The 57,671-nt window shown below is 71.3% G+C and carries 46 protein-coding genes, 1 other RNA gene and 1 pseudogene (2 of these 48 running past the window's edge); 11 read left to right on the forward strand and 37 right to left on the reverse strand.

Features of this window, described 5'->3' with window-relative positions:
- From ACIRD7_RS13750 to ACIRD7_RS13790, 9 genes are all read right to left on the reverse strand, one after another.
- Positions 1–598, reverse strand: partial view of a xanthine dehydrogenase family protein molybdopterin-binding subunit gene (locus tag ACIRD7_RS13750; protein WP_403452981.1) — the start only. Its footprint begins 1,712 nt before the window's first position; the window shows 598 of its 2,310 coding nt (coding positions 1–598); it begins with the start codon at positions 596–598; its stop codon lies off the left edge, out of view.
- Complete coding sequence (locus ACIRD7_RS13755; RefSeq protein WP_403452982.1) at positions 595–2,112, reverse strand: 2Fe-2S iron-sulfur cluster-binding protein; 1,518 nt, start codon at positions 2,110–2,112, stop codon at positions 595–597. The genes ACIRD7_RS13750 and ACIRD7_RS13755 overlap by 4 nt, the downstream gene beginning before the upstream one ends.
- On the reverse strand, positions 2,109–3,002 hold the full coding sequence (locus tag ACIRD7_RS13760) for an FAD binding domain-containing protein (RefSeq protein WP_403452983.1): 894 nt from the start codon (positions 3,000–3,002) through the stop codon (positions 2,109–2,111). The genes ACIRD7_RS13755 and ACIRD7_RS13760 overlap by 4 nt, the downstream gene beginning before the upstream one ends.
- Positions 3,003–3,238: 236 nt before the next feature.
- Positions 3,239–4,837 carry a beta-N-acetylhexosaminidase gene (locus ACIRD7_RS13765; RefSeq protein ID WP_403452984.1) on the reverse strand — a complete coding sequence of 533 codons (1,599 nt, stop codon included), beginning with the start codon at positions 4,835–4,837 and terminating at the stop codon, positions 3,239–3,241.
- Positions 4,838–4,852: 15 nt separating this feature from the next.
- Positions 4,853–5,686, reverse strand: a complete 834-nt coding sequence (locus ACIRD7_RS13770; RefSeq protein ID WP_403453086.1) for a carbohydrate ABC transporter permease — start codon at positions 5,684–5,686, stop codon at positions 4,853–4,855.
- Positions 5,687–5,700: 14 nt separating this feature from the next.
- Positions 5,701–6,702 carry a carbohydrate ABC transporter permease gene (locus tag ACIRD7_RS13775; RefSeq protein WP_403452985.1) on the reverse strand — a complete coding sequence of 334 codons (1,002 nt, stop codon included), beginning with the start codon at positions 6,700–6,702 and terminating at the stop codon, positions 5,701–5,703.
- On the reverse strand, positions 6,699–7,991 hold the full coding sequence (locus ACIRD7_RS13780) for an extracellular solute-binding protein (protein ID WP_403452986.1): 1,293 nt from the start codon (positions 7,989–7,991) through the stop codon (positions 6,699–6,701). The genes ACIRD7_RS13775 and ACIRD7_RS13780 overlap by 4 nt, the downstream gene beginning before the upstream one ends.
- 187 nt (positions 7,992–8,178) lie before the next feature.
- Complete coding sequence (locus ACIRD7_RS13785) at positions 8,179–8,469, reverse strand: DUF3039 domain-containing protein (protein ID WP_030946851.1); 291 nt, start codon at positions 8,467–8,469, stop codon at positions 8,179–8,181.
- A gap of 29 nt (positions 8,470–8,498) precedes the next feature.
- Positions 8,499–9,071, reverse strand: a complete 573-nt coding sequence (locus ACIRD7_RS13790) for a YqgE/AlgH family protein (protein ID WP_403452987.1) — start codon at positions 9,069–9,071, stop codon at positions 8,499–8,501.
- 253 nt (positions 9,072–9,324) lie between these two features.
- Between ACIRD7_RS13790 and murA the strand changes: the two genes are divergently transcribed.
- Positions 9,325–10,665 carry a UDP-N-acetylglucosamine 1-carboxyvinyltransferase gene (gene murA, locus ACIRD7_RS13795; protein ID WP_403452988.1) on the forward strand — a complete coding sequence of 447 codons (1,341 nt, stop codon included), beginning with the start codon at positions 9,325–9,327 and terminating at the stop codon, positions 10,663–10,665.
- Positions 10,666–10,966: 301 nt separating this feature from the next.
- Here the strand turns inward: murA and ACIRD7_RS13800 are convergent, their stop codons facing one another.
- From ACIRD7_RS13800 to ACIRD7_RS13825, 6 genes are all read right to left on the reverse strand, one after another.
- A complete protein-coding gene (locus ACIRD7_RS13800) occupies positions 10,967–11,248 on the reverse strand; it encodes an HU family DNA-binding protein (RefSeq protein ID WP_007382399.1) in 282 nt (93 codons plus the stop codon).
- Between the two features lie 361 nt (positions 11,249–11,609).
- Positions 11,610–13,034, reverse strand: coding sequence for an NAD-dependent malic enzyme (locus tag ACIRD7_RS13805; RefSeq protein ID WP_403452989.1), 1,425 nt, complete (start codon positions 13,032–13,034; stop codon positions 11,610–11,612).
- 329 nt (positions 13,035–13,363) lie between these two features.
- Positions 13,364–15,730 carry a HelD family protein gene (locus tag ACIRD7_RS13810; RefSeq protein WP_403452990.1) on the reverse strand — a complete coding sequence of 789 codons (2,367 nt, stop codon included), beginning with the start codon at positions 15,728–15,730 and terminating at the stop codon, positions 13,364–13,366.
- A 69-nt stretch (positions 15,731–15,799) separates the two neighbouring features.
- Positions 15,800–16,630, reverse strand: a complete 831-nt coding sequence (locus ACIRD7_RS13815; protein WP_403452991.1) for an anti-sigma factor family protein — start codon at positions 16,628–16,630, stop codon at positions 15,800–15,802.
- The gene (locus tag ACIRD7_RS13820) at positions 16,630–17,151 is read right to left on the reverse strand and encodes a sigma-70 family RNA polymerase sigma factor (protein WP_010039908.1); all 522 of its coding nucleotides are present in this window, start codon (positions 17,149–17,151) and stop codon (positions 16,630–16,632) included. The genes ACIRD7_RS13815 and ACIRD7_RS13820 overlap by 1 nt, the downstream gene beginning before the upstream one ends.
- A 319-nt stretch (positions 17,152–17,470) precedes the next feature.
- Positions 17,471–18,067, reverse strand: coding sequence for a CGNR zinc finger domain-containing protein (locus tag ACIRD7_RS13825; RefSeq protein WP_403452992.1), 597 nt, complete (start codon positions 18,065–18,067; stop codon positions 17,471–17,473).
- Positions 18,068–18,285: 218 nt separating this feature from the next.
- Here ACIRD7_RS13825 and ACIRD7_RS13830 point away from each other — a divergent pair, with 218 nt between their 5' ends.
- Positions 18,286–18,798: a DUF1772 domain-containing protein gene (locus ACIRD7_RS13830; protein ID WP_403452993.1), complete on the forward strand. Its 513-nt coding sequence runs from the start codon at positions 18,286–18,288 to the stop codon at positions 18,796–18,798.
- A 187-nt stretch (positions 18,799–18,985) separates the two neighbouring features.
- Here ACIRD7_RS13830 and ACIRD7_RS13835 read toward each other — a convergent pair whose 3' ends face one another.
- From ACIRD7_RS13835 to ACIRD7_RS13870, 8 genes are all read right to left on the reverse strand, one after another.
- Complete coding sequence (locus ACIRD7_RS13835) at positions 18,986–20,137, reverse strand: uroporphyrinogen-III synthase (RefSeq protein ID WP_403452994.1); 1,152 nt, start codon at positions 20,135–20,137, stop codon at positions 18,986–18,988.
- Between the two features lie 149 nt (positions 20,138–20,286).
- Positions 20,287–21,669: a nitrate/nitrite transporter gene (locus ACIRD7_RS13840; protein ID WP_403452995.1), complete on the reverse strand. Its 1,383-nt coding sequence runs from the start codon at positions 21,667–21,669 to the stop codon at positions 20,287–20,289.
- Positions 21,670–21,856: 187 nt separating this feature from the next.
- Positions 21,857–22,789 carry a hypothetical protein gene (locus ACIRD7_RS13845; RefSeq protein WP_403452996.1) on the reverse strand — a complete coding sequence of 311 codons (933 nt, stop codon included), beginning with the start codon at positions 22,787–22,789 and terminating at the stop codon, positions 21,857–21,859.
- Between the two features lie 117 nt (positions 22,790–22,906).
- Entirely contained in the window at positions 22,907–23,359 is a 453-nt protein-coding gene (locus ACIRD7_RS13850; RefSeq protein ID WP_403452997.1) for a hypothetical protein, read from the reverse strand.
- Between the two features lie 39 nt (positions 23,360–23,398).
- Positions 23,399–24,712: an acyltransferase gene (locus ACIRD7_RS13855; RefSeq protein WP_403452998.1), complete on the reverse strand. Its 1,314-nt coding sequence runs from the start codon at positions 24,710–24,712 to the stop codon at positions 23,399–23,401.
- Positions 24,709–26,913 (reverse strand): glycosyltransferase, encoded by a 2,205-nt coding sequence (locus ACIRD7_RS13860; RefSeq protein WP_403452999.1) that lies wholly within the window; start codon positions 26,911–26,913, stop codon positions 24,709–24,711. The genes ACIRD7_RS13855 and ACIRD7_RS13860 overlap by 4 nt, the downstream gene beginning before the upstream one ends.
- Positions 26,913–27,956 (reverse strand): hypothetical protein, encoded by a 1,044-nt coding sequence (locus ACIRD7_RS13865; RefSeq protein WP_403453000.1) that lies wholly within the window; start codon positions 27,954–27,956, stop codon positions 26,913–26,915. The genes ACIRD7_RS13860 and ACIRD7_RS13865 overlap by 1 nt, the downstream gene beginning before the upstream one ends.
- Before the next feature lie 232 nt (positions 27,957–28,188).
- On the reverse strand, positions 28,189–29,160 hold the full coding sequence (locus tag ACIRD7_RS13870) for a LysR family transcriptional regulator (protein ID WP_403453001.1): 972 nt from the start codon (positions 29,158–29,160) through the stop codon (positions 28,189–28,191).
- 83 nt (positions 29,161–29,243) lie between these two features.
- Between ACIRD7_RS13870 and ACIRD7_RS13875 the strand changes: the two genes are divergently transcribed.
- Positions 29,244–30,548: an MFS transporter gene (locus ACIRD7_RS13875; RefSeq protein ID WP_403453002.1), complete on the forward strand. Its 1,305-nt coding sequence runs from the start codon at positions 29,244–29,246 to the stop codon at positions 30,546–30,548.
- On the opposite strand, the pseudogene ACIRD7_RS13880 reads toward ACIRD7_RS13875, so the two are convergent.
- Positions 30,545–31,938 (reverse strand): annotated as a pseudogene (locus tag ACIRD7_RS13880) (cytochrome P450). The gene ACIRD7_RS13875 and the pseudogene ACIRD7_RS13880 overlap by 4 nt on opposite strands.
- 317 nt (positions 31,939–32,255) lie before the next feature.
- Here ACIRD7_RS13880 and ACIRD7_RS13885 point away from each other — a divergent pair.
- On the forward strand, positions 32,256–32,390 hold the full coding sequence (locus ACIRD7_RS13885; protein WP_403453003.1) for a hypothetical protein: 135 nt from the start codon (positions 32,256–32,258) through the stop codon (positions 32,388–32,390).
- A gap of 172 nt (positions 32,391–32,562) precedes the next feature.
- Here ACIRD7_RS13885 and dacB read toward each other — a convergent pair whose 3' ends face one another.
- The 9 genes from dacB to ftsE all read right to left on the reverse strand — a co-directional run bounded on the left by dacB (position 32,563) and on the right by ftsE (position 40,933).
- Entirely contained in the window at positions 32,563–34,122 is a 1,560-nt protein-coding gene (gene dacB / locus ACIRD7_RS13890) for a D-alanyl-D-alanine carboxypeptidase/D-alanyl-D-alanine-endopeptidase (protein ID WP_403453004.1), read from the reverse strand.
- A 46-nt stretch (positions 34,123–34,168) separates the two neighbouring features.
- Positions 34,169–35,134 (reverse strand): alpha/beta hydrolase family esterase, encoded by a 966-nt coding sequence (locus tag ACIRD7_RS13895; protein WP_403453005.1) that lies wholly within the window; start codon positions 35,132–35,134, stop codon positions 34,169–34,171.
- A gap of 75 nt (positions 35,135–35,209) precedes the next feature.
- Positions 35,210–35,776, reverse strand: coding sequence for a hypothetical protein (locus tag ACIRD7_RS13900; RefSeq protein ID WP_403453006.1), 567 nt, complete (start codon positions 35,774–35,776; stop codon positions 35,210–35,212).
- Positions 35,773–36,777 (reverse strand): DUF4232 domain-containing protein, encoded by a 1,005-nt coding sequence (locus ACIRD7_RS13905; protein ID WP_403453007.1) that lies wholly within the window; start codon positions 36,775–36,777, stop codon positions 35,773–35,775. Before ACIRD7_RS13905 ends, ACIRD7_RS13900 begins: the two co-directional genes overlap by 4 nt.
- A gap of 173 nt (positions 36,778–36,950) precedes the next feature.
- Positions 36,951–37,319: a transfer-messenger RNA gene (gene ssrA, locus ACIRD7_RS13910) on the reverse strand.
- A 121-nt stretch (positions 37,320–37,440) separates the two neighbouring features.
- A complete protein-coding gene (smpB, locus tag ACIRD7_RS13915; protein WP_403453087.1) occupies positions 37,441–37,986 on the reverse strand; it encodes an SsrA-binding protein SmpB in 546 nt (181 codons plus the stop codon).
- Positions 37,987–38,057: 71 nt separating this feature from the next.
- A complete protein-coding gene (locus ACIRD7_RS13920) occupies positions 38,058–39,224 on the reverse strand; it encodes a S41 family peptidase (protein WP_403453008.1) in 1,167 nt (388 codons plus the stop codon).
- 68 nt (positions 39,225–39,292) lie between these two features.
- Complete coding sequence (ftsX, locus tag ACIRD7_RS13925) at positions 39,293–40,210, reverse strand: permease-like cell division protein FtsX (RefSeq protein WP_403453009.1); 918 nt, start codon at positions 40,208–40,210, stop codon at positions 39,293–39,295.
- A gap of 33 nt (positions 40,211–40,243) precedes the next feature.
- Entirely contained in the window at positions 40,244–40,933 is a 690-nt protein-coding gene (gene ftsE, locus ACIRD7_RS13930; protein WP_365283432.1) for a cell division ATP-binding protein FtsE, read from the reverse strand.
- Positions 40,934–41,244: 311 nt separating this feature from the next.
- Here ftsE and ACIRD7_RS13935 point away from each other — a divergent pair, with 311 nt between their 5' ends.
- Positions 41,245–41,436, forward strand: coding sequence for a hypothetical protein (locus ACIRD7_RS13935; protein ID WP_194045448.1), 192 nt, complete (start codon positions 41,245–41,247; stop codon positions 41,434–41,436).
- A gap of 107 nt (positions 41,437–41,543) precedes the next feature.
- Here the strand turns inward: ACIRD7_RS13935 and ACIRD7_RS13940 are convergent, their stop codons facing one another.
- From ACIRD7_RS13940 to ACIRD7_RS13955, 4 genes are all read right to left on the reverse strand, one after another.
- A complete protein-coding gene (locus ACIRD7_RS13940; protein ID WP_403453010.1) occupies positions 41,544–42,170 on the reverse strand; it encodes a hypothetical protein in 627 nt (208 codons plus the stop codon).
- A 316-nt stretch (positions 42,171–42,486) separates the two neighbouring features.
- The gene (prfB, locus tag ACIRD7_RS13945) at positions 42,487–43,593 is read right to left on the reverse strand and encodes a peptide chain release factor 2 (RefSeq protein WP_403453011.1); all 1,107 of its coding nucleotides are present in this window, start codon (positions 43,591–43,593) and stop codon (positions 42,487–42,489) included.
- Positions 43,594–43,828: 235 nt separating this feature from the next.
- On the reverse strand, positions 43,829–45,070 hold the full coding sequence (locus ACIRD7_RS13950; protein WP_403453012.1) for a serine/threonine-protein kinase: 1,242 nt from the start codon (positions 45,068–45,070) through the stop codon (positions 43,829–43,831).
- A 128-nt stretch (positions 45,071–45,198) separates the two neighbouring features.
- Positions 45,199–46,884, reverse strand: coding sequence for a protein kinase (locus ACIRD7_RS13955; RefSeq protein ID WP_403453013.1), 1,686 nt, complete (start codon positions 46,882–46,884; stop codon positions 45,199–45,201).
- Between the two features lie 369 nt (positions 46,885–47,253).
- Here ACIRD7_RS13955 and ACIRD7_RS13960 point away from each other — a divergent pair, with 369 nt between their 5' ends.
- From ACIRD7_RS13960 to ACIRD7_RS13985, 6 genes are all read left to right on the forward strand, one after another.
- On the forward strand, positions 47,254–50,691 hold the full coding sequence (locus ACIRD7_RS13960) for an FHA domain-containing protein (protein ID WP_403453014.1): 3,438 nt from the start codon (positions 47,254–47,256) through the stop codon (positions 50,689–50,691).
- 242 nt (positions 50,692–50,933) lie between these two features.
- On the forward strand, positions 50,934–52,313 hold the full coding sequence (locus ACIRD7_RS13965; protein ID WP_403453015.1) for an ABC transporter substrate-binding protein: 1,380 nt from the start codon (positions 50,934–50,936) through the stop codon (positions 52,311–52,313).
- Between the two features lie 4 nt (positions 52,314–52,317).
- Positions 52,318–53,664 carry a carbohydrate ABC transporter permease gene (locus ACIRD7_RS13970; protein ID WP_403453016.1) on the forward strand — a complete coding sequence of 449 codons (1,347 nt, stop codon included), beginning with the start codon at positions 52,318–52,320 and terminating at the stop codon, positions 53,662–53,664.
- The gene (locus ACIRD7_RS13975; RefSeq protein WP_403453017.1) at positions 53,661–54,518 is read left to right on the forward strand and encodes a carbohydrate ABC transporter permease; all 858 of its coding nucleotides are present in this window, start codon (positions 53,661–53,663) and stop codon (positions 54,516–54,518) included. The genes ACIRD7_RS13970 and ACIRD7_RS13975 overlap by 4 nt, the downstream gene beginning before the upstream one ends.
- A gap of 154 nt (positions 54,519–54,672) precedes the next feature.
- Positions 54,673–56,880 carry a CDP-glycerol glycerophosphotransferase family protein gene (locus ACIRD7_RS13980; RefSeq protein ID WP_403453018.1) on the forward strand — a complete coding sequence of 736 codons (2,208 nt, stop codon included), beginning with the start codon at positions 54,673–54,675 and terminating at the stop codon, positions 56,878–56,880.
- Positions 56,881–57,032: 152 nt separating this feature from the next.
- Positions 57,033–57,671: the 5' end (the start) of a CDP-glycerol glycerophosphotransferase family protein gene (locus ACIRD7_RS13985; RefSeq protein ID WP_403453019.1), read on the forward strand. Its footprint extends 1,563 nt past the window's final position; 639 of the gene's 2,202 nt are visible here — the first part of the coding sequence; its start codon is at positions 57,033–57,035; its stop codon lies off the right edge, out of view.

Below are 57,671 nucleotides of genomic sequence, written 5' to 3' on the forward strand. Positions count from 1 at the left end.
CGCCGATGGGGGCCGGGTCCTGGCGGCCGATGCGGTAGAGGCCCTCGACGACGATGTCGCCGGCCGCGTCGGGGTCGCCGTGGCGCAGCGGGATGTGGCGGATCAGGTTGCCGTCGGGGTGCAGCGGCTCGGCCTCGAAGGCCTGCTCGGGGTCGGTCACCGGGTCGAGCACCTCGTACTCGACGATGACGGCCGCGGCGGCCAGGCGCGCGGTGTCGGGGTGGTCGGCGGCGACGGCGGCGATGGGCTCGCCGTGGTGGCGGACGACCTCGGAGGCGAAGACCGGGCGGTCCGCCCGGCCGCGCCCGAGCAGCGGGCTGCCCGGCACGTCCTCGTGCGTGACGACGGCCCGGACGCCGGGCATCTCCCGCGCGTGGGTGGTGTCGATGGACTTGATGCGCGCGTGCGGGTGCGGCGAGCGCAGTACGGCCGCCCACAGCAGGCCCTCGGCCCACAGGTCGGCCGCGTACGGGAAGGTGCCCTCGGTCTTGGCGCGGGCGTCGGCGGCCGGCAGGGAGGCGCCGAGGCCGTGCGGGATCTGATCGGGGGCGGGGGCTGCCTCCGCGGCTGTGGTCGCGGTGGCGGCTTCGTTGCTCACGGCTGGCCTCCGTCCTGGCCGTACGCCTGGTCATGCGGTCCCATGGCACCGGGGGCCTCGAACGCCGAGCGGTGGATCCCGCCGGCTCCCGGGCCCGCCTGGTGAGGGATACGCGGCTCGTCGCCGTCCTGTTCGCCGCCGTCGGCGATCGCGTGCGCCTCGCGCTCGGCGACGACCTCCTGGACCGCCGCGACGACACCCCGGTAGCCGGAGCAGCGGCACAGGTTGCCGCACAGCGCCTGGCGGGTCTCCAGCTCGGTCGGCGCCGGGTTGCCCTCCAGCAGGTCGTGCACGGTCATCGCCATGCCCGGCACGCAGAATCCGCACTGCACGGCGCCGCACCGCGCGAGCGCGCGCTGCACGTCCGAGGGCTGTCCGTCCTCGGCGAGTCCCTCGACCGTACGGACCTCGGCGCCGGCGGCGGTCACGGCCGGCACCAGGCAGGACGCGACGAGCCGTCCGTCGACCTGCACGTTGCAGGCGCCGCACTCGCCCTGCGAACAGCCGTCCTTGGCGCCCGCGAGGCCGAGCCGTTCGCGCAGCACGTAGAGCAGCGACTCGCCGATCCAGGCGTCCGAGACGGGCCGGTCGGCGCCGTTGACGCGCAGGACGTAGGAGGCGAGGGGGTGTTCCTCACCGGAGGGCGGCGGTACGTCGTCGGAGGCGGCGTCCTCGTCGGGCTCCGGGCCGGACTCCTCACCGTCGGCCGGACCGCTCTCGCCGGCTGCCTCCACGGGGCCCTGAGCGGCCTCTGGGGCGCCCTGGGCGTCCGCGGCATCCGGGGCGGGCTCGGCGGCCCCGGGGGCGGCCTGTGCGGCCTCTGGAGCGCTTTGGGCGGCGTCCTCGGCGTGCGCGGGCGCGGGCTCCCCGGGAACGTGCCCGGCATCGGCGGGGCGTCCCGGCGCGGGCGCCGTACCCAGCGCCTCCCCGGTCGCCGCGGCGGCCTCGGCCTGCCGGCCCCAGGGCTGCCCGGTCGGCTGTGCCCAGGGCGCGGGCGCGCCGCCCGGCAGCGTGGCGGGCGGGGTGCTGCCCCACTGCTCGACGAGCGACGACGTGGTGAACTCGCCCGATTCGTCGGGAAGGTCACCGCCGGCGACGGGGATCGACCACTGCCCGGTGACGTCGTGGCCGGGCGCGGCGGCGCCCTCCTGGCCCGCGGCGGTCTCCGAGAAGTTCCACTGCTGGGTGGCGGCGGGGTTGTACGTGAACTGGCCCGTGTCCTGCGCGGCGGTGCTCGGGTCGGGCCATCCGGCACCCTCGGCGGGCGTGCCCGCGGCCGGCCAGCCGCCGGGGTTCGCGGGGTCGGTGCCCGATCCCGGCGCGACCGTTATCCGCGGCGGGACGTACCCGTGACCGGGAGCGGCGAGCGGGGTGTCGGAGGATGCCAGCAGGGCGTCGATGCCACCTTCGGGGAGCTTGACGAAGGCGGTCGCGCCGTCGTCGTACTCGCCGGGCAGCGGGTCCCAGCGGCCCCCGCCCGGGGGGGTGCCTTCTCCGTGCTGGTCGTCGGTCACGACAGTGCCCTCCCCAGTGCTCGTCGGGCCAGCGCGGCGACGGTGCGCCGCAGGTGCAGTACGGCGGGCGGATGCTGCGCCACGGACCCGTCCTCGGCGGGGACCGGGTCGGGGATGCAGGCCGCGGCGACGTACTCGCCGAAGGCGTTCAGCGCCTCGGGGACGATCGCGCGGTTGTTGTCCCAGTCGATCAGCTGGGCGACCCACTGCTCGGCCTCCAGGGGCCTGAGCGGCATCGGCGCTATGGCGCCGACCGCGCACCTGACTCCGCGCCGGGCGGGGTCGAGCACGACCGCGACGGACGCCGTGGCGCGCCCCGGGCCGGTGCGGCCGGTGGCCTTGAGGAAGACCTGCGGGGCGTGCAGCAGCGGCACGCGCACGAAGCCGATGAGTTCGCCGGCGCGCAGCATCTCCATGCCGGCCAGCAGGTGCGACACCGGGATCTCCCGGCGGGCTCCGCCGGGGCCCGCGACGATCAGGGTCGCTTCGAGGGCGGCGAGCACCGGCAGCGCGTCACCGGTCGGGGAGGCCGAGGCGATGTTGCCGCCGAGGGTGCCCGCGTTGCGGATCTGCGGCGGGCCCGCGGCGCGGGCGGCGGCGGCGAGCGCCGGGATGAGGGCCGCGAAGTCGGGACGGCCCATACGCGCGTGCGTGAGGCCCGCGCCGAGCAGCGCGTGGCCGTCCTGGTACTGCCAGCCGCGGATCTCGCTGATCCGGCCGAGACCGACCAGCGCGGCCGGCCTGAGCTGCCCGGAGTTGACGGCGGCCATGAGGTCGGTGCCGCCCGCCACGGGCACGGCGGCGGGCATGGCCGCGAGAGCCGCCACGGCCTCGTCCAGCGTCGTAGGCAGCGTGACGGCCTGCGCCGCCTGCGGTGCGTGCGTGGTCAAACCGGCTGCCCCTTCCCGCTGCCCCACCTGGTCCCACCTGTGTTGCCGTACGGTACGTGCTGACAGGGCGGACGTGGCAACTCTGGCACATCTTCGCAAGGCACGAAGACAGGGGTCCGCTAGGAGGCATTCGCCCACCTGATCAGGGAGATGGTCCGTTTTCGCACGGCATCACCCGGCATCACCAGTGCGTACCGATTGACACTCTTCGGTGACCCCTTGCCGGTTTTTTTCCATTATCTGTTCGGGGGCGGCCCGTCGATCGGCCGGCCGAGCACTCCGGGCCTCCGCTGCCAGGGCCGCGGTCCCGTCGGCGGCCGGTACGCGACCCCCAGCGCGTCAAGTCGCCCGTAGTGGGCGGCCATACGGCGCTCGAAGCCGGCGAAGTCCCGTTCCGCGGGCGCCGGCAGGCTGCTCCAGGCCACCTCGGCGAAGGCGGCCAGGCGCGGAAACGTCTGGTAGTCCACGCGGCCCTGGTCCTCCATCACCTCGGTCCACACGTTGGCCTGCGTACCGAGCACGTGCCGGGCCTCCTCCGGCGTCAACTCGGCGGGAACGGGCTCGAACCGATAGACGTCCTCCAGGGTGCGGACGTAGCCGATCGGCACCGGCTCGTCGGCGCCCGGGTCCTGACGGTGGTCCAGGTAGACCTGCTGCTCGGGGCACATGACGACGTCGTGACCTGCGCGGGCCGCGGCGACACCGCCCGCGTAACCGCGCCAGGACGACACCGCCGCCCCTTCGGCGAGCCCGCCCTCAAGGATCTCGTCCCAGCCGATGAGCCGGCGCCCGCGCGCGGTCAGCCACTTGTCGAAGTGGCCGATGAACCACGCCTGGAGCTCGTCCTCGTCCTTCAGCCCGAGTTCCCGGATGCGCTCCTGCGCGGTGGGCGACTGCCGCCACTGGTCCTTGAGGCATTCGTCACCACCGACATGAATGAACTCCGAGGGGAACAGCTCCAGGACTTCCTCGAAGACCCCCTCGTAGAAGCGCAGGGTGTTGTCAGTGGGGGCGAGTACGTTCGGATTGATCCCCCAGGTGTCCCAGACGGAGAGGACGACATCGGTGTTGCCTAGTTCCGGATACGCGGCGATGGCCGCCTGCGAGTGTCCCGGTACGTCGATTTCGGGGACGACGGTGATATGCCGCTCGGCGGCGTAGGCGACGATCTCCCGGATGTCGTCCTGGGTGTAGTAGCCACCGTGCGGCTTCTCCTCCCAGAGCGGGGAGGCCCGATGGCCGAATTTGGTGCGGGACCGCCAGGAGCCGGTCTCGGTGAGCAGGGGGTACTTCGCGATCTCGACGCGCCAGCCCTGGTCGTCCGTCAGATGGAAGTGGAAGACGTTGAGTTTGTGGGCGGCCAGCAGGTCCAGGTAGCGCAGGACGCCGTCCTTGGGCATGAAGTGCCGGGCGACGTCGAGCATGAGGCCGCGCCAGCGGAATCGGGGCGAGTCCCGGATCTCCGTCAGGGGCAGCCGCCACGTACGGCCGGGAAGGGGGGCGCGCCGGAAGGCGTCGGGGCCGAGAAGCTGCCGCATCGTCTGGGCGCCCCAGAAGACACCGGCGGGCGAGCCGCCCTGGATATGGACGCCGTGGGGGGCGACGACCAGGCGGTAGGCCTCGGCGTCGAGCCCGGGCCGGACGGACAGATGGAGGACGTCGTACTCGTCCCCCTTCCTGGGCGGCAGCGCGAGTCCGGTCGCCGCGCCGAGGGTCGCGCGCAGCCAGCGCGCGGTGCCCTCGGTGCCCGGTCCGGCCTCGATCCCGAAGCCGTCGCCGAGTTCGAGGAAGCCCTCGGCCCGCTCCGTCCGGTCAGGCAGCGGAATGAGATCCATGAATGATCAGGCCTTTCAGTCCTTGACCGCTCCGCCCAGCCCGGACACCAGCCGGCGCTGGACGAGTACGAAGAAGATCAGCACCGGAATCGTCATCACCGTGGAGGCCGCCATCACCCCGCCCCAGTCGGGCTCGTCCGGCTTGTAGAAGACGAGCAGGGCCATCGGCAGGGTGGACTGCGAAGTGTCGCTGATGATGAAGGACTTGGCGAAGAGGAAGTCGTTCCAGGCGGAGATGAAGGAGAAAACGCTGGTGGCCACGAGCCCCGGGAAGACCAGCGGGAAAAGGATCTGCCACAGGAATCTCGACCGGCTCGCCCCGTCGATGTAGGCGGCCTCCTCCAGGGCCTCCGGAACGGCCTTCACAAACCCCCGCAGCATCCAGATCGCGAACGGCAGCGAGAAGGCGATGTGGGGCAGGATCAGCGACCCGAGCGTGTTCAGTTGGCCGAAGTCTCGCATGAGGAAGAACAGGGGGATGGTGAGGGCCTCCACCGGCACCATCTGGGCCACCAGAAACATGATCAGCAGGGTCGTCCGGAAGCGGAACCGGAATCGGGTCACCGCGGTCGCCGCGAGAAACGCGATCAGCGCGGAGGCGATCACCACGGTGCAGGCGACGACGAGACTGTTGACGAAGTAACGGCCGAATTCGTTCTGCTCGAAGACCCGCCGGAAGGAATCCAGTGAGGGGTCCAGTGTCCACGGCCGCGGCTCGCTCGACTCGATCTCCCCGGCCGGTTTGAAGGCGCTGAGCACCATCCAGTACAGCGGGAACGCCACCACCACGGCGATCAGCAGCGCGGACGCCTCCGCGACCAGCCGCCAGGGACGCCGTACGGGACTCATCGGGTTCACGGCCCTCACAGCTCCTCCCCCTGCCTGCGCAGCAGCCGCAGATACACGAGCGTCACCGCCAGCAGGATCAGCAGCATCACGACGCCGATCGCCGAGCCGAGACCGTACTGCGAGGACGCGAAGGCCTTCTGATAGGCGTACACGTTCAGCACGAGGTTCTGCCCGGCGATGCCGCCGCCGTTCGTCATGACGTAGATCTGGGTGAACACCTTGAAGTCCCAGATCACCGACTGGATGGTGACGACCACCAGGATCGGCCGCAGCATCGGCGCCAGCACCGATCGCCAGACCCGCCACTGCGAGGCACCGTCCAGTTCGGCGGCCTCCAGCACCTCGGCCGGCACCGAGCGGATCCCGGCGTACACCGTCACCATGACGAACGGGAAGGAGCACCACACCACTTCGAGCAGGACGAGGAAGAAGGCGCTGAAACGCCCGTACGTCCAGGAGTGGTCACCGAGCCCCAGGAGCCGGTTCACCGGCCCGAAGTCCGGGTCGAACAGGAACAGCCACACGGTCGACCCGGTGATGGCCGGCGTCGCCCACGCCCCCAGCGCGGCCAGCATCAGCGCCAGCCGCGGCACGGCCCGCACGCGCGTGAGCAGCACGGCGAGGGCACACCCGACGGCGAGCGTCGAGACGACACAGGCCGCCGCGAAGACGACCGTGGCGAGCAGCACCTGCCAGAACTGCGGATCCGAGAACAGCTCCGAGTAGTTCCCGAACCCCTGGAAGGTGGTCGGCTCACCGCCGCTGATCTGTGCCTGGGTGTACTCGAAGAACGAGATCAGCCCGAGCTGGTAGACGGGGTAGACGAGCAGCCCGCCGAGGACGACGAGGGCGGGGGCGAGATAGAGCCAGGGTGCCTTCTGATTCCGCCCACGCGGACGCCGGTAAGGGCGCGGGGCTGTGTTGAATTTGCGGCTACCGCCGCGCAGGCGCGACAAGCCACCGGCGGCCGGCACTCGCGACCGATCCGCAGCCCCCACCCGGGTAGGCGCTGTCATCCGACGGACCCGAACGCCTCATCCATCTTCTTCGCCGCATCCCCCGAGGCCCCGGCGACATCCTTCTTACCGCTGATGACCTCCTGGAACATCGTCGGCAGCACAAGAGAGGAGTCGATCTCGGACCACGCGGGCGAGGCGGGAACGAACTTCGTACCCGCGGCAAGGGTCTCCACGAAGGGCTTCACATACGGCTTCTCCGCCGCCGCCTTCTGCCGCACGTCCCCGAACGTCGGCAGGAACCCCATCGCCTCGAACATCGACGCCTGCGTCTTCTTCGAGGCCAGCCGCTCCATCAGCTGAACCGCCAGCGTCCGGTGCGAGGTGCTCTTCAGGACGCCGATGTTGTTGCCCCCGGCGAACGCCGGCGCGACGGACCCGGCCGTCACCCCGGGCAGCGGCACGACCGCGTACTTGCCCTTGACCTTCCCGGCCTCCACGGCCGCGTGGCTGAAGTCGCCGCCGATCGCCATGCCCGCCTTGCCGGCCGCGAACGCGGTGACCGTGTCGTTGCCGCCCATGCCGGCGCACTTGGCGGCGGGACAGTTGTCGTCGGAGAAGAGGGAGGTGTACGCCTTGATGCCCTTCTGGGCGGCGGCGCTGTCGATCGCCGAGGCGTACGAGCCGCCCTTGCCCGTGGCGATCTCGCCGCCGTTGGCCCACACGAACGGCATCGCGCCGTAGGTGTACGCGCCGCCCACGACGAGCCCGTACAGCTCGGGCTTCGCGGCGCGGATCTCGCGGGCCGCGGTCGCCAACTCGGCCATGCTCTTCGGGACTTCGAGGCCGAGCTCCTCGAAGACGTCGGTCCGGTAGTACAGGGCGCGGACGCCGACGTAGAAGGGGGCGCCGTAGATCTTGCCGTCCACGGTGACGGACTGCTCGGCGGTGGGGTCGGTGTCCTTCGCCTCGCTCCAGTCGCCGAACTCCTCGGTGACGTCGAGGAGTCCGCCGTCCTTCACATAGCCGGCGGTGTCGGTGTTGCCGTACTCCATGACGTCGGGGGCGGACTTCGGGTCGTTGAAAGCGGCCTTGACGCGCTGGGCGCGGGTCTCGACCGGGATGTACTCGACCTCGACCTTCGTGCCCTCGTGCTCCTTCTCGAAGGCGGTGACGACGGAGTCGACGACCTTCTCCTTCGGCTTGTTGCCGACTTCCTGGAAGAGCCAGACCCGCAGGGTGCCGGTCTTCTCGTCCTTGTCGGAGGAGGAGTTGTCGGAGGTCTGCGGAGCGCAGGCCGTGACGGCCAGGGCGGTGAGCAGGACGGCGAGTCTGGGAGCGAGCTTCATGGAGCGGTCCTCCGGACGCGTTGCAACATATGCAATGACAGTTTCGCTCTGCACAACGCAACGGAGCCTAGGGACTGCGTGAACATGTCCACAAGAGGTCTCAACCACTTCGTGACACGCGAAGGCCCCCGGCGGCGCGTCTGAACGCGCCCCCGGGGGCCTTCGCGGACCTCAGGCCGCAGGAGGGCTACTTCTTGTCGCCGCCCTTGCCCTTGTCGTCGCCGCCGCCGGCGCCCATGGACTCGTAGATCTCCTTGCACATGGGGCACACGGGGTACTTCTTCGGGTCGCGGCCGGGCACCCAGACCTTGCCGCACAGCGCCACGACGGGCGTACCGTCGAGGGCGCTCGCCATGATCTTGTCCTTCTGGACGTAGTGGGCGAAGCGCTCGTGATCGCCGTCGCCGTGGGAAGTCTGCGGCGTGGGCTCGACGAGGGTCCCCGTACCAGTCCCGCGCTCGGGCTCGAGAGTGCTCATACCGCCAAGAGTACTGAAGCTCACACGCATCAGTTGAGCGAAGGGTCGTCCGGATAGGTGGCCACCATCGCGAGCTCGTTGCGCTGGCGCCGCAGCACCGAACGCCAGAGTCTTTCCGGCGACGGCGAGGACACATCGCCCGGCTCGGACTCGACGACGTACCAGGCGCCCTCCACCAGCTCGTCCTCCAGCTGGCCCGGCCCCCAGCCGGCGTACCCGGCGAAGATTCTCAGCGAGCCGACGGCCGAGGCGAGCAGCTCCGGCGGCGCCTCCAGGTCCACGAGCCCGATCGCGCCGTGCACCCGGCGCCAGCCCAGCGGGGCGCTCTCGGTGGACGCCCCGCCGGGGATGACGGCGACGCCGAGCGCCGAGTCCAGGGACACCGGGCCGCCCTGGAAGACGACGCCGGGCTCGCCGGCGAGATCGGCCCAGCCCTCCAGGATGTCGCCCACGTCCACGGGCGTCGGACGGTTGAGGACGACACCGAGCGAGCCCTCCTCGTCGTGGTCGAGAAGGAGCACGACCGCACGGTCGAAGTTCGGGTCCGCCAGGGCGGGCGTTGCCACGAGCAACCGCCCTGTGAGCGAGGACACCTCGGTCATGCCAGACATGATCCCGCATCTTCCCTTCGTGTGGGGAGGCAATGCCGGTTCGGGAGTGAATGCAGCTCAGGGCGGACGGAAGCGCCGCCCGGCGCACGGCCGGGGTGGTGACCGCTCGTGCCCGACGGGGAACCGTTCGTGTTGTGACAGAGCTATGACGTTCCTGAGCCGTACTTGGGCTTACAGAAGGGGGGTCGACGGCGATTACCCTTTCCCTCCTGGCCCCTGCCCAACTCATCGGAACGCGAGATACATGACCGTCAACGACGATGTCCTGCTTGTCCACGGCGGAACCCCGCTGGAGGGCGAGATCCGTGTCCGCGGTGCGAAGAACCTCGTACCGAAGGCGATGGTCGCCGCTCTGCTGGGCGGTGAGCCAAGTCGACTGCGTAACGTACCGGACATCCGTGACGTACGTGTCGTACGCGGTCTGCTGCAGCTGCACGGGGTAACGGTCCGTCCGGGTGAGGAACCGGGCGAGTTGGTGATGGACCCCTCGCACGTCGAGAGCGCGAACGTCGCTGACATCGATGCCCACGCGGGTTCCAGCCGCATCCCGATCCTGTTCTGCGGCCCGCTGCTGCACCGCCTCGGCCACGCCTTCATCCCCGGCCTCGGCGGCTGCGACATCGGCGGCCGGCCCATCGACTTCCACTTCGAGGTGCTGCGGCAGTTCGGCGCGAAGATCGAGAAGCGGGCGGACGGCCAGTACCTGGAGGCTCCGCAGCGGCTGCGCGGCACCAAGATCAAGCTGCCGTACCCGTCCGTCGGCGCGACCGAGCAGGTGCTGCTCACGGCCGTCCTCGCCGAAGGCGTCACCGAGCTCTCGAACGCGGCCGTGGAGCCCGAGATCGAGGACCTCATCTGCGTCCTGCAGAAGATGGGCGCCATCATCGCGATGGACACCGACCGCACGATCCGCATCACCGGTGTGGACAAGCTGGGCGGCTACACCCACCGCGCGCTCCCGGACCGCCTGGAGGCCGCCTCCTGGGCGTCCGCGGCGCTGGCGACCGAGGGCAACATCTACGTCCGCGGCGCCCAGCAGCGCTCGATGATGACGTTCCTCAACACCTACCGGAAGGTGGGCGGTGCCTTCGAGATCGACGACGAGGGCATCCGTTTCTGGCACCCCGGCGGGCAGTTGAAGTCCATCGCGCTCGAAACGGACGTGCACCCGGGCTTCCAGACGGACTGGCAGCAGCCGCTGGTGGTGGCCCTGACGCAGGCCACGGGCCTGTCCATCATCCACGAGACGGTCTACGAGTCCCGCCTCGGCTTCACCTCCGCGCTGAACCAGATGGGCGCCCACATCCAGCTCTACCGCGAGTGCCTCGGCGGTTCGCACTGCCGCTTCGGCCAGCGCAACTTCCTGCACTCGGCGGTCGTGTCCGGCCCGACGAAGCTCCAGGGCGCCGACCTGGTCATCCCCGACCTGCGCGGCGGCTTCTCGTACCTCATCGCGGCCCTCGCGGCCCAGGGCACGTCCCGGGTCCACGGCATCGACCTCATCAACCGCGGCTACGAGAACTTCATGGAGAAGCTCGTGGAGCTGGGTGCGAAGGTCGAACTACCGGGCAAGGCACTCGGCTGACGCAGATCGCGTGATACCGGCCCGGAACACGCCCGTCTTCGGCTGGGGGTCCGGGGGTTATCCCCCGGATCGACACAGCATGGAGAAGCTCGTGGAGCTGGGCGCGAAGGTCGAGTTGCCGGGCAAGGCACTCGGCTGACACACACAAAGCAGAACGCCGATGGGGCGGCCACCCGGATTCGGGGGGCCGCCCCATCGGCGTTCAGTGCAGCGCCCTCAAGGGGCGCGGGGAACTGCGCGACCAGCCACAACGGGCCCGCAGCCGCCCACGGCGCCAAGCCGTAACGGCGATCAGGCGCCCTTACTTGCCCTTGGCGGCTTCCTTGAGCTTGCTGCCCGCGGAGACCTTCACGCTGTAGCCGGCCGGGATCTGGATCGGGTCGCCGGTCTGCGGGTTGCGCGCGGTGCGAGCGGCACGGTGGGTGCGCTCGAAGGTCAGGAAGCCGGGGATGGTGACCTTCTCGTCGCCCTTGGCGACGATCTCGCCGACGGTCTCGGCGAACGCGGCCAGCACGGCGTCGGCGTCCTTGCGGGTCACCTCGGCGCGGTCGGCCAGCGCGGCCACCAGCTCACTGCGGTTCATGTTGTTACTCCCGTGTTCTTCTTGCTGTTGAGGCGTGCCACGCGGCGGAGCCGCATATTGGGCACAGCGGAGCCGATGCTGCCAGGGTCCTCGGACAGTCCCCGGACCCGGGTCCGTCGTCAGACCCTCGCGCCCAGGGACGCATCCTGCCCCTACCTGCGGCGGTAAAGCCAATCCGGCACCCGGAGGAGTCGTGAGAACACCCTTGGGAGTCACACGAAGAGAGGGCCTGAGCTTCGCGTCACGATAAACGGCCTCCCAAGGCCCTTGGTTCCACGACGCGCCGTTACAAGGGCTTGCCGTGGCGATCCTCACAGCCCACACACACTTTTCGGGGCTGTGAGGCGCCGAGACCCGGTGATTACTGGGCCGACGTCGCCGGCGTCGCGGCCTTCGCCGCCTCCCGCACCGCCCCGGCGACCGCGCCCGCGACCTTGTCGTTGAACACGCTCGGGATGATGTAGTTCGGGTTCAGCTCGTCCTCGGTCACCACGTCCGCCAGCGCCTTCGCGGCCGCGAGCATCATGTCCGTGTTGACCGTGCGGGACTGAGCGTCCAGCAGACCGCGGAAGACGCCCGGGAAGACCAGTACGTTGTTGATCTGGTTCGGGAAGTCGGAGCGGCCCGTGGCCACAACTGCGGCCGTCTGACGGGCGATTGCGGGGTCGACCTCGGGGTCCGGGTTCGCGAGCGCGAACACGATGGCGTCGTCGGCCATGGCGGCCACGTCGTCGCCGTCGAGCACGTTCGGGGCCGAGACACCGATGAAGACGTCCGCGCCGCGCACGGCCTCCTTCAGCGTGCCGGTCAGGCCCTCGGGGTTGGTGTTGTCGGCGATCCAGCGCAGCGGCGAGTCCGCGGGGGCCTCGCGGAGGTCCTCGCGCCCGGCGTGCACGACGCCGTGGATGTCGGCGACGACCGCGTTCTTCACGCCCGCGGCGAGCAGCAGCTTGAGGATGGCCGTACCGGCCGCGCCGGCACCGGACATGACGACCCGGATGTTCTCCATGGCCTTGCCCGCCACGCGAAGTGCGTTGGTGAGGGCGGCCAGGACGACGATCGCCGTGCCGTGCTGGTCGTCGTGGAAGACGGGGATGTCGAGGGCCTCGCGCAGCCGTGCCTCGATCTCGAAGCAGCGCGGGGCGGAGATGTCCTCGAGGTTGATGCCGGCGAACCCGGGGGCGATGGCCTTGACGATCTCGACGATGGCGTCGGTGTCCTGGGTGTCGAGGCAGATCGGCCAGGCGTCGATGTCGGCGAAGCGCTTGAAGAGGGCCGCCTTGCCCTCCATGACCGGCATGGCGGCCATCGGGCCGATGTTGCCGAGGCCGAGGACGGCGGAGCCGTCCGTCACGACCGCAACGGTGTTGCGCTTGATGGTGAGGCGGCGCGCGTCCTCGGGGTTCTCGGCGATCGCCATGCAGACGCGGGCCACACCCGGCGTGTAGACCATGGACAGGTCGTCACGGTTGCGGATGGGGTGCTTGGACTGCATCTCGATCTTGCCGCCGAGGTGCATGAGGAACGTACGGTCCGAGACCTTGCCCAGCGTGACGCCCTCGATGGTGCGCAGCTGCTCGACGATCTCGTCGGCGTGCGCGGTGGAGGTCGCGGCGATGGTGACGTCGATCCGGAGCTTCTCGTGGCCGGATGCGGTCACGTCGAGGCCGGTCACCGAGCCTCCGTGGGACTCGACGGCTCCGGTGAGCTGGGACACCGCGGTTCCGCTCGCGGGCACCTCCAGCCGGACCGTCATCGAGTAGGAGACGCTGGGCGCCGTTGCCATGGCCGACTTCCTCTGCTTTCACCGTGTGTCGCTTGGTATGCCGTCCCGATCGTCGCACCTACCGCTGAGTAGGAGTTAGCCGGGCTCGGATTGCGAACGTATTGTTCGCCACGCCCTCACGGGGAACGCCGAAAGGAAGAGGTCCACGTCACATGGTGACGTGGACCTCTTCCTTTCGTTCATGACACCGACCCGCCATGCTCGCCTCGCGGCAAGTGGTCGCTCGTAGCGACGAAGGTTGGGCCCGGGGGCTTGGATCGAGCCGGTGCCACACCCAGGCTAACAAACAGATCCCGTAGGGCCATTCCCGTACCGGTGGTTCATTCGGATCAATCTCTGAGCAGGTCCGGCACCCCGGACGCGTCCGGCTCGTCCCGGTCCCCGGAGACCACCGTCAGCTGCTGGGTCGCCCGGGTCAGCGCGACGTACAGCACGCGCAGGCCGGCCGGGGACTCGTCCGCGATCTCCGCCGGGGAGACGACGATCGTGGCGTCGTACTCCAGCCCCTTCGCCTCCAGGCTGCCGAGCGCCACGACCCGGTCGCCGAGCCCGGCGAGCCACTTGGCCGCCTCCTCGCGCCGCTGCATGGCGACCACGACGCCGACCGTCCCGTCGACCTGGCCGAGCAGCCGGGCGGCCTCGTCCCGGACGGTCTGTGCGAGGGAGTCCCCCACGACGGCGTAGCGGGGCCGCACACCGGTGGAGCGGACCGCCGAGGGCGCCGTCGAGCCGGGCATCGCGAGGGCCAGCACCTTCGCCGCGAGCTCGGCGATCTCGGCCGGGTTGCGGTAGTTCACGGTGAGCTGGAAGCGGCGGCGCGGGCGGGTGCCGAGGGCCTCGTCGCGGGCCTCGGCCGCCTCGTCCACGTCGGACCACGAGGACTGGGCCGGGTCGCCGACGACCGTCCAGGTGGCGTGCCGGCCGCGGCGGCCGACCATGCGCCACTGCATCGGCGTGAGGTCCTGGGCCTCGTCGACGATGACGTGGGCGTACTCGGTGCGCTCGGCCGCGAGCCGCTCGGCGCGCTCGCGCTGCGACTCCTCGCGCGTCGGCATCAGCTCCTCGAGGCCGGTGAGCTGGTCGAGCGGGTCCAGCTCGCGCTTCTTCCTGGGGCGGGCCGGGACGCCGAGGACGGCCTGGAGCTCGTCGAGCATGGCGATGTCGTGCACGGACAGACCGTCCCGCCTCAGCGAGCGGGCCACCTTGCGGATCTCGCCCGGGTTGAGGATCCGGCGGGCCCAGCGGCCGAGGCGGCGCTCGTCGGCCATCGCCTCCAGAACCGTCTTCGGGGTCAGTTCCGGCCACCAGGCGTCGAGGAAGGCGATGAAGCTGTCCTCCGAGGTGACGTCCTCGTCGAAGGAGGAGCGCAGCTCGGCGGCGAGCTCGGGGTCGGTGTGCCGTGAGGCGCCGCCGGACTGCGCCCACAGGGCGTCGAGCAGCAGCTTGCGGGCGCGCGGGCGCAGCAGGTTCACCGGTGCGGTGCCGCCGAGGGCGGCCCGGCGGATCCGGTCCAGCGCGTCGGCCTCCAGCTCCAGCCGGCGCCCGAAGGCGACCACCCGCAGCCGGGTGGGAGGTCCGGCCGGGGCCTGAGCGGTGTCGTCGTCGCCGAAGGCGAGCTGCCCCGCGCGGTCCGCGCCGGCGCTCCGGCCGCCCGGCCCCAGCTCCAGCGCGCCGCGCGCCGCCTTCCGCAGCACCTTGAGCATGCGGTACGAGCCCTTGGCGCGGGCCGTGGCCGGGGAGTCGTACAGGGTGGCCTCGGCGCCGTCGACGAGCGAGCCGATCGCGCGGATGGCGACCTGCCCCTCCTCGCCGAGGGACGGGAGCACGCCCTCGGTGTACGCCACGAGCAGCGGGGTCGGCGAGACGATCAGGATGCCGCCGGAGTAGCGGCGCCGGTCCTGGTAGAGCAGGTAGGCGGCGCGGTGCAGGGCGACGGCCGTCTTGCCGGTGCCGGGGCCGCCCTCGACGTAGGTCACCGAGGCGGCGGGGGCGCGGATGACCAGGTCCTGCTCGGCCTGGATGGACGCCACGATGTCCCGCATGGTGTGGGTGCGGGCCTGGCCGAGGGCGGCCATGAGGGCGCCGTCGCCGATCACGGGCAGTTCGTGCCCGCCGAGCAGGGCCTTGAGCTCGGGGCGCATCAGGTCGTCCTCGACACCGAGGACCTTGCGGCCCTTGGAGCGGATGACCCGGCGCCGTACGACCCGCCCGGGGTCGACCGGCGTGGAGCGGTAGAAGGGCGCCGCGGCCGGGGCCCGCCAGTCGATGACCAGCGGGGCGTAGTCCTGGTCGAGCACCCCGATGCGGCCGATGTGCAGGGTCTCGGCGATGTCGGCGGTGTTGTCGTCGCGCACCGCGCCCTCGGCGGGTTCGACGGCGGTGTAGGCGCCGTCGGGCCCCTTCTTGCCGTCCTTGCCGCGCAGCAGGTCGATGCGGCCGAAGAGGAAGTCCTCGAACTCGTTGTTGAGCCGGTTGAGGTGGACACCAGCCCGGAAGACCTGCGCGTCCCGCTCGGCGAGCGCGCCGGGAGTGCCGACCTGGCCGCGCTTGGCCGCGTCGTTCATGAGGAACTCCGCCTCGTGGATCTTCTCCTCGAGACGCCGGTACACCCGGTCCAGGTGTTCCTGTTCGACGCCGATCTCTCGGTCTCTCAGGGAGTCTTCGAGCGCGGTTTCCTGTTGAGCCTGAGCGGCCACCGGGCCCCCTTCTGACGTGCTGGGCAGCCGTCAACCGTACGCGAAGGGGACCCGGAAAAGCTACGTCGACTACACGTCGACCTCGACGAGCTTGTCGCCGTCGAAGGTCATGACCTCGACATGGTCGACGTCGCCGGGAGCCATGGACACGCCGCCGCTGACGTAGAGCGGGTTCCTGGCCTGCTCGGTTTCGGCGTCCGGGATGCCGTAGCCCCACTTCGGAACCGACCAGGACGCGGCCGTCTCGCGCTCGCCGTCCTTGCTGACGAAGATCAGGGAACACTTGAGCGGGCCCTTGACGCCCTTGAGCTCAAGCGCGGTCTCGGTGCCCCAGAGCTTCTCGGACATCGCGACGGTCGCGCTGACCTTGGTCGACGCGTCGCTGCCGGAGACCTTGTCGCCGATGCTGTTGAACAGGTCCCTGGCGGGGTTCGCCACGACGGTCTTGTTGGTGTCGCCGCCGCTGCCCGAGTCGCTGCCCGTCGTCGCGATCGCGGCGACCGGACCGCCGACGATCAGCGCCACCGCGGCGGCCACCATGTAGAAGCTGCGCCGGCGCTTCTGGGCGCGCCGCTCGGCGACCTCGTCGACGAGGCTGTTCACCATGCGCGGGCTGGGCTTCGCCGACAGGGACTCGCCGATCGCGGGCGAACCGGAACCGGGCAGGTCCGCGAGCGCGGCCAGCATGGGCTCCATTCCGGCGAGCTCGTCCAGTTGCTGGGCGCACCACTCGCAGGTCGCGAGATGTGCCTCGAAAGCGGTTGCCTCGGCGTCGTCGAGAATCCCGAGGGCATAGGCGCCGACGGTCTCGTGCTCGCTCGGAACCGGATGTCCCGTCATGGGTCCAGACATACCCGAACCGCCCATCCCGAATCCCTGGTTTCCCCCGTAAACACTCATCACGCCGTCACCCCCCGCTCCTCCAGAGCCAGCTTCATCGACCGCAGGGCATAGAAGACCCTGGAGCGGACGGTGCCGCTGGGTATGCCCAGCGTCTCGGCCGCCTCGTTGACCGTACGCCCCTTGAAGTAGGTCTCCACGAGGACCTCCCGGTGGGCGGGGGTCAGGTCGTCGAGTGCGTCCGACAGCGTCATCAGCCACAGCGCCTTGTCGATCTCGTCCTCCGCGGGGATGACCTCCAGCGGCGACGGATCGACCTCCTGCGGCCGGGCCTGCCGGCTGCGGTGGCCGTCGATGACGATGCGCCGGGCGACCGTCACCAGCCAGGGGCGTACCGATCCGGTCGCTCGATTGAGCTGTCCGGCGTTCTTCCAGGCACGGATGAGCGTCTCCTGCACGACGTCCTCTGCTCGTTGCCGATCACCGGCGACCAGTCGAAGGACATACGCAAGGAGGGGTCCGGCGTGCTCTCTGTACAGCGCACGCATCAGCTCCTCATCTGGTTCCGAGGGCTGGGACATGCGATGTCGGGCCCTCGATCCACGTTCATTGGCCACGACGGAATCCTTGCGCACGCCCACCTCCGATGTCCGGGGGTTCCCCCAGTCGGTCGCTCGACTACCCGTACGGAAGCAGCCCGTTGAGTGTTCAAAGTGAGGCGACAGTTTTCTGCGGAGTGACGTGACGAGCGGGACATGGCAGCACATTCCCACCGTGCGATCTTTACATTTCCACCACATCGGCAAGATCGATTCGAAGCTTCCCTACGGGTGCGTAGGTAAACGACATGTAATCGAAATCACTTCGACGGCGGTTTCACAGAAGGCACATAACGGACGGTCAGGTGCGCGAGAGTGCCGCGCGACGACGGTGCCGGGCCACCCTTTCGCGGTTCCCGCACACCTCACTGGAGCACCAGCGCCTCCTGCGCCCCCGGGACGTATCGAGATAAACGATCGGGCAGTTGTCCCCCTCGCACTCCCTCAGCCCGGCCCGCGCGACGGGGTCGGTGAGCAGCTCCACGAGATCCCGCGCGACGGCGCCGAGCAGGGCGGCGCACTCGGGCGGATGATCCAACTCGCGCACAAGGGTGCCGTCTTCACCGCGTACGGCACGGGGGGCCGGGGGCGCGGCACGGGCGATGTCGTTCACGCGGGCGAGCGCGATGTCGTACGACGGCCAGGGCTCGGGGGTGAGACCGGCTCGCACCAACTGTCCGATACGTCCGCGCAGTTCGCGAAAGGCGACGGACCAGGAGGCGTCGGCGTGGGCGAGCGGGGTGCCGGGTGGGACGAGGCCGGCGCCGACGATCCAGGCGCACAACACCTCGAGGGAGTCCAGGTGTTCCTCGGGGTGCGTGGTCGCGAGGAGGTCCAGACAGATCCGCCCGGCGTCGAAGCGCAACTCGTACGCGCCCGTGGCCATACCCAGTGCCATGTGCCTGTCACCGCCTAGGGGTCACCCGGTCAGGAGGGGTCGGTGAGGTGCCGTGAGGAGAGCTGGGGAACCGTGCTGATGAACCGCTCCCTCTAACAGTGCCTGCCCGGTGGCGGGGCCGGAACCCCTCGTACCGCCTGCGGGCGCTGGACGACGGCGTATGGGGCTGCGCGTGCGGGCCATGTGCGCGGGCAGTGGAGGCCCGTTGACTGAAGGACATGACACGAAACGACACGATCGCCGGAACCGTACTGGGCGCGGCCACCCTCGCGATGGGCCTGATCGCCGGGAGCTTCTACGTGTTCGCCTGCGCCGTGATGCCGGGGCTGGCGAGGAGCGACGACCGGGTGTTCGTCGAGGTCATGCGCGACATCAACGACGTGATCCAGAACCCGGTGTTCCTGCTGGGCTTCCTGGGGGCGCTGGTACTCACGGGCGTGTCGGCGTGGCAGCTGCGCGGCGAGCCGTACCGGAGGCGGGTCTGGGCGGCGCTGGCGGTGTACGCGCTTGCCTTCCTGGTCACGGTCGGCTTCAACATCCCGCTGAACAACGGGCTTGAGGGGGCCGGGGAACCGGCTGACCTGCGGGAGGAGTTCGAGGGGGCGTGGGTGGTGTGGAACGTGGTGCGGGCGGTGCTGTCGACGGTCGCGCTGGGGTGCCTGGGTGCGGCGCTGGTGGGGTACGGCAGGAATCGGCGCGACTGGGCCTCGGCCGGCCCGTCTGCCGGGTGAGCGGTACTCGTCCTCACCGGGCCCGTCTGCCGGGCGAACGCCACACGGCCTCACCGGCCCGTCCAACGCGCGAACGCCACACGGCCTGACCCGCCCCCCGCCGCGAACACCACACGCCCTCACCCGCCCCCCGCCGCGAACACCCCTCGGCTTCGGCCGGCCGTCCGCCGGGGGGCGGGCGAGAGCCTCACACGTCCGCGTACTTGGTGTCCGCCGCCGGATCCAGCGCCAGCCGGTACCCCCGCTTCACCACCGTCTGGATCAGCTTCGGCGCCCCAAGGGCCGTACGCAGCCGGGCCATCGCCGTCTCCACCGCGTGCTCGTCCCGCCCGGCACCCGGCAGCGCGCGCAGGAGTTCGGCGCGGGCGACCACCCAGCCCGGCCGGCGCGACAGGGCCCGCAGCAGGGACATCCCCGCGGGCGGCACCGGCCGCAGCGCCCCGTCCACCAGCACCGCGTGACCGCGGATCTCCACCTGGTGCCCGGCGACCGGCAGCGAGCGGGCCCGCCCCGGCAGCTCCTGGCACAGCAGCTGGACCAGCGGACCGAGCCGGAAGCGCTCCGGCTGGACCGTGTCGACATTGTGGGCCTGCAACGGAAGCGCGGTCACCGGCCCCACGCAGGCCGGAAGGACGTCGTGGTGCAGGGCGGCCAGCACCTCGGGCAGCAGCCCCCGCTCCTCGGCCCGCGACAACAGGGACGCGGCGGCCGGCGCGCTGGTGAACGTGAGCGCGTCCAGGCCGCGCGAGACGGTGGCGTCCAGCAACCGGTCGACCGGCCCGACGTCCTCCGGCGGCAGCCAGCGGTACACCGGCACCCCCAGCACCTCCGCTCCCCCGACGCGCAACGCCTCCACGAACCCGGGCAGCGGCTCGCCGTGCAGCTGTACGGCGATGAGCCGCCCGTCGACGCCCTCCTCCAGCAGCCGGTCCAGCACCTCGGCCATCGACTCGCTCGACGGCGACCAGTCCTCCGTCAGCCCGGCCGCCCGCACCGCGCCCTTCACCTTGGGCCCGCGCGCGAGCAGCTCCACCTCGCGCAGCCGGGCCAGCAGGTCCTCGCCGAGCCCCCAGCCGTCGGCTGCCTCGATCCAGCCCCGGAAACCGATCGCGGTCGTGGCGACCACGATGTCCGGGGTCCGCTGGATGATCTCCTTCGTGGCGGCGAGCAGCTCGCTGTCGTCGGCGAGCGGCACGATCCGCAGGGCAGGGGCGTGCACGACGGTGGCGCCGCGGCGCTGGAGCAGCGCCCCGAGCTCATCGGCGCGGCGCGCGGCGGTCACGCCCACGGTGAACCCGGCTAGGGGCCCGTGGTCGGGTTGCTGCTGTTCGTCGTACATAACTCTCGTCCCGCACTCGAGTCGTGGTGCTTGGATCAGGTGGTCGCTCCGGGTGGCTCTGTCCCGTGATGCCGCCCACCTGGCATGCCGATCGAGCCTGTCAACGGCGCGTGACAGACTCGGTTCGGCTTCATGTCGGCGGTGTTACGTCACACCTCGGCGTAGCTGAGCTGCGGCTTTGCCTCTGTCGCCGCTGTGGCGTGCGTCTCCGAGGGAGCCGGACGGCGAAGGTATACGACCCAGGTGACCGCGAAGCAGAGGCCGTAGAAGGCGAGGAAGGCGACGAAGGCGCCGGTGCCGGAGCCCACGGTGAGGAAGGACTGGCGGAAGGCGAGGTTGATGCCGAGCCCGCCGAGCGCGCCCACCGCGCCGATGAGGCCCATGGAGGCACCGGAGAGCCGGCGGCCGTAGGCGGCGGCCGCGTCACCGGTGAGCCCCTTGGCGAGGGCCTTGGCGTGGAAGATGCCGGGGATCATCTTGAACGTCGAGCCGTTGCCGAGCCCGCTCAGCACGAACAGGGCGATGAACGCGGTGGTGAACAGCGGCAGCGACTTCTGCATCGAGGCCACGACGATGACGGCGGTCGCCGCGGCCATGCCGACGTAGTTCCACAGTGTGATCTTCGCGCCGCCGAACCGGTCGGCGAGCGCGCCGCCCAGGGGGCGGATGAGCGAGCCGAGCAGCGGGCCGATGAAGGTGACGTAGGCGGCCTGCAGCGGCGTACGGCCGAACTGGGTCTGGAGCACCAGCCCGAACGCGAAGCTGTAGCCGATGAACGAACCGAAGGTGCCGATGTAGAGGAAGGACATGATCCAGGTGTGGGCGTCCCTCACGGCGTCCTTGGCGGCGCCGGTGTCGTTCTTGACGGACGAGATGCTGTCCATCTTCAGCCAGGCGAGGGCGGCGGCGATCACGATGAACGGGATGTAGATCCCGAGCAGCACTCGCGGCCCGCCGCTGGCGCCGATCACCGCGAGACCGACGAGCTGCACGACGGGCACGCCGATGTTGCCGCCACCCGCGTTCAGGCCGAGCGCCCACCCCTTCTTACGGAGGGGGAAGAAGGCGTTGATGTTGGTCATGCTGGAGGCGAAGTTCCCGCCGCCGACACCGGCCAGCATCGCGCACACCAGGAACGTGCCGAACGACGTGCCCGGCTCCATGGCCACGAACGCGGCGACCGTCGGCACGAGCAGCAGGCTCGCCGAGATGACGGTCCACATCCGGCCGCCGAAGACGGCGACGGCGAAGGTGTACGGCACCCGGACGATGGCCCCGACCAGCGTGGCCATCGAGACGATCGTGAACTTGTCGGCGGGGGTGAGCCCGTACTCCGGCCCCATGAAGAGCACCATCACGGACCACAGGGTCCAGATGGAGAACCCGATGTGCTCGGAGAGCACGGAGAAGAAGAGGTTCCGCCGGGCGGTCTTCTCCCCGGTCTCGTTCCAGAACGTCTCGTCCTCGGGGTCCCAGTGGTCGATCCAGCGGCCTCCCCTGCTCGAGGCGGGGGCTGTGCTAGGGGCTGTCATGACGCCTCCACGGTCTTCGGGCTCGGTCGCACTTCGTACTTCGAGTGGCTGGTCCCGAAGGTAGGGAGGGCGCGTTTCCGCCCTGTGGCACCGGGTGACCGGAAAGGAACTTTGCTCTCACCGGGTGAGGAGGGGGGATGAGAGGTTTGTTGGCCGCGCCTCTGTACAGGTGCCCTGTATAGGCGCGTCAGGGCTGCTGCGGGGGCTGCCAGTGGGGGTTCTGCTGGGGGTACGGGGGCTGCGGGTAGGCGGGCTGGGGATACGGCGCCTGAGGGGCGGCCTGCTGGGGGTAGTGCTGCGGCCGGCCGTACGGCTGCTGCGGCTGACCGTAGGGCTGACCGTAGGGCATGGGTTGCTGCGGGGCGGGTTGCTGCGGGGCGTACGGCCCCGGCACAGGCTGGTTTCCGTGCTGGTTTCCGTACGGCCCCTGGGCCTGCTGACCGTACCCGTAACCCGCCGGAGCAGCGGCCGGCGCCTGACCGCCGTAGGGACCCTGGCCCCCGAACGGATTCCCGTGCCCCGGCAGCTGCCCGCCCGGCGGCAGGTACCGCACCCGCCCGCCCTGCTCCGTCACCGGCATGAACCCGGCGGCCTGGAGCCGGGCGGCGAACTTGGCGTTCCGCTTCCGCGTCACCACGAGCCCGATCCCGAGCAAGGCGAGGAGCCCGGCCCATCCGAGACCGGCGAAGAAGACGGCGTCGCCGTCCCCGCCGGCCTTGGCGACGGCGACCACGAAGCCGAGGGTGACACCGCCCGCCGCCCAGTACATCTTCTTCTCGGCGTGCCTGCCGGTGAGGTCGAAGTTGATGCGGGCCTTGAGCAGCTCGTGCGCGTCGGGCACGAGGGGCGGTACGGACACCCCGTCACTGGCGTTCGGATACTGCGCCCAGTTCTGCGCGGCGCGGGCGCGGGCCTGGGGGCTGGGGTCGGGCGCGATCAGCATGACGAGCGCGTTGTTTCGCCCGCCGCTCTGCCGTACGTCCATGTACTCGTACCCGAACTGCTGGGCGATGAAGGCCAGCTTTGCGAGCTTCTTCACGGAGGCCATGGGGCTGGTGAGCTCGACGGGCTCCCCACTCGCGATCAACCGCAGCATCTTCTGCACCTGCCGCTTGCTCACCAGCACCAGCTCCCCACCGGCCCCCAACCCCTCGGGCCGCCCCGTTCACGTCCGCAACACGGCCAGTGTTCCACGGGGCTTCCGACAGCAGGAACGCCGGTCGGCGGAGTTCCGTGATCAGTAGAACCAGACAACAAGCCGCACATGCTCCGGCCCATGCAACCCGGCCAGGGTCTTCATCACGTCCCAGACAGGCGCCCAGTGCGTCCCCGCCCCGGCGACCGCGTGCTGGCTGAGGGCGCCGGAACGATCGGTCTCGTCCCAGTCCGCGGCGGTCAGCTCGGCCCAGGTGATCCAGGTCGGGCCCCAGTTGTCCCGGGCCCCGCCCTCGGCGTGGAACCGCTGCCTCACGCAGTCCGAGACGTCGTCCGGCAGTCCTCGCTCCTCGGCCAGCGGCCGGAAGCCGAAGGAGTTGCGTACGCCGAAGAGGCAGGCGAGTACGTCATACGCGTTACCGGTGTTGAGGACGAAGAGGTCGATGGCCTCGTGCCATATCGCGTCCTCGTCGTCCTCTCCCCAGATCCTCGCGCCGGGCCTGCACTCGATCATTCCGCTGAAGTCCGTGGACATGTCCGGAATTCTGCGGAGGCCGGCCCGGCGCCGGCATCTCTATTTCGCGCGGTGGCCCGCTCGGGACGAGGCCCCTCGTCTGCTCTTCGCCCCGTTCGGCCACAGCCTCGGACTCCGCTTCGCCGCGAGGTCCTCGATCCAGCCGATGGCCAGGATGGCCAGTCCGATCAGTGGCCACACGAGGAAGAACATCCAGATCATGTACGTCGAGTCCAGCGCCGCCGTCGCGCGTTCGTCCTGCATGAAGGGCAGGTCGTAGAGCTGGTCGAGGATCGGGACCGTGGCCATGATCAGGAGGTTGTGCCAGAGGTAGATGGTGACCGCTCGGTTGTTGGAGAGGGTCACCAGCTTGTCCCACTTGGCGAGTCTGCCGGGCAGCTCCTGCCAGGACGGCGAGTACAGCAGCAGGATCACCACGAAGCCGAAGGACCAGGTCGCCTGGGCCAGCGGGATGTCGTTGAGGTCCCAGCCGTCGGGGCCGAGGTGGCCCGAGGCCCACCACAGGCCGAAGGCCATCACGAGCGTCGCGCAGGAGACGGCGACATAGCGCGGGATCTTCGCCAGGAAGCCGTCGTGGTGGGCGAAGCCCAGGACCCAGCAGCTGCCGTAGACGGCGAAGTCCGTGACCGCGTTGCCCGTTTCACCGGGGATCGAGACAAGTCCCGTGCCCACGACCGCCGTCAGGCCCAGCGGGGCGAGCAGCGTCGGCCACGGTGCCCGGCGGAACGCCCACAGCAGCAGCGGGGACGCCACCACGAACCACAGATAGGCGCGCAGGTACCACAGCACACCCGCCGCCTGCACCGCCCAAGTGTCCTCCAGCAGGCCCGACTGGGAGCCGATGTGCCAGGGGAACGGCGGTGCGCCGAACGGGACGATGTAGTTGACCAGCTCGACCAGCGCCCAGGTGCCGCCGTGGTCCGGGTCCTTCGCCGGGTTCCAGCCGCCCGCGATCATCAGCGTCAGCACCACCGCGCTGAACGCCCACAACGGCGGCAGGAGCCGGCGCACACGGCCCCTGATCACGCCCCACGCCGGGCGGTTCAGGGAGCGGGCCATCAGGGAGCCGGCCAGCGCGAACATCACGCCCATGGACGGGAAGAGCACCGTCAGCCAGGCCCAGCCGAAGAGGTGGTAGACGACCACGCGGACCAGGGCTATGGAGCGGAGCAGGTCCAGATAGCGGTCCCGGCCCGGCTTCTTGGGAGCGGGGGCGGCGGGTTCGGGCGCGGCTGAGGCCGTCTCCGGCTCCGCCGTGCGCTGCTCCGGGACGGCGTACGTCGGCGCCGGCCATCCGTGCTCCGCGGGCCCGGCCTGCGCTCCCGGGCCCGCCGGGGGGTATCCGTGCGTCATCCGACCGGCCTCCGATCACCGTCGCGCGTGCCCGCCGTCCGCTGTCGCGGTACCGGCCCGCCGGGCGCCTCTACGACACCCGTGCGGCGCAGCTTCTGCCAGCGCAGGCGGCCGCCGGTGAGGGCCGTGATCCAGGACTGGAGCAGGACGACGTACATGAGCTGGCGGTAGAGGATCTGCTGGAGCGGGAGCGAGATCAGATGGGTCATGCGTTCCTTGTCCAGGCGGAAGGCGTACGCGGCGCAGACGACCTGGATGGCCAGGACGCCCAGCCAGGCGCCGATCGTCTTCTGCGTGGGGCCGAAGATCAGGCCGTAGAGCAGGAAGACGTCGATCAGCGGGGCCAGCAGCGGGGCCAGGACCATGAAGAGGGAGACCAGGGGCAGTCCGACCCGGCCGAAGCGGCCCGAGGGGCCCTTCTCCACCAGTGCCTTGCGGTGCTTCCAGATCGCCTGCATGGTGCCGTACGACCACCGGTAGCGCTGCGACCACAGCTGCTGTACCGACTCCGGGGCCTCGGTCCAGGCCCGCGCGTTCTCGGCGTAGACGACGCGCCAGCCGTCGCGGTGCATCGCCATGGTGATGTCGGTGTCCTCGGCGAGCGTGTCGTCGCTCATGCCGCCGACCCGTTCGAGAGCGGACCTCCTGAACGCCCCCACCGCGCCCGGGATGGTCGGCATGCAGCGCAGCATGTCGTACATCCGGCGGTCGAGGTTGAAGCCCATCACGTACTCGATGTGCTGCCAGGCGCCGATCAGGGAGTCGCGGTTGCCGACCTTCGCGTTGCCGGCGACGGCGCCGACGCGCGGGTCGCCGAAGGGCTGGACCAGCTCGCGGACCGTGGCCGGTTCGAAGACGGTGTCGCCGTCCATCATCACGATCAGGTCGTAACGCGCGTTCGCCAGACCGCGGTTGAGCGCCGCGGGCTTGCCCGCGTTGAGCTGGCGGACGACACGGACGTTGGGCAGGCCCATCGCCTCGACGATCCGGGCCGTACCGTCGCTGGATCCGTCGTCGACGACGATGACCTCGATCGGGTGCTCGCTGGCCATCAGCGAGCGGACGGTGTTCTCGATGCACTTGGCCTCGTTGTACGCCGGGACCAGCACCGACACCGGTTCGGTGACCGGCGGGCCCCAGCGGAAGCCGCGGCGGCGCACCCGGCGGGCGTGGATGCCGGACAACAGCAGCATCAGCACGAACCGGCTGATGACCAGGAAGCCGATCACCGCCAGGCCGACCACCAGGACGCCCGTGATGTTGTCCGACGCCTGCACCAGGAAGACCCAGGCCTTGCCCTTCCACCGGTCGAGGCCGGTGACCTCGGTGTGGGCGCTGGGGGCGCCGAGGGCCTCGGTGAGGTTGTCGAACTCGTACCCCTCGGCCTGCATGTCCGGCAGGAACCGGTCCAGTGCCTGGACGGTCTGGTGCCGGTCGCCACCGGAGTCGTGCATCAGGACGATCGCGCCCTTGCCGCCCTTGGGGGTGGCCCGGCGGATGATCTCGTCGACGCCGGGCTTGCGCCAGTCCTCGCTGTCGGTGTTGTTGACGACCGTGATGTAGCCGCGCTTGCCGATGTACTCCGTCACCGGCCAGGACTCGTTGTCCATGGCGTCGGCGAAGGAGGAGTACGGCGGGCGGAACAGGGAGGTGCGGATGCCCGCCGCGCCGCTGATCGCCAGCTGGTTCTGGGACAGCTCCCAGTCGATGCGCTTCTTCGACTGGAAGGAGAGGTCGGGGTGGTTGAAGGTGTGCAGCCCGACCTCGTGGCCCTCGTCGACCATGCGCCGGACCAGGTCGGGATAGCGCGAGGCCATGGTTCCGGTGACGAAGAAGACCGCGTGCGCGTCGTGCTTCTTGAGCATGTCAAGGACCTTGGGGGTCCACTCGGGGTCCGGGCCGTCGTCGAAGGTGAGGACGAGCCGGTGGTCCTGGATGCTCAGGCTCTCGGTGCGGCCGCTGCGGGTGTCGATGACGGGACCGCCGTTGAGGATCTTCTCCGGCACCTGGTCGGCGGAGGCGGGCGGGCGGACGCGGTGGTCGGCCAGGATCTCGCTGTGCACGTAACCCCGCAGCATCAGCATCGCCATCAACGCGACGAGAACGAGCGAGGGCAACAGCAGGCGCATGGGCACACGTCGGCGCCGGGAGCCGTCGGGGGCTCCGGTCGCGGGCCCGTGACGGCGGGTGCGGGATGCCATCAGAAGGTGTACTCCGGGGACGGGGCGGCGGACGCGGAGGCGGTCGGGTCCGGCTCCTGCGCGATGGGCGTGGGGTCGCTCGGGCCGTTCGCGACCGTCCCGCTCGCGGGTTCTTCGGTGGTCGCGGGATCGGTCGGCTCCTCGGTGGGGCCGCCGCCGTCCGTCGGGCTCGGGTCGGGGTCGGGGTCGGAGGTGGGCTCGGAGGTCGGATCGGGATCCGGCGTCGGGTTCGTGCCCGGGTTGGTGGCGGTCTTCGAGGCGGTCGGCTTCGGGTCGGCCGAGGTGCCGGGGTTCTCGGAGGTGGCCGTCGCGCCGGGCGTGCTGCCGTCGGCGCCCGGGGACACGGAGGCATCGGTACTGGCGGTCGGCGAGGTCCCCGGCGAGACGCTGCCGGTGGCGCTGGGCTGTGGTGCCGACTCGGCGGGCAGCGGCGGGGTGTCGACCTGGCCGGCCGGCTTCTCGCCTGGGTTCTCGACGGGCAGCCAGGGCGCGTCGGAGTTGCCGGACAGCAGCGTGGCGACGATGACCACGGCGTAGACCGCGCAGGCGAGGCCCACCGCCATGCCGATACGGCGGAAGCGGCGGCTGCGGCGGCCCGACTCGTCGACGAACACCGGCCCGTCCGAGCCGTCGCCGCCGCGCGGGGCGTCGTTGGCCGCGCGGATCATGTTGTCGAGCTGGAGGCCTATGCCGTCGAGCTGGACGGTGACCTCGTGCGGATCGTGGGTCGCGCCGGGGTTGTCCGGGCGGGCGGACCCGGCCGCGCCCGCGGAGCCCGTACGGCCCTCGGCCGCTGCCGCCGGCTCCTCCGGTTCGTCGCCCCAGGGGTCGCGGACCGCGGCCCCGGGGCGGGTCTCGCCGGACGTCGTCGGGAGCGTGCCGCTCGGGCGGGCCGACGGCCGTCCGAAGGCCGACCAGCCGTCCGCCGCTCCGGCGGGACGGGCGGCTCCGGCCTGCGGAAGGACCGCTGTCTCGTCGCCCCCGGGCACCGCTGTCTCCCCGGTGACCGGGAAGGCCTGGGTCTCACCCTGGGAACCCCTCACGGAAGAGCCGCCGGCTCCGGACCCTGATGACACATCGGGCCATTCCGGTTGGGCGTCTTCTCGCCACTTCTTCACACGCACGCACATCCCCCCACGGGACCGTTCTGGGTGCGCGTACGACACTGAGCACCCGTCGCCGTACCAGGCCCCCACCCGGCCGAGCGCCCCCCATTACCACAACGTGCTCAGGCCAAGAATGTATCGCACGCGGAGGTTCCGTGGTTGCCGCGTGTCAATTGCGCACGCTCATAGTGGCCGAATCCATGGCCGGAATCCATCCATCGGCGGGCCTGCGCAGCCACTCCTCCTCGGCCGAGAGTTCGGCCGCCGCCCGTCGAAGAGCGTCGAAACCGGGGTGCACCAGCCCCTTCCGCCACACCAGTGACACCGGTGACAGCGGAACGGGATCAACGAGCGGGCGCAGCACCGTCGACGGCATGGCCGGAAAGTCCACCACGGCGAGGACCGGGTTTCGCGTCTTGGCCATGATCCGCTGGAACTCCTCGTCACCGACGGCGAGCGGCGCGGGCGACGCCACCGCGATGCCCCGCCCCTCGAACAGCCGCCGCGCGAGGTCGGTCCACTCCGGCGTACGGGGGTTTCCGGCCCCGGCGTACACCGACTCGCCGGCCAGCGCGGCGAGCGGGACCTGTGGCAAATCGGCCAAGGTGTGGTCCTCGGGCAGCAGGACCGCCATCGGCTCGTAGCGGACCGGCTGGTGGTCGAGGGCCGCCCGCAGCGCCGGGTCCAGGCCGGCGAACCGCCCGAAGGACGCGTCCAGGCGCCCCGCGACGATCTCGCCGGCCGCGCCGGTCAGGCCGCTCTCGTAGCGGGCCATCAGCTCCTGGTCGGGGGCGAGCGCGCGGGCCCGGTGCAGGACCCGGCGGGCGGTGGCCAGGCCCGGTGAATTGATGTCCACCAGCAGCGGGCGCGCCTGGCCGAAGGCGGCGAGCAGGTCGTCCTGCGCCTGCAGGGCCCGGCGGGCGTACGGCACCAGCCGCTCACCGTCGGCGGTCAGCGTGACCTGCCGGGTCGTCCGGACGAACAGCTCGACGCCCAACTCCCGCTCCAGCCGCCGTACGTCCCGGCTGAGCGCCTGCTGGGCGACGTACAGCCGGGCCGCCGCGCGGGTGAAGTGCAGCTCATCGGCCACGGCGAGGAAGGCGCGCAGCAGGCGCGGGTCGAGGTGGGCGGGAGCGGGCATGCGCCGAACTTACAACGCGGATGCGTGAATCCGCGTCGAACAGGTGTTGGACCCCTTGATCGGCTTCCGGCGACGGTGGACCCATGCCGCAACAGCCCACCCGAGGAACCCGCCTGTTCACCGTCACCGCCGACACCCTCGTCGCCGTCGGCTTCGGCCCCCGGCCACCGCGCCGCCCACCCGGCCCGTACCGCCGGCTCTTCACCCGCCCCGGCACCCGCGCCTTCACCCTCGCCAATCTCCTGGCCCGGCTGCCCATGGGCATGTTCAGCGTGAGCGCGGTCGTGATGATCGCCGCCACACGGGGGTCGTACGCCCTCGCCGGCGCCGTCACCGCGACCGGCCTCGCGGCGACCGCGCTGGCCGCCCCCTGGATCGCCCGGCTCGTCGACCGGTACGGCCAGGCCCGGGTCGCCGTGCCCGCGACCGCCCTCGCGGCGCTGGGGAGCCTCGCGCTGCTTCTGTGCGTGCGGTACGACGCCCCGGCCTGGACCCTCTTCGCCGCGTACGCCGCCACCGCGACCACCCCGAACACCGGCGGCATGTCCCGCGCCCGCTGGGCCCATCTGCTCAAGGGCGACCCGGACGCGCTGCACACCGCCAACTCCTTCGAGCAGGCCGCCGACGAGCTGTGCTTCATGCTGGGCCCGGTGCTCGCGGCCTTCCTGTGCGGGACGTTCTTCCCGGAGGCGGGCACGCTGGTGGGAGTGGTGCTCCTGGTGACGGGCGTACTGGCCTTCGCGGCCCAGCGCTCGACCGAGCCGCCGCCCCACGGCCGTACGGGCGCGGCCGGCGACACGGCCGTGAAGTCGCCGCTCCGGGCCCCCGGTATGGCCCCGCTGCTCGCCGTCTGTCTCGCCATGGGCGCCGTGTTCGGGGCGACGGAGGTCGTCACGCTCGCGTTCGCCGACGCTCGGGGTCACCATGCGGCGGCGGGCGTGGTGCTCGCGCTGCAGGCGGCCGGATCCTGCGGGGCGGGACTGCTGTACGGCCGGCTCAGGTTCACCGGCCCGGCCGAGGACCGCTACCCGTGGTGCCTGGCCGCGATGACCGCGCTGCTGATACTGCCCCTGCTGGCCGCGTCCCTCACCGGTTCGCTCCTCGCACTGTCCGCCGCCCTGCTGATCGCCGGCATGGCCACCGCCCCGACCATGATCACCAACATGACCCTGGTCCAGCACCGCACCCCGGACGGCCGCCTCAACGAGGGCATGACCCTCGCGGTGACCGCCCTCCTCGGCGGCATCGCGTGCGGCAGCGCGGCCGGCGGCTGGGCGGTGGAGCACCTCGGCCCGCCGGCCGGATACGGCGTACCGGTCACGGCGGCGGCGGTGGCGCTCCTCGTCTCCCTCGCGGCGGCGCCTTCAGGGGTGCGGGGACGCATCTAGCCCCGCGGAGCGGGGATCTGACCCCGCGGAGCGATCCGCGCCCTGACCGACCCCTTCGCCATCAGGGTGATCCCGGCCCCGAGCGGCACCTCGCCCTCCTCCGCGTCCTCCAGCTCGAACTCCCGGAGCAGCACCGCCAGTCCCAGCACCGACTCCAGCATCGACAGGTGCTGCCCGATGCAGGCCCGTGGACCGCCGCCGAAGGGGAACCAGGCGTAGCGCGGGCGCTTCGCCTCCGCCTCCGGGGTGAAGCGGGTGGGGTCGAAGCGGTCCGGGTCGGGCCAGAGGTCGGGGTGGCGGTGGGTGACCCAGGGGCTGACCAGGATGTCGGCGCCGGCGGGGATCCGTACGCCCGCCACCTCCGTGTCGGCGACCGCGCGGCGGCCGACCACGGGCGCGGACGGGTACAGCCGCATGGCCTCCTTCAGCACCATCGTCAGATACGGCAGCTCCTCCATGTCCGCGGCCGTGGGCGCCCGCCCGCCGGGGCCGCCGAGCACCCGGTCCACCTCCTCGCGCACCCGTCGCTGCTCCTCGGGGTGCCGGGCGAGGAGGTGCAGGGCGAAGGCGAGTGCGGTGGCGGTGGTCTCGTGGCCGGCGAGGAGGAAGATCAGTACCTGTTCGCGGAGTTCGTCGGCGTCGAGGCTGCCGTCCTCGGCGTTCTCGGCCTGCACGAGGAGGGTGACCAGGTCGTCGCCCTCCGCCCGGTCCCGGCGGCTGGCGATGATCCCGTCGCACAGCTCGAACAGATCGGCCTGGCAGCGCGCGGCGCGGCGGTTGGCGGGGGTGGGCCAGCCGCGGGGCGCCCTGAGCGGTGAGAAGCCGCGCTTGAGGGTGTAGTCCTGCAGCGGGGGCAGGGTCCGCTCGATGACCTCGGAGGCCTTCTCCACGTCCGCCCGAAGAGAATCCGGCCCACGACGAGCAGCGCGAACCGGTGCATCTCGCGCACCAGTTCCACGGTCCCGCCCGGCGCCGCACGCCACGCGGCGGCCAGCGAGCCCGCCTCCTCGGCGACCTGCTGCGCGTACCCGTTGACCCGGCGCCGGGTGAACAGCGGCTGCACCAGCCGCCGTTGGCGCAGGTAGGTGTCGTCCTGGCTGGTGAGAAGGCCGTTGCCGGCCGTCAGGCGCAGTTCCTCGTAGAAGACGTTGTCCTTGCGGAAGTTGGCGGCCTGAGTCGCCAGCACCTGCTGGACGCCCTCGGCCGAGAACACCGCGTAGAGCTCGGCCCGAAGTCCCGGCGGACCGGCCCGGAACCGGACCACGTCACCATGGTCACGACGGGCCCGCAGGTATGCGCCGAGGGGGTCGTTCAGGAGGTCGCTCATCGAGCCGAGCAGAAGGCTGCCCATCACGATCGGCGCCTGGGCGGCCGTCGTCGTCATCGTCATCGTTCCCCATCCCCGTTCGTCATGGTTCCCCCCTTCCCACACGGGCCATGGACCACCCTCGGCTGCCGTGCGGCTCACGGTCGCGTGAACGGCCGCCGATCGAGTGCTGGGCGGGGGGCTGGTGTGCTGTACTTGGGGCAGGGAACACCTCCGCCCGGCCCTGCAGCCGGTCGGTGGCCCTGGCTCAACAGGAGCGCGTCGGATGTCCCCAGGACCTGTGGGGATATCCGGCTACCTGCTCGGCCAGCACAGAAGGCGGGCCCCCGCCGGAGCTCACAACTCCGGACGGAGGCCCTGGCTCAACAGGAGCTCGTCGGATGTCCCCAGACCCCTTGGGGATATCCGGCTACCTGCTCAGCCACCAGAGCAGCCACCTCCTCGCGTGCCTCGCCGCTCGCTCCGGCAAGAGCCGGATCAGCCGCATGACGAGAGTCGGTTTCCGCTCCTCGTGACAGCACACGTTGGGGCGTCCTCCCTTCCACGTGAGGCGGCCGCACAGGGTCCCGGAACCGCTCTCGTCGGGCCGGGCCCCGAGGGGACGGGGCCCGGAATGAAGGGAGGACGCACCCATAAGGTGCGTCACGCAGCAGATACTACCGGTATCGACTCCCTTGCCGTACGTAATCAGCAGATATCCGGCTTACGCCAAGTGCACTCGACGTCAGTATTCGTCCCACCCCCACGCACCGACGCCGAACCCGCCGCCTCCGCGGTCGACTTCGCCAGCGTGACCACGATGGCGTCCTCCAACGGCTTCACGGAGGACGCCAGATAGTTGTTGAGGACGATGCTGAAGACCAGCTCACGTCCGTCGGCGCCCGTGACGTACCCGGAGAGCCCGGACGCCCCCGTCAACGACCCCGTCTTCGCACGGGCGTTGAGCGCGGCGGGCGTCCCGCACATCCGCGACCGCAGGGTGCCCCCGACGAACCGGTCCGGATCGCAGGCGACCGGCAACGAGCGCTTCCACTCCGCGTACCAGGGCTCGGCGCGCACGGCCAGCAGCAGCTTCACGAACTGCGTGGCGGGGAAGTTGTCCCTGCGCGACAGCCCCGACCCGTCGACCTGGCGCACCTTGGTCACGTCGACGCCGACGCCCTTGAGGTATCCGGCGATCGCATCGAGCCCGGCGCTCCAGGTCCCCTGCTTCGACACCTCGTACCCCATGGCCTTGGTGACGATCTCGGCGTGCATGTTGTTGGAGAGCTTCATGAACGGGATGACAAGGTCCTTGAGCGGCATGGAGTCGTGCGTGGCCAACTGCTTGGCGGTGGCCGGAGTCTGGCGTCCCAGCCGGGTCGGCCCGGCGACCTTGACCCCGTGGTCGGCGAGCGCGGCGCGGAAGACGTCGGCCGCGTATCCGGTGGGCTCCCAGACCGTCGACCACTGCTTGGTACCGGCGCCGCCCACGGGCGTCGTACCGCTGACGACGATGTCATTGGTGCCGTGCGCACGCTCGACGGTGAGGTCGTTCGCGCCACCGGCGGCGACGGTCGTGGCCCGCACGTCGATGTCGACGTAGTCGGTGTCGGGCGTGACGGTGACGACGGGCTTGTCCCCCGCCGCCGCGCCCGGTGCGACCGTGACGATGACGGTCCCGGTGTCGTAGTCGGTGTCCGGCGCCACGCTGAGCGCGCTGATCTGCGCCGCGTAGTAGTAGGGCTCGTCGTCGTTGGCCCAGTCGCTCCCCAGCCGCTGTGCGTCGAACCGGGTGTCGTCGGCGATCAGCCGCCCCTCGACGCGCGTGACGCCGGACGCGGCGACCTGGGCCGCGAGTTCGTCGTAGTCGGCGGCGAGCAGGGTCGGGTCGCCGGTGCCCCGCAGATAGAGATCGCCGCGGAGGACGGAGCCGGACCGCCGCCCGCCGGCCAGCACATCGGTGGTGAACCGGTAGTCGGGGCCGAGGATCTCCATCGCCGCGGCCGACGTGGGCAGCTTGGTGTTGGAGGCGGGCATCAGACGGGTGCTCGGCAGATGCTGGTACAGCACCTCACCACTCGCCGCGTCGGCGACGACGACACTCGCGACCCCGCCCTCCATCCGGCTGTCCCCGAGGATGGTGTCGATGGCTTCGGGCAGGCCGGAACGGTCGGAGTCCGCTCCGGCCTGCGTGCCGGGTCCGAGGACGGCGGCGACGAGTGCCACCGTGAGGACCCAAGTCCACTTGCCTCTATGGGAGTTCATAGCGGCCGAGCATTCCGGATCTGGGCGCCCGTCACCAGCACGCGTCTCAGCCGCCGAGCCCCCACGCGGCACCCATCCGGTACGCGGCACACAGGTTGACGTCGAGGAGGTACGCCCCGGCGGCCCCGCACTGCCCGGTCCCGCTCCCCGGATCGACGGGCTGCCCGTGCCCCATCCCGGTGATGCTGTACGTCTCCACGACGCCCCCACCACTCCCGTCCTCGTACACCTTGTGCGGATACCCGGCGACGGTGTCACTCACGTCCGCGGTCTGATCGGCCCCTCGCACATCGGTCCACTGCTCGACGAGGTCGGTCATGTTGACGGGCTTCACCGTGTAGTCGGCCGTCCCCTGGAAAGCGACCAGCGTCGGCCAGGGCCCGGCGTACCCCGGCCGCGCGGCCCGCACCCGGTCGCCCCACTGGTCCGCGGTCTGCGTCGCCCCGACGTACATGCACACATACGGCGACCCGGCGGCCTGCGCACACCCGTACGGCAGCCCGGCGACGATACCGCCGGCGGCGAACTTCTCCGGGTACGCGGCCATCATCACGGCGGCGAACCCGCCCCCGGCGGACAGCCCGGTGACGTACACCGGCCCTCCGGACACGTCCCCGACCTGCCGCTCCACCATCTGCGCGACGGACGCGGCCTCACCCTGACCGCGAGCGATGTCACCGCTCTGGAACCAGTTGAAGCACAGCGAGGCGTTGTTCGCGGACTGCTGCTGCGGCAGCACCACGGAGAACCCCCACCGGTCGGCGAGCTCCGTCCACCCGCTGCCGGTGCCGTACCCGGACGCGTTCTGCGTGCACCCGTGCAGCGCGACGACGACCGGCCGCCCGGCGGGCAGCCCGTCGGGGACGTACCGGAACATCCGCAGCGCGCCGGGGTTGGTGCCGAACCCGGTCACCTCCTGGAGCGAGGCGGCGGAGGCGGGCGAGGGAGTGAGGAGGACGGCGAGGAGTGCCGTCAGGACGGTGAGCAGGGTCGCGGCTCTGGTCTGTGTCATGCGGAGGGACCGTAGAAGCGTGAACGACCCGCCGATATGGGGTGGGACACCACAACGGACGCGTCCGTCATGGGTTCATCGAGCGGGTGGCCCCGCCTCGGTACGGAACTGCCGCACGAGCGTCCCCGGATCCCGGACGACCTGCCACAGGCCGATCGAGAGCAGCACCAGGCTGACCGCGAAGCACACCCAGAACACGAACTGGGCGCCCGTCGCCAGTTCGTGCGTCCCGCCGTCCTCGTAGAGGCAGTACGCCCGCGGCGGAAACGCCTCCGAGACGCCGACGCCTCCGTAGTACATGGAGCACGGGTCCTCGCCGGGGTCCTTGATCGTGTCGTCCGCCGTGACGACCAGCAGCCAGGCCAGTGCCGCCACCGGAACCGTGGCGAAGACGGTCATCCTCGTCCAGAGCGGCAGACGGGGATGGACGAGGAGCCCGTTCAGTGCGATCAGTACGACGCCGAACACCGCGGCGACGGCCACGGCCGCCAACGGTTCGTCGAACACCTCGTTCAGGAGCCAGACGACTCCCGCCACCGGGGGCGTGGTGAGCAGGGCGACCTTGACGCCAGGTGCGATACGCGGATGGAGGAGCAGGTACAGCGCGAGCCCGCACCCGACGAGGGCGACGAGTGTGATCACGGCTGCGGGGTGGCGGCGGGGTCCGTCTCCTCCTTCTTCCACGGCCCGACGCCGAGCTTCCCCGTGGTCCCGAGGTCGAGTTCCGGTACGACGGTCACGGGGTCGGCTCCGGGCCTGGCCCATACGCGCACGTACGGCGCGTTCACCGGTTCGCCGGACAGTGTGGTGTTGCGCCAGGCCAACTGGGCGACCGCGGTCTCCCCCGGTCCCAGCTCGACGGGTCGTGGGCTGCCGCCCCCGCCGGTGCCGGTGCTGATCTGGTCGGTGCCCTGGAGGATCCGTACGCCGTCCACGGTGTCGTGGTCCTCGTCCTGGATCTCGAGCTCCGGGTAACCGTTGAGCCGGTAGGGCTTGGTACCGCAGTTGACGAGGTGCAGGCCGACCACGCGCAGCCCCATGGCCGCGTCCCCCTGGTCGGCGTGGACCCGCACCCCCGACTTCGGGCACGGTCCGGAGGCGGACGGCGCCTCGTCGACGGGAACACCGCGCACCTTGACGACCTCCGCGCCCGTCACCTCCGGTGCCGTGGGGGCTGTCTCCGTCATGACGACGGTGCCCTTGACCGTCTTCCCCGGCCCGACCGCCTCGACGGTCCGCTCGGCGTTGTCGACCGCGCCTCCGGACGCCGAGCTGAATCCGATGGTCACCGTGTAAGTGGCGGCTTCCTTCCCCCGGTTGGTGACCTCGAACTCAGCGCTGTAGTCGGCGCTCGCACACCCGCTCTGCGGCCCCCAGGCGTACAGCGCGGTGACCTTCACGGGGTCCTCGACGGCGCCGCCGAGGGAGGGCAGGGGCAGCGGACTCGGCGTACCGGAGGGGGCGCCGACGGGTTCACCGGACGGCGTGCCGCCGTACCGCGAGAAGTCCGACGGGCACAGCTTCTCGGCTCTGACCCCGACATCGACGCCGTCACCGCCCGGCGACGCGTTCTGGGAACCACAGGACGCGAGTAACAGGGCACCGGCCAGCACGGCGGGGGCGGTACGGGAGAAAGGAGGCATCCGCCCACCTTCGGCGAGCGCCCGAGGCGCGGGCTGTGGCGGAGCCCACACCTCCGGTCACAGGGGTGTCACAGACCACTCTGACAACGCTTCTGGCAGGACAAAGGCCCCACCGCCCGAGAGCGGTGGGGCCTTGGCCCACATGGGTCGAAGGAGGTCCGGAAACCTCCCGATCGTGGAGATGGCGGGAATCGAACCCGCGTCCAACGGTGTGGAATCAGGGCTTCTCCGTGTGCAGTCCGCTGTGATTTTCTCGGCCCCGGCGATCACGCGAACAAGTCGCCGACGGGCCCAGTCACTGTTTGGTTTCCCTCTTCACCCCGTGACCGGGATCAAGGTTTAGTTCCCTAGCTGATGCCAGGATCCGGGTCGGGAACAGCCCCGGGCTGACACTTCGCAAGTCGCTACTTAGGCAGCGAGGGCGAAGGAATCGCGCTTGGTGTTGGCGATTATTTTTTGCGACATATGGTTTACGAGATCATTGCCGCTTCCTCGACACGCTTCCCCTGCTTCGACAGCCGCTGTCGAAACCGATCATCCCCATGTTGTGTTTTCAATCCTCCGGAAACCCGGAGGGGCGCGCACCCTCTGTGAGGTGCAGTGCCATCGTACGTGACTAGCGCACGACGATGCCAGCGTATTCCCGGCGGCCGCCCGCTGCCCCTACTGGCCCCGCTGCCTGCGCTTCGCCGCCGCGATGGCCCGGTCCGACTCCCGCCGGTCCTGCTTCTCGCGCAGGGTCTGGCGCTTGTCGTACTCCTTCTTGCCTCGCGCGAGCGCGATCTCGGCCTTGGCCCGGCCGTCCTTGAAGTACAGGGCGAGGGGCACGATCGTGTGACCCGTCTCCTGGGACTTGGCCTCCAGCTTGTCGATCTCCTCGCGGTGCAGGAGGAGCTTGCGCTTGCGGCGCGCGGAGTGGTTGGTCCAGCTGCCCTGGTGGTACTCCGGGATGTGGGCGTTGTGCAGCCACGCCTCGCCCCGGTCGATCTGGACGAAGCCGTCGGTCAGCGACGTCCGGCCCTCGCGCAGCGACTTGACCTCGGTGCCCATGAGCACCAGGCCCGCCTCGTAGGTGTCGATGATGGCGTAGTCGTGCCGGGCCTTCTTGTTCTGGGCGACGATCTTGCGCTTGCCGCCCTTCTCGCCGTCCCTGGCCTTCGCGGCGGCGCCGCCGCCCTGCTTGGGCTGGGACTCCTTGGGTACGTACATTCCCTTGCTCATAGTGCCGTCCATTTTCGCACTACGGAGGGGGTGCGGGGAAAGCCGATTAACGAGTCGGCCTACGACTCGCCGAGGCCGCTGAGTACCGTCTCGGCCCGCTCCAGGACACCCCGGTCGGCCTCCAGGTCGGGGGTGATGCCCCGGCCGTCGACGGCTCGCCCGGAGGGGGTGCGGTAGTGGCCGACGGTCAGCTCGGCGACGGCGCCGTCGGGCAGCCGGCTGGGCATCTGGACCGAGCCCTTGCCGAAGGTCCGGGAGCCCACGACGACCGCGCGGCCGCGGTCCTGCAGGGCGCCGGTGAGCAGCTCGGCGGCGCTCATCGTGCCGCCGTCGACGAGCGCGACGAGGGGACGGCGGGTGTCGCCGCCGGGTTCGGCGTGCAGCGCGCGCTGGTCGCCTTCGACGTCGTAGGTGGCGACCAGGCCGCCGTCGAGGAAGGCGGAGGCGGCGGTGACGGCCTCGGTGACCAGGCCGCCGGAGTTGCCCCGCAGGTCGAGGACGACACCGGTGGTGGCGGGGGCCCGGCGTACGGCGTCGCGGACCTCGTCTCCGGCGCCCTTGGTGAAGGAGGCGATCCTGATGACGGTGATGCCGCCGGGGAGTTCCCGAACCGTGACCGGGTCGACGGACAGCCGGGCGCGTCGCAGGGTGACGTCCCACGCGCGCGTGCCGCGCTCCAGGCCGAGCTTGACGGCCGTACCGGCGGGCTCGTCGGTGGCGTCGCCCCGCAGTAACGAGACGACCTCGGTGACCGGGCGCCCGTCGACCCGCGCTCCGTCGACGCTGCGCAGCCGGTCGCCCGCGCGGACCCCGGCGGTGGCGGCGGGCGATCCCGCCCGGACCTTCGTGACCTCGATACTGCCGTCCCGCTCGCGCCGCGCCCACAGCCCGACGCCGGTGTACGCGCCGTCGAGGGCCTCCTCGAACTCCTCGTACTCGCCCTGGGAGTAGACCGCGCCCCAGCGGTCGCCGCTGCGGCTGACCGCGCGCTCGGCGGCCTCCATGGGGGACTCGCCCGCGGCCAGCGCCTGGGCGGCCGCTTCGGCGACATCCTCGTGGCGGGCCGCCGGGGCGGCCGAACCGGCCGTACCGGCGGGGGATTTCCGGTCAGGGCCGGGCAGTGAGCCGGTCGCGGCACCGGCGACCAGGACACTCGCGAAGACCAATGTCAGGGCGGCCCCGCGGCCGAAGCGGCGGGGCTGACAGAACAGGTCACGACCTGACATGCCGGTGAGTCTAGGACAACGCGAAGGGGCCGTACGGTGCCTTGCCCGTACGGCCCCCTTGGCGTTGGTCACACCTTCAGATACTTGCGCAGCGCGAAGAACGCCGCCAACGCCGGCATCAGCAGGCTCGTCGCGAGGATGAGCGGCAGTTTCGTCAACACCGCGTCCCAGCCGATGAAGTTGATCAGGTTCAGCTTCTCCGACAGGGCCAGGCCGTGATCGATGATGAAGTACCGGGCGATCACCAGGAACCCGCACGCGACCGTGCCGCCGATGAGCCCGGCGACCGCGGCCTCCATGATGAACGGGGCCTGGATGTAGAAGCCCGAGGCGCCGACCAGCCGCATGATGCCGGTCTCACGCCGTCGGCTGAAGGCCGAGACACGCACGGTGTTGACGATCAGCATCAGCGCGACGACCAGCATCAGCGCCATCACCGCCCGCGCGGCCCAGTTCATCCCGTTGAGCAGCCCGAAGAGGTTGTCCAGGATGCCCTTCTGGTCCTGCACGGACTGCACGCCGTCGCGCCCGTCGAAGGCGGTCGCGATGACCTCGTACTTCTCCGGGTCCTTCAGCTTGATGCGGTACGACTCCTGCATCTGGTCCGGCGTGAGCGAGGCGGCCAGCGGGGAGTCGCCGAACTGGTCCTTGTAGTGCTTGTACGCCTGGTCCTGGGACTCGTACGTCACCTTGTCGACGACCGTCATCTTGTCCAGGTCGGCGAGGATCTCCTTCTTCTGGTCCTCGGTGACCGCGCCCTTGGCGCAGTTGGGGTCGGACTCGGCGTCGCTCTTGTTGCAGAGGAAGACCGAGACGTTGACCTTGTCGTACCAGTAGCCCTTCATGGTGTTGACCTGATCGCTCATCAGGAGCGATCCGCCGAACAGGGCGAGCGACAGGGCGACGGAGACGATGACGGCGAACGTCATGGTCAGATTGCGGCGGAGACCGACACCGATCTCGGACAGTACGAACTGGGCGCGCATGGCGTCTGCTTCAGGCCTTTCCGTGGGTCCGGGTCAGTGCTGGTAGCCGTAGACGCCGCGTGCCTGGTCGCGGACGAGGCGGCCCGTCTCCAGCTCGATGACGCGCTTGCGCATCTGGTCCACGATGTTCTGGTCGTGCGTGGCCATGACGACGGTGGTGCCGGTGCGGTTGATCCGGTCGAGCAGCTTCATGATGCCGACGGAGGTCTGCGGGTCGAGGTTGCCGGTGGGCTCGTCCGCGATGAGCAGTTTGGGGCGGTTGACGAACGCGCGCGCGATGGCCACGCGCTGCTGCTCACCACCGGAGAGCTCACCGGGCATCCGGTCCTCCTTGCCGCCGAGCCCGACGAGGTCGAGCACCTGCGGCACGGACTTGCGGATCTCGCCGCGCGACTTGCCGATGACCTCCTGCGCGAAGGCCACGTTCTCGGCGACCGTCTTGTTCGGCAGCAGCCGGAAGTCCTGGAACACCGTCCCCAGCTGGCGGCGCATCTGGGGCACCTTCCAGTTGGAGAGGCGTGCGAGGTCCTTGCCCAGGACGTGCACCTGTCCGTGGCTGCACCGCTCCTCGCGGAGGATCAGCCGCAGGAAGGTGGACTTTCCGGAGCCGGAGGACCCCACGAGGAACACGAACTCGCCCTTCTCCACTTCCAGGGACACATCCCTGAGTGCGGGGCGGGTCTGCTTGGGGTAGACCTTGGAGACGTTGTCGAATCGGATCACGGATGCACCACGGGTCGCCGGGGGTAGATGAGCGTGACCATACGCGAACCGGGGGCGGGGGCGCAGTCGCCGGGAGGGGTTGCGCGAGGCTTGTGCGTTTTTGTCGCCGGTTGGGACGGCTGCGCACGCGGGCGCACGCGACCGCGGCACCTCTCGGCCGCGAAACGGGCTCCCCGCGTCTCTCCGGGTCTCTCCGGGTCTCTCCGGGAGACGTGACGCGGCATGCGCGGGAACCTGGCACAGTGGAGTGGGGAACGTTTGCGTACCGGCGAGCGTTGGATATGAGGAACCGGCGGCTAGGAGGGTGGCGCATGACGTACGACCGGCTGGTGTGCGCGAACTGTGCCGCGCCCGTGAGTGAGGGCCGCTGCCCCGTGTGCCGGGCGAACCGAGAGCGGCTCCAGCAGGAGAACCCCTTCGCGGGCCTGAACCCGATGACGCTGATCGCCCTGCTGGCGGTGCTGATCGCCGCGGTGGCACTGCTGGCGCACCAGACGGTCTAGGCGGCGCCGACCCGTAAGCGGACATGCCGAGGGGCCCGGAGCGAAGCACGCTCCGGGCCCCTCGGCCGTTACGACGTGAGTCACACGGCGTGGACGATCGGCTACCGTCAGGCAGCCGCACCGCCGCGGCCGCCCACGAGGCGCGGCAGGATGCGGAAGCCCACACCGCCGGCGATCATCGTGGCGGCGCCGACCAGCAGGAACGCGGTCTGAGCGGCACCCGTCTCGGCGAGCTCGTCACCGCCGCCCTGGGCCGAGGTGCTGGCGCCCGTGCCGGTGCCGGTGCTGTCCGTACCGGTGTCGGTCAGGGACGAGGAGCCCTCCTCCTGGGTGGAGGTGCCACCGTCGGGGTCGGTGTTGTTGCCCCCGCCGTTGTTGCCGTTCCCGTTGCCGTTGCCGTTCCCATTGCCGTTGCCGTTCCCGTTACCCGGGTCGGTCGGCTCGGTGGTCGGCTCCTCGGTGGGCTCCTGCGGCTCCGTCGGCTCCTCGGTGGGGATGCCCGGGTCCGTGGGCTCCTCGGTGGGGATGCCCGGGTCCGTCGGGAGGTCGGTCGGCGGGTCGGTGGGGACCGGCGGGTCGGTCGGGTCCTCGTCCGCGCACAGGAGACCGAGCAGGCAGTCGTCGCCCGGCCCCTCCGCAGCGGAAGCAGCACCGGCCGCCGTCAGCGAGGCACCGGCCGCGATGACGGCACCGGCCGCGAGGCGCGCGATACGGATCCGCGTCTTCTTGGTCATCTGGTTGCTACCCCCAGTAGCTGAATCGTCAGTGAGGCAGCGCTCAGGGGCCGGCCGTGATCGACGGGTAGCAGAACTTGAGCCCCCCGGTTCACATGCGCCCCAGAGATACGCATGCCACGCTTTACCCTTCCCATTTTTCAAGACATCGTCAAGGCCGTTGCGCGTGCGATGTCCAATTACGGGTTCTTTGCTGTGGGTTGGAAGCTGTGAGTGTGATGTAAAACCCAGACATGCGCACACAGAAAAGGCAACTGCCGTCCAGGTGACGGCAGTTGCCTTGTCGACAAAGTAACTTCGTTACTTCTCCTGCTGCTTACTTCTCCTGCTGCTTGCGCCAGCGAATTCCGGCTTCGAGGAAACCGTCGATCTCACCGTTGAACACGGCCTCGGGGTTGCCGACCTCGAACTCGGTGCGCAGGTCCTTGACCATCTGGTACGGGTGCAGCACGTACGACCGCATCTGGTTGCCCCAGGAGTTGCCGCCGTCGCCCTTGAGGGCGTCCATCTTGGCCTGCTCCTCCTGGCGGCGCCGCTCGAGCAGCTTGGCCTGGAGGACGTTCATCGCGGTGGCCTTGTTCTGGATCTGCGAGCGCTCGTTCTGGCAGGAGACGACGATGCCGGTGGGAAGGTGGGTGAGGCGCACCGCGGAGTCGGTGGTGTTAACGCCCTGGCCGCCGGGTCCGGACGAGCGGTACACGTCCACCCGCAGTTCGGACTCGTCGATCTCGATGTGGTCGGTCTGCTCGACCACGGGAAGCACCTCGACGCCCGCGAAGGAGGTCTGCCGGCGTCCCTGGTTGTCGAAGGGCGAGATCCGCACGAGGCGGTGGGTGCCCTGCTCGACCGAGAGGGTGCCGTAGGCGTACGGCACCTGCACGGAGAAGGTGGTCGACTTGATGCCGGCCTCTTCGGCGTACGACGTCTCGATGAGCTCGGTCTTGTAGCCCTTGGCCTCCGCCCAGCGCAGGTACATCCGCTGGAGCTTCTCCGCGAAGTCGGCGGCGTCGACGCCACCGGCCTCGGCACGGATGTTGACCAGCGCCTCGCGGGAGTCGTACTCACCGCTCAGGAGCGTACGGACCTCCATCTCGTCCAGCGCCTTCCGGACGGCGGCGAGCTCGGACTCGGCCTCGGCACGGGTGTCCGGGTCGTCCTCCTCCTCGGCCATCTCGAAGAGCACGGCGAGATCGTCGATCCGGCCACGCAGGGCTTCGGCCTTCCGCACCTCGGCCTGGAGGTGGGACAGCTTGCTGGTGATCTTCTGCGCCTCGTCCGGGTTGTCCCACAGGGACGGCGCGGCCGCCTGCTCCTCGAGCACGGCGATATCTGCCCTCAGCTTGTCGAGGTCCAGAACGGCCTCGATCGACTCCATGGTCGAGGAGAGGGACTTGAGCTCTTCGGATACATCGACGACTGCCACGCCTCCAGCGTAACGGCTCCGCCAAGCGGGGAGGTCCGGCTGCTGTCGCCCCGGCATCGCCGGGGCGCGGCGGAAAGCCCTACGGCGACGCCGGTGCCGAATTGTTCGTGTCCTGCGGAGTCGCCCCGGCGTCGTCGTCCGACGTCACCAGCCACGCCCCCCACACCGGCCACCGCCCCCCCCAGCACCAACCAGCGCCACCACCCCCACATCGCCGCCAGCCGGACGGAAAGCCCTACGGCGACGCCGGTGCCGAATTGTTCGTGTCCTGCGGAGTCGCCCCGGCGTCGTCGTCCGACGTCACCAGCCACGCCCCGACACCGGCCGCGGCCACCAGCGCCACCGCCGCCGCGCCAAGCGCCACCCGGCGTCGCCGCGCAGCCGCGCGGTGGCGGGCGGAACCCGGTCGCGGCGCTCCCGGCGCCCGCGGCACCCGGGCCGTGCCGCGTGCCCCGCCGGCCAGCTCGTCCGGTCCCGGCACCCTCATCGACGTGTGCGTGTCCCGGTTGGAGTCGGCCGGCTTCGCGCCCGGCACCAGCGGGACGGCACCCCGGCGCCGCACCTGCTCCCCCGCCGGCGCCGCTTCCTCCGCCGCCGGCGCCTCGTCCTCCGCCGGCTCCGCGTCCGGCTCGTCCACGTCCAGCGGCGGCATCCCGGCGACCAGCGGCAGCAGCTCCCGCAGCCGCACCCCGAGCTCCGAGGCCCGCAGCCGCGAGGCCGGTGCCTTCGCCAGGCACTGGACGATCAGCTGCCACAGTTCGTCGGGGATGCCGGGAAGGGGCGCCACCGTCTCGGTGACGTGGCGGCGCAGCACCGCGCCCGGGTGGCCGCCGCCGAACGGCGTGAAGCCCGCCAGCAGCTCGTACAGGACCGTCGCGAGGGCGTAGATGTCGACCGCGGCCCGCGGCGGGAGGCCCTCCACGATCTCCGGCGCCAGGTAGTCCGGCGTGCCGATGATCTTCGTCGCACGGGTCCGGCGCGGCGAGTCGATGAGTTTCGCCACACCGAAGTCCGTCAGCAGGGCCGGGTGGGAGCCGCCCGGCCCCAGCAGGCCCTGCATGTCCAGCAGGACGTTCTCCGGCTTCACGTCCCGGTGCACGACCCCGGCCGCGTGCGCCGCCGCCAGCCCGTCCGCGACGTCGGCGACGATCGCCACGGCGGCCTCCGGCGCGAGCCGGCGGTCGCGGTCGAGCCGGGTGCGCAGGTCGGTGCCCCGGACCAGGTCCATGACCAGCGCGAGGTCGTTGCCGTCGACCACGAGGTCGCGGACGGAGACCACGTTCGGGTGCTCCAGGCCGAGCAGGGCCGTGCGCTCCTGAACGAAGCGTCCGACGAGTTCCTGGTCGGACGCGAGATCCTCGCGCAGCAGCTTGATGGCGACGGGCCCCTCGGGCCCCTCGCCCAGCCACACCGTGCCGGCGCTGCCCCGCCCCAGGATCTGGTTGGCGGTGTACCGGCTGCCGATCTTCCGTGCCAAGGCTGCTCCTACAGACGCGTGTGTCGCTAAAACTACGCGTCCGAAGAGCCAACCTTCACCGCCGAGGCGGAAATCACCCGCCAGGTGTCGACAAATAACCAAACCAGCGGAACGGGCACGGCCTTCGGTCAGTTCGTGCCGGAGCCCGAGCCCGAGCCGCCCAGTTCCCCGATCCACCCGGTCACGGTGTTGAACCAGTCGGTCAGCTGGTCCCAGTAGCCCTTGCCCGTGCCGATCCACTCCTGCAGCGGGCTCAGCTCCCAGACGAGCCAGCCCGCGACGAAGAGGATGACGATCGTGAACAGGCAGCCCTTGAGGCAGCCGAGCCCCGGGATGCGCATCGGGTTGGCGCTGCGCTGCCGCGGCTGCCGCGGTTCGCGCTGCGGCCGCTGCCGCTCCGGCGGGGGCGGCGGCGGGGCGTATCGCTGGGGCTGCTGCTGCGGCTGGCGCGCCGGGGCGTACGGCTGCGGCTGGTGCTGCTGCGGATGGCCGTAACCGCCCTGCGGCCCGCGCTGCGGCGGCCGCTGCTGCTGGGGCTGCTGCTGCGGGCGGGCGACCTGGCGCTGGGGCCGGCGGCGCAGCGGGTCCTGGTTGGGGTCGAGGTACTGGACCTGAGTCTGTTCGTTGCGGTCCCGGGCGGCGCGCAGCTGGTTCTGCCAGGGGTGCGGGTCCTCGGGGCCGGGTCCGCCGGGCTGCCCCTGCGGCACCGGCGGCATGACGGCCGTCGGGTCCGCGGCGCCGGGGCCGCCGGTGTGCGGCAGGACGGCCGTGGGGTCGGCCGCGCCCGCCGGGCCCGGGGCGCCGGTGTGCGGCATGACGTTGGTCGCGGCGTTCGGGTCGAAGGAGCCCGCGCCGTGCGGCAGCACCTGCGTGGGGTCGGCCGAGCCGGGCACCGTGGCCGGGGCCGGGTCCGGGGCGAGCAGGGCGGCGACGCCCTCGGCCGCGGCGATCTGCGCGGAGTTCGCGTGCACGCCCACGCCCTCGGCGACGACGCGCAGGCCGCGGGCGAGGTTCTCGGCGCTGGGCCGCTCGTCGGGGTTCTTGCGCAGGCAGCGTTCTATGACCGTCCACAGCGGGTCGGGGACCGTGGAGGGGCGGCGCGGCTCGGCGCTCAGGTGCTGGTGCAGGACCTCCAGGGCGGAGCCGCCGCCGAACGGCGGGCGTCCGGTGACCAGCTCGTACAGCAGGATGCCGGCGCCGTAGATGTCGACGGCGGAGGTCTGCGGGCGGCCCTCGGCGGACTCGGGCGCGACGTACGCGGGCGTGCCGACGAACTCGTGGGTGCGGGTCAGGCCCGGCGAGTCGGCGAGGCGGGCGATGCCGAAGTCGGTCAGCAGCGGGTGCATCTGGCCGCCGTTCTGCTGGAGCAGGACGTTGGCGGGCTTGAGGTCGCGGTGGACGACGCCGTCGGCGTGGCTGGCGGCCAGCGCGTCGGCGATCTGCGCGGTGAGCAGGGCGGCGGCGACCGGGGTGAAGGGGCCGTTCTCGCGCAGGTAGCGGTGCAGGTCGGGGCCCTCGACGAGGTCCATGACCAGGGCCAGCAGCTCACCCTCGACGACCAGGTCACGGACCCGGACGATGTTCGGATGGGTCAGCCTGAGCAGGACGGACCGCTCGCGCAGGAACCGCATGACGATGTCCGCGTCGCTGGCGAGCTCCTCCTTGAGGACCTTGATCGCGACGGTCTCGCCGGGCTGCCCCGGCACTGCCGCCTCGGCGCCCGCGGTCTCCCGCTGGCGCGCCCGCCAGACGGTCCCCGTGGCGCCGCGACCCAGCGGCTCCTCGAGGAAGTACTTGCTGCCTACCGGCCGCACGTCGCGCTCCCTGCTGCTTGCCTACGTTCCGACCCACTGTAGTGCCGTGCCCCGGGGCACCGGCCTGTCCTCTTTCTGTGCGTCTTACGTACGGCTTCCCGTACATGTTCGAAGGAAAGACGCTTTGCTCTGTCTCGTGGTTGCCGCAAGCGGACGTGACCGATCTCAAGCGATCGCCGGTAAGTCAACTGTCAGGCACTTTTGCGGGCAGAGCCGACCAATCAAGATCACTTGCCTTCGGGCGGGGGGCGCGTTGTCAGTGGCAGGTGCGAGGATGCGTGCAGTACTGGCCGATGTGCTCGTGCGGGGTGGGGAGACCCATCGGACGGGCCCTGGTCCGCGCCCGCGCAGAAGGGACCGCTGACGCCGATGCAGATCCGGCTGACCGTCGTAGACCCGCTGGCCCCGCCGGCCCGGGGCCGCGCCGCGAGCTGCGACGTGCTGGTCACGGCGCCCGCGGGCACGGCCCTGGCCGCGGTGGCGTCGGCGCTCGCCTCCGCGGTGTCCGGCGACGGGGCCGCCTCCCGTGCGGCCGAGACGGAGCGCGGGGGCGGACCGGTCGTGCTGTACGCGGGCACGGAGCGGCTCGACGACCGGCGCAGCACTCTCGGCGAACCTCCGCTGATAGACGGCGCGGTGCTGTCCCTGGGCGCCCCGGCGGCGCCCGAGCCCCATCCCGAGCTGGACGACGCCCCGACCCAGCTCCATGTCGTCGCGGGCCCGGACGCGGGCGGTGTCCATCTGCTGCACGGCGGCGAGATCCGCATCGGCCGCTCCGCCGACGCCGACGTCCCGCTCGACGACCCGGACGTCTCGCGCCTGCACTGCGCGGTCACGGTCGCCGCGGACGGCCGCGTCTCGGTCGCCGACCTCGGCTCCACCAACGGCACGACGCTGGACGGCTCCCGTCTGACCACCCGCCCGGTGCGCTTCGCGCCGGGCGCGCTGCTGCGGATCGGCGAGTCGGCCCTGCGGCTGACTCCGGCCGCAGGACCGGGGGCACGGGTGCCCACGGAACCGGACGGGGAGGGGCATGTGCGCGTCCTCGCCGGGGACGCGCCGGGCGTTCCGGCCGACGCCGCGGTGCCGCACGCGCGCGTGGCGGACGGCGGCGATGCGGCCATGTCCCCGGGAAGCCGCTCGGCCGCCCAGGGACACGGTCCGGTCGAGCCGCCCATCGTGCCGGTGCAGGGCGGCGCACCGCGGATCGAACGGCACGGCACCTCCGAGCGGCCGCTTCCGGCACCGCGCGGGGGCGACACGCATGGCGCGGGCCTCGGCGCGGGCGCGCTGGGCGGCCCTACGGCTTCTTCTCCCGCGGTTTCTTCTCCCGCAGCTTCTTCTCCTGCGACCGCACAGGCCGCGTCGGCGGACGGCACCCTCGGCGGCACCCGCAAAGGCACCCCGCTGCGCGGCACCGACGTACCGCAGGGCGTGCGCAGGCGTGGCGGGCTGACCGCGTGGGCGCGGCGACTGGCCGGCGGGCGCGCGGAGCACGAGGCGGCGCCCGACGAGGTGTACGACGTCGACGAGCCGGCCGAGGCCTCCGGACAGCCCTCGGCGGCGTCCGGACCCCGTCAGCCGGAGACCTGGCCCGACCCGGCGTCCCTGCTGCTGACGGCACTGGGCCCCGGACCCCGGCTGTGGGAGCGCCTCCCGGGCCATGCGGAGGCGCTCACGGTGCGGCTCGGCACGGCCGACCGGGCGGCACCCGACGGCTCGGGGCTGCTGCCCGCCGTGCCGGTGACCACGGATCTGCGGGAGGTCGGGGCGCTGGGCCTGGCCGGTCCGCGCGAGCGGCTCGCCGGGCTGGCCCGCGCGGTGCTCGCCCAGCTCGCCGCGCTGCACTCGCCCGACGCCCTGCAAGTGGTCCTGATCAGCATGGACCGCGCACGCCCCCTGGAAGAGCGGACCGCCGAGTGGGGCTGGCTGGGCTGGCTCCCGCATGTCCGCCCCGGGCACGGGCAGGACTGCCGCCTCCTGCTGGCCTACGACCGCGAACAGGCGACGGCCCGCACGGAGGAGCTGCTGAGGCGGCTGGACGACATGGCGGCGGAGACGGACGGCCACTCGGCCGTTTCGGCCGTGCGGACCGCGCCGGACGGCCAGGACCCTGCCCGGCGTACCGTCCGGCGGCCTTCCTGGGCGCGGGACGACGGACCGGCCGACGGGGCGGACGGCTCCTTCGGCCCGTACACCGTCGTCGTCGTGGACGGTGACCCCGGGGGCGCCGATGTGCGCGAGGCCGTGGCCCGGCTGGCGCTGGAGGGGCCCCGGGCCGGGATACACGTGATGTGCCTCGCCGAGACGGCTTCGGCGTCGCCCGCGTCCCCGGTCACGGAGACGTACGAGGCGGCGTGCGCGGTGTCGCCGGCGTTCCGGGAGTGCGGCGCCGTCGCGCTGCTGAGCGGCGACGTGGCGACCGCGCTGCGGCTGATGCGGGTGGCGCGGGGCGAGACCGCCGAGCAGGGCGCCGTCGGGGACGGCTCCGCTCAGCGGCAGGACCCCGCCGCTGACGCCCGAGGTCCCGTCGGACACGGCACGGTCGCCGCGGTGGACGCCGTCTCGCTCGCCTGGGCGGAGCGGTTCGCGCGGGCGCTGGCGCCGTTGCGGACCGAGGGCGGCGCCGGGGAGCGGCACACGCGCGTGTCCGTGCCGTTGCCCCAGGCGGCGCGGCTGCTCGACGAGTTGGGGCTGGCGCGGGCCACACCGGCGTCGCTGATGGCGCGGTGGGCCGACTCGGCCGATGATCCCCGGGCCCTCGGCGGCCGGGCGTGCGCCGTGCTCGGGGCCGGGCCGCGCGGGCCGGTCGGCGCGGACCTCGGCGTGGACGGGCCGCATCTGCTGGTCGAGGGGCCGCCCGGCAGTGGACGTACGGAGCTGTTGCGGGCCGTCGTCGCCTCGCTCGCGGCGGCCGAGCGGCCGGACCGGCTGGGCGTGGTGCTGGTCGACGGCCGGGACAGCGTCGGCTCGGGCGGCGGGCACGGCGACGGGCTGCGGGCGTGCACCGACATACCGCATGTGACCACCCACCTGACCGCCAACGACCCCGTCCGCATGCGGGAGTTCGCCCAGTCGCTCAGCGCCGAGCTGAAGCGGCGGGCGGAGCTGCTCGGGCGGTCCGACTTCGCCGAGTGGCACACGGGGCGAGCCCTGTCGGGCCGTATGGTCACACAGCGCGCGGCGGCGGCCGGTGCCGGCAGCGGTGACCTCTCCGGGGACCTGGACAGCCCGCCCAGTTCCACGCTGCGGCTGCGGCCGGGCGCGGGGCGCAGGCAGGCCGAGGCCGTGCCGCCGCTGCCCCGGCTCGTCGTGGTCGTGGACGACCTGGACGCCCTGGTCTCGCCCGCGTTGGGCTCACCGGGCAGGCCCGCGGCGGGCTCGGTGATACGGGCGCTGGAGGCCGTGGCGCGGGACGGCGAGCGGCTCGGGGTGCATCTGGTGGCCGCCGCGGGCGTCGGGGGCCGTACGGCGGAGTCGGAGCCGGCACGGCGGGCGACGCTGCGGGTGACGCTGGACGCGGTGGCCGCGGGACCGGACGAGCCGGCGCCGGGACGGGGCCGGTTGAGCTGGGCGGACGGCAGAGCGGTGCCGTTCCAGGGCGGCCGGGTCACCGGGCGTATTCCGCGGACGGCGACGCTGCGGCCGACGGTCGTGCCGTTGGAGTGGCACCGGATGGGCGACCCGCCGGCCCGGCGCCAGGTGCGGGAGCTGGGGAACGGTCCTACGGATCTGGCGTTGCTGGCCAGTGCGGTGGAGCGGGCGGCGCGGGAGGTCGCGGCGACCGAGGTGCCGTCACTCCTGTAACGCGGTCCGCTGATTTCAGCCCGTCCGGGGATTGAGGACGGGGCCGTTCAGGCCGATAGCGGGGGTCTGGGGGCAGCGGCCCCCGGCGACGTTCGCCCCGACGCAGGGTGCCTGGTCACGAGGCGGTCACGATCCCCGGGTTGACACATGACGCGGTCTTGCCGCCCCCCAGACCAAGGCGTAGACCAGATCGCACGGGACAGCGCTCGAACGTTCGACGAGGCACGAAGAACGGGGCAGTGATGCACAGCACGAGCAGAAAGAACCGGACGAGCAGGGCCGCACGGACCGCGGCAGCCGTATGCGCGGGCGCCCTCGCGCTCGCACTCACCGCCTGCGGCGGCGACGGCGACGACAGCGGCAACGAACAGGGCGGCTCCGGCGAGGAGACCGCCGGCACCGTCACCCTTCCCAAGCTGAACGGCGAATCCCTCGAGGTCGCCGCCGTATGGACCGGTGCCGAGCAGGAGAACTTCAAGAAGGTCCTCGCGGAGTTCGAGAAGCGCACCGGCGCCAAGGTCACCTTCGTGCCCGCGCAGGACCCGATCATCAACTTCCTCGGCTCGAAGGTCGCGGGCGGCCAGCCGCCGGACGTCGCGATGCTCCCGCAGCCCGGCGCGATCAAGCAGGCCGTCGAGAAGAAGTGGGCCAAGCCCCTGGGCGCCGACGCGGTCAAGGAGCTGCAGGAGAACTACTCGCCGGGCTGGCAGAACATCGGCAAGGTCGACGGCAAGCAGTACGGCGTCTACTACAAGGCCGCCAACAAGTCGCTGATCTGGTACAACGCCCAGGTCTTCGAGAACGCGGGGGCGAGTGAGCCCAAGACGTGGGCCGAGTTGCTGACCACCGCCCAGACCGTCTACGACTCCGGCGTCACGCCGTTCTCCGTGGGCGGTGCCGAAGGCTGGACCCTCACCGACTGGTTCGAGAACGTCTATCTCTCCCAGGCCGGTCCCGAGAAGTACGACCAGCTCGCCAAGCACGAGATCAAGTGGACCGACGCGTCCGTGAAGGACGCGCTCACCACGCTCGCCCAGGTGTGGGGCAAGAAGGACTACGTGGCGGGCGGCGCGAGCGGCGCGCTCCAGACGGACTTCCCGGCCTCCGTCACGCAGACCTTCACCGGCGGCGACCAGCCGAAGGCCGCCATGGTCTACGAGGGCGACTTCGCACAGGTCAACATCACCCAGGCGAAGGCCGAGGTCGGCACGGACGCCAAGGTGTTCCCGTTCCCGACCGTCGGTGACACCGCGCCGGTCGTCTCCGGCGGCGACGCGGCCGTCATCCTCCAGGACTCCAAGGCCGCCCAGGCCCTGGCGACCTGGCTGGCCTCCCCGGACGCGGCGACGATCCAGGCGAAGCTCGGCGGCTACCTCTCGCCGAACAAGAACGTGGAGAACTCCGCGTACCCGAACGAGGTGCAGCGGAAGATCGCCAAGGCCCTGATCGATTCGGGCGACGACTTCCGCTTCGACATGTCCGACCAGGCCCCGCAGGCCTTCGGCGGCACCCCCGGCAAGGGTGAGTGGAAGGCCCTCCAGGACTTCCTGAAGAACCCGTCGGACATCGCGGGCACCCAGCAGAAGCTGGAGGCCGACGCGGCCGCGGCGTACGGAAACTGACGTCATGGCGTCCGCGGAAGCGGCAGGGGGCACCTCGCCCCCTGCCGCACCCAAGTCACGGAAGAGCGTGACCGGCACCCGCAGAACCGTGGCGGCGCTCTTCCTGCTGCCCGCGCTCGTGCTGCTCGGCGCGCTCGTGGTGTACCCGATCGGGTACTCGGTGATCCGCAGCTTCTACGACCAGTCCGGCGGCGGCTTCGCCGGATTCGACAACTACGAGGCGCTGTTCACGGACGACGGCATCCGCACCGCCCTGAAGAACAACGTCATCTGGGTGGTGTTCGCGCCGACGGTCGCCACCGCGCTCGGTCTGATCTTCGCGGTGCTCACCGAACGGGTGCGCTGGGGCACGGCGTTCAAGCTGGTCGTCTTCATGCCGATGGCGATCTCGATGCTGGCGGCGGGCATCATCTTCCGGCTCGTCTACGACCAGGACCCGGACAAGGGCGTCGCGAACGCGGTGTGGGTGGGCGTCCACGACACCTTCGCGCAGGCCTCGGCGTTCCCGAAGGCCCACCCGGGCCGCGAGTCGCCGCTCGAAGCCGCGCCGGGCGGCGGTTTCATCACCAAGGCCACCGTCAGCGCCGGCACCCCGGTCACCCTGCCCCTGGTCGGCGTCGCCCCCGACCAGATGCCGGACGACGCCGCCAAGGCCGTACCGGCGAAGGCCGAGCCGGGCAAGGTCACCGGCACCACCTGGCAGGACTTCACGCGCGGCAAGGGCGTCGGGACGCTCGGCGGGGTCGACGCGGCCGAGCAGGGCTATGCCGGGATGAAGATCGAGGCGGTCAAGGACGGCAAGGTCGTGGCCTCCACGAAGGCGGCCGACGACGGCACGTTCACACTGCCGGCCGCGGCGGACGGGGCACAGCTGAGGCTTCCGGCGGACAACTTCAAGGAGCCGTACAACGGCCTGGACTGGCTCGGTCCGTCGCTGGTCACCCCGTCCATCATCGGGTCGTACATCTGGATGTGGGCCGGTTTCGCGATGGTGCTGATCGCGGCGGGCCTCGCCGGCATCCCGCGCGATCTGCTGGAGGCGGCCCGGGTCGACGGCGCCAACGAGTGGCAGGTGTTCCGCAAGGTCACGGTGCCGCTGCTGGCGCCCGTCCTCGCGGTCGTCGCCGTCACCCTGATGATCAACGTGCTGAAGATCTTCGACCTGGTCTTCATCATCGCCCCGGGCTCCTCCCAGGACGACGCGAACGTCCTGGCGCTGGAGCTGTACCGCAAGGGCTTCTCCGAGGACCAGCCGGGCATCGCCAGCGCGATCTCGGTGTTCCTGCTGCTGCTGGTGATCCCGGTGATGTGGTTCAACATCCGTAGGCTGCGACGGGAGGTGCGGCGATGACCAAGGAGTCTCTCGGCTCCCGGCTGGCCTCCTTCGTCAGCGGCGGGCTGGTGCGGGTGTTCCTGATCGTCGTCGGCCTGTTCTGGCTGGTCCCGACGATCGGGCTGCTGCTGTCGTCGCTGCGCCCGCCGGAGGAGATGACGGCGAGCGGCTGGTGGGAGGTCTTCAGCAAGCCCTCCCAACTCACCTTCGAGAGCTACGACAAGCTGCTCGGCAACAGCGACATCACCGACTCGATCCTCAACACCGTGCTGATCACGGTCCCGGCGACGGTCCTCGTCGTCATCATCGGCGCGCTCGCGGGTTACGCGTTCGCGTGGATGGAGTTCCCGGGCCGCGACTGGTGGTTCCTCGGCGTGGTCGGCCTGCTGGTCGTGCCGGTGCAGGTGGCGCTGATCCCGATCGCCGAACTCTTCGGCAACATCGGCATCTTCGGCTCCCTGATCGGTGTGATCCTCTTCCACGTCGGCTTCGGGCTGCCGTTCGCGGTGTTCCTGCTGCGGAACTTCTTCGCGGAGATCCCAAGGGAGCTGCTGGAGGCGGCCCGGCTGGACGGCGCCGGTGAACTGCGCCTGTTCTTCCGCGTCGTGATGCCGCTCGGCGGTCCGGCGATCGCCGCGCTCGGCATCTTCCAGTTCCTGTGGGTGTGGAACGACATGCTGGTCGCGCTGATCTTCACGGATGCCGACAGCCAGCCGATCACGGTCGCACTGCAGACGCAGGTACGGCAGTTCGGCAACAACATCGACATCCTGGCGCCCGGCGCGTTCATCTCCATGGTGATCCCGCTGGTCGTGTTCTTCGCGTTCCAGCGGCAGTTCGTGTCCGGCGTGATGGCGGGCGCGGTCAAGTAGGCGCAGGCGCAACACACTTGAAAGGGGCGGACCGCCATCGGTCCGCCCCTTTCCGTTCATTCAGCGATTCCCCCGTATGCCGTACGAACCGTAACCAAGTCACTCCATTGGCCGTTTCCGGGCCGAACGCCCCGGCCGACCCAGTGGAAGTCCCTTGCCCAGGTTCAGTGTCATCGTCCCCGTCCACAAGGTGCAGCCGTATCTGCACGAGTGCCTGGAATCGGTGCTCAGCCAGTCGTACCCCGATCTCGAACTGATCGCCGTCGACGACTGCTCGCCGGACGCGTGCGGCGCGATCATCGACGAGTTCGCGGCCCGCGACCCGCGCGTGCGCCCCGTGCACCTCACCGAGAACCAGGGCCTGGGTCCCGCACGCAACGCCGGCATGGCCGAGGCCACCGGCGACTACCTGGTCTTCCTCGACAGCGACGACACCCTCACGCCCGACGCCCTGCACTCGATCGCCGACCGGCTGAAGGAGACCGGCGAGCCCGACGTGCTGGTCTACGACTACGCGCGCACCTACTGGACCGGCGAGACGGTCCGCAACCAGGCCTCGGCCCGGCTCACCGAGGAGGGCCCGGCGCCGTTCCGGCTGACGGACCGCCCGGAGCTGCTGCGGCTGCTGATGGTGGCCTGGAACAAGGCGTACCGGCGGGAGTTCGTCGAGGAGCGGGGCTTCGCCTTCCCGTCCGGCTACTACGAGGACACGCCATGGACCTATCCGGTCCTGATGACGGCGGAGTCCCTCGCGACCCTGGACCGGGTGTGCGTGCACTACCGGCAGCGGCGCCGCGGCGGCATCCTCCACACGGTCAGCCCGCGCCACTTCGACATCTTCGAGCAGTACGACCGGGTCTTCGCGTACGTCGACCGGTACCCCGAACTGGCCCGCTGGCGCCCGCTGTTGTTCCGCCGGATGATCGACCACCTGGTGGTGGTGTTCGCCCGCCGCGACCGCCTCCCGCGCCGCAGCCGCGCCGCCTTCCTGCGCAAGGCCCGCACGTACTACCGCCGTTACCACGCCTCCGGCGTCCCCGTCCCGGCCCGCACCCGCGTCCACTACACGCTGGTCCGCCTGGGCCTGCACCGCACCTATCACACCCTGCAGTTCGCGGCCGCCCTGCTCCGCCGCACCGCCAAGGTCACCGGCCGCCTGCTGAAGTCCCTGCGGTCCGGGGCCCTGCGCCTGCACTACCGGGTCCAGCGCTGCCTGCCCGTGCGGGCCGACCGTGCCGTCTTCGCCGCCCACGGCGTCCGCGGGCACGGCTGCGCCCCGGGCGCGCTGGAGCAGGCGTTCCGCGCGCACGCCCCGCACATCCGCACGGCCTGGGTCGCCGACGCCGGGCAGCACGGCCCCGTCCCCTCCGGCACCCGCCGGCTGCGCCCCGGCACGGCCGCCTACTGGACGGCCCTCGCCCGCTCCAAGTACCTCGTGCACAACGCCGACTTCGACCGGCGGCTGGTCAAGCGCCCCGGCCAGGTCATGGTGCAGACGCGGCAGGGCACCCCGCTCAAGCACATGGGCCTGGACCTGCGCGAACGCCCGGCGGCGGCGGGAGACAAGGGCGCCGACGAGCTCCTGGGCGACGTCGACCGGTGGGACTACGTGCTGTCCGGCAACCGCCACTCCACCCTGACCTGGGAGCGCGTCTACCCGGGCGCGTACACGACGCTGGAGTACGGCAGCCCGCGCAACGACGTCTTCCAGCAGGCGACCTCCGCCGACGTGGCCCGAATCCGCGAGCGGCTCGGCATCCCCGAGGGCTCGGTCGTGATCCTCTACGCACCCACCCACCGCGACTACCGCCGCACCCAGCGCACCACCCTCGACCTGCACCGGGTCCAGCGCCGGCTGGGCCCGCGCCACGTCATCCTGGCCCGCGCGCACCACCGCCACGGCGGCCCGCTGGTCGAGCACTCCTCCGACCGGGTCATCGACGTCACCGACCATCCGAGCGTCGAGTCGCTGTGCCTGGCCTCGGACGCCCTGGTCACCGACTACTCGTCGATCATGTTCGACTACGCCAACCTGGACCGGCCGATCGTCGTCCACGCCGACGACCATGAGGCGTACGAGGCGGCCCGCGGCACCTACTTCGATCTGCGCTCGTTCCCGCCGGGCGCGGTCTCGCGCGGCGAGGACGAGCTCGTCGACATCTTCACCACCGGCCACTGGCGCGGCTCGCGCTCCGCCCAGCTGCGGGCGGCGTTCCGCGAGCGCTTCTGCCCGTACGACGACGGACGCGCGGCCGAGCGCGTCGTACGCCATGTGGTGCTGGGTGAGACGGGCGTCCCCTCCGTCGTCCCGCTCGACCGGCGGCATCCCGTGCCGGGCGCCGCGCCGGGTGTGCGGTCGTGAGGCCGCGGGCCGGTGGGGGCGCTTCCTCGCGGCCCACACCCACCCGGCCGCCCAACTGGCGCCCCGCCGGCCGGCCGGGTCGCTGCCGCGTCGGCTGAGAGCGGCCCGGCCTCCCACCTCTTGGCCATCAGACCCTCGACAGAAAGTGCAGTATGCCCCGCTTCAGCATCATCGTTCCGTCCCACGGGGTGGCCGGCCGGCTGTCCCAGGCGCTGGACTCGGTCCTCACCCAGTCCTTCGGCGACTTCGAGCTGATCCCGGTCTGCGACACCCCCGGCTCGCTGGCGGCGGGCCTGGTCGCCGGGTTCGCGGAGCGGGACTGCCGGGTGGCGCCCGTGCAGTCGCCGCCGACGGCCGGACTGGCCGGGGCGCGCAACGCCGGGGGGCGGGCGGCGACCGGTGAGTGGCTGCTGTTCCTGGACGGCGACGACGTGCTGCTGCCGGGCGCGCTGACGGCGCTGGACGCCCGGCTGCGCGAGACCGGGGACGTGGACGTCCTGTACTTCGAGCACGAGCGCACGCCCTGGTGGGTGGGCGAGCCGGCCAACCCGGCCGCGCCGCTGCTGGCGCGGGCCCCGGACGGGGTCTTCGCGCCGGGCCAGGCGCCGGAGCTGACGGGGGTCCAGCTCCCGGCGTGGAGCGCGGTCTACCGCCGGGCCTTTCTCGCCGAGCGCCACCTCGCCTTTCCCGACGGGCACTTCACCGACATCGGCTTCGGCGGCCTCGTCGTCCTGGCCGCCGAGCGCATGGCGGTGCTGCGCCAGGTGGTCGTACGGCATCTGCTGCGGCGG

The sequence above is a fragment of the Streptomyces sp. NPDC093568 genome, assembly GCF_044764945.1.
Lineage (GTDB): Bacteria > Actinomycetota > Actinomycetes > Streptomycetales > Streptomycetaceae > Streptomyces.

Bases quoted from the DNA above. Each gene is read 5' to 3' on its own strand.
- ACIRD7_RS13765 (WP_403452984.1), bottom strand. From the start codon at position 4,837: ATGGATCTCATTCCGCTGCCTGACCGGACGGAGCGGGCCGAGGGCTTC.
- ACIRD7_RS13770 (WP_403453086.1), bottom strand. From the start codon at position 5,686: ATGAGTCCCGTACGGCGTCCCTGGCGGCTGGTCGCGGAGGCGTCCGCG.
- ACIRD7_RS13775 (WP_403452985.1), bottom strand. From the start codon at position 6,702: ATGACAGCGCCTACCCGGGTGGGGGCTGCGGATCGGTCGCGAGTGCCG.
- ACIRD7_RS13780 (WP_403452986.1), bottom strand. From the start codon at position 7,991: ATGAAGCTCGCTCCCAGACTCGCCGTCCTGCTCACCGCCCTGGCCGTC.
- ACIRD7_RS13785 (WP_030946851.1), bottom strand. From the start codon at position 8,469: ATGAGCACTCTCGAGCCCGAGCGCGGGACTGGTACGGGGACCCTCGTC.
- ACIRD7_RS13790 (WP_403452987.1), bottom strand. From the start codon at position 9,071: ATGACCGAGGTGTCCTCGCTCACAGGGCGGTTGCTCGTGGCAACGCCC.
- murA (WP_403452988.1), top strand. From the start codon at position 9,325: ATGACCGTCAACGACGATGTCCTGCTTGTCCACGGCGGAACCCCGCTG.
- ACIRD7_RS13800 (WP_007382399.1), bottom strand. From the start codon at position 11,248: ATGAACCGCAGTGAGCTGGTGGCCGCGCTGGCCGACCGCGCCGAGGTG.
- ACIRD7_RS13805 (WP_403452989.1), bottom strand. From the start codon at position 13,034: ATGGCAACGGCGCCCAGCGTCTCCTACTCGATGACGGTCCGGCTGGAG.
- ACIRD7_RS13815 (WP_403452991.1), bottom strand. From the start codon at position 16,630: ATGAGTGTTTACGGGGGAAACCAGGGATTCGGGATGGGCGGTTCGGGT.
- ACIRD7_RS13820 (WP_010039908.1), bottom strand. From the start codon at position 17,151: ATGTCCCAGCCCTCGGAACCAGATGAGGAGCTGATGCGTGCGCTGTAC.
- ACIRD7_RS13825 (WP_403452992.1), bottom strand. From the start codon at position 18,067: ATGGCACTGGGTATGGCCACGGGCGCGTACGAGTTGCGCTTCGACGCC.
- ACIRD7_RS13830 (WP_403452993.1), top strand. From the start codon at position 18,286: ATGACACGAAACGACACGATCGCCGGAACCGTACTGGGCGCGGCCACC.
- ACIRD7_RS13835 (WP_403452994.1), bottom strand. From the start codon at position 20,137: ATGTACGACGAACAGCAGCAACCCGACCACGGGCCCCTAGCCGGGTTC.
- ACIRD7_RS13840 (WP_403452995.1), bottom strand. From the start codon at position 21,669: ATGACAGCCCCTAGCACAGCCCCCGCCTCGAGCAGGGGAGGCCGCTGG.
- ACIRD7_RS13850 (WP_403452997.1), bottom strand. From the start codon at position 23,359: ATGTCCACGGACTTCAGCGGAATGATCGAGTGCAGGCCCGGCGCGAGG.
- ACIRD7_RS13855 (WP_403452998.1), bottom strand. From the start codon at position 24,712: ATGACGCACGGATACCCCCCGGCGGGCCCGGGAGCGCAGGCCGGGCCC.
- ACIRD7_RS13860 (WP_403452999.1), bottom strand. From the start codon at position 26,913: ATGGCATCCCGCACCCGCCGTCACGGGCCCGCGACCGGAGCCCCCGAC.
- ACIRD7_RS13870 (WP_403453001.1), bottom strand. From the start codon at position 29,160: ATGCCCGCTCCCGCCCACCTCGACCCGCGCCTGCTGCGCGCCTTCCTC.
- ACIRD7_RS13875 (WP_403453002.1), top strand. From the start codon at position 29,244: ATGCCGCAACAGCCCACCCGAGGAACCCGCCTGTTCACCGTCACCGCC.
- ACIRD7_RS13885 (WP_403453003.1), top strand. From the start codon at position 32,256: ATGTCCCCAGACCCCTTGGGGATATCCGGCTACCTGCTCAGCCACCAG.
- dacB (WP_403453004.1), bottom strand. From the start codon at position 34,122: ATGAACTCCCATAGAGGCAAGTGGACTTGGGTCCTCACGGTGGCACTC.
- ACIRD7_RS13895 (WP_403453005.1), bottom strand. From the start codon at position 35,134: ATGACACAGACCAGAGCCGCGACCCTGCTCACCGTCCTGACGGCACTC.
- ACIRD7_RS13905 (WP_403453007.1), bottom strand. From the start codon at position 36,777: ATGCCTCCTTTCTCCCGTACCGCCCCCGCCGTGCTGGCCGGTGCCCTG.
- smpB (WP_403453087.1), bottom strand. From the start codon at position 37,986: ATGTACGTACCCAAGGAGTCCCAGCCCAAGCAGGGCGGCGGCGCCGCC.
- ACIRD7_RS13920 (WP_403453008.1), bottom strand. From the start codon at position 39,224: ATGTCAGGTCGTGACCTGTTCTGTCAGCCCCGCCGCTTCGGCCGCGGG.
- ftsX (WP_403453009.1), bottom strand. From the start codon at position 40,210: ATGCGCGCCCAGTTCGTACTGTCCGAGATCGGTGTCGGTCTCCGCCGC.
- ACIRD7_RS13935 (WP_194045448.1), top strand. From the start codon at position 41,245: ATGACGTACGACCGGCTGGTGTGCGCGAACTGTGCCGCGCCCGTGAGT.
- ACIRD7_RS13940 (WP_403453010.1), bottom strand. From the start codon at position 42,170: ATGACCAAGAAGACGCGGATCCGTATCGCGCGCCTCGCGGCCGGTGCC.
- ACIRD7_RS13960 (WP_403453014.1), top strand. From the start codon at position 47,254: ATGCAGATCCGGCTGACCGTCGTAGACCCGCTGGCCCCGCCGGCCCGG.
- ACIRD7_RS13965 (WP_403453015.1), top strand. From the start codon at position 50,934: ATGCACAGCACGAGCAGAAAGAACCGGACGAGCAGGGCCGCACGGACC.
- ACIRD7_RS13970 (WP_403453016.1), top strand. From the start codon at position 52,318: ATGGCGTCCGCGGAAGCGGCAGGGGGCACCTCGCCCCCTGCCGCACCC.
- ACIRD7_RS13975 (WP_403453017.1), top strand. From the start codon at position 53,661: ATGACCAAGGAGTCTCTCGGCTCCCGGCTGGCCTCCTTCGTCAGCGGC.